The 56,477-nt window shown below is 66.5% G+C and carries 51 protein-coding genes and 1 pseudogene (2 of these 52 cut by a window edge); 10 read left to right on the top strand and 42 right to left on the bottom strand.

The annotated features are described in order from the left end of the window. The 3 genes from IM543_08435 to IM543_08425 form a co-directional block, all read right to left on the bottom strand. Window positions 1-50 carry the 5' portion of an ISL3 family transposase gene (locus IM543_08435; GenBank protein ID QOY95844.1) on the bottom strand. It extends 1,162 nt beyond the left edge of the window, so the window shows 50 of its 1,212 coding nt (coding positions 1-50); the start codon lies at window positions 48-50; the stop codon falls past the left edge of the window. Window positions 51-213: 163 nt separating this feature from the next. Beyond that, window positions 214-1,875, bottom strand: coding sequence for a cation acetate symporter (locus tag IM543_08430; GenBank protein QOY95843.1), 1,662 nt, complete (start codon window positions 1,873-1,875; stop codon window positions 214-216). Beyond that, on the bottom strand, window positions 1,872-2,198 hold the full coding sequence (locus IM543_08425) for a DUF485 domain-containing protein (GenBank protein ID QOY95842.1): 327 nt from the start codon (window positions 2,196-2,198) through the stop codon (window positions 1,872-1,874). The genes IM543_08430 and IM543_08425 overlap by 4 nt, the downstream gene beginning before the upstream one ends. A gap of 170 nt (window positions 2,199-2,368) precedes the next feature. Between IM543_08425 and prpR the strand changes: the two genes are divergently transcribed. From prpR to IM543_08410, 3 genes are all read left to right on the top strand, one after another. Continuing rightward, window positions 2,369-4,000: a propionate catabolism operon regulatory protein PrpR gene (gene prpR, locus IM543_08420; GenBank protein QOY95841.1), complete on the top strand. Its 1,632-nt coding sequence runs from the start codon at window positions 2,369-2,371 to the stop codon at window positions 3,998-4,000. 192 nt (window positions 4,001-4,192) lie between these two features. Further along, on the top strand, window positions 4,193-5,581 hold the full coding sequence (locus IM543_08415) for a pyridoxal-phosphate dependent enzyme (GenBank protein QOY95840.1): 1,389 nt from the start codon (window positions 4,193-4,195) through the stop codon (window positions 5,579-5,581). After that, a complete protein-coding gene (locus IM543_08410; protein QOY95839.1) occupies window positions 5,578-6,750 on the top strand; it encodes a PLP-dependent transferase in 1,173 nt (390 codons plus the stop codon). Before IM543_08415 ends, IM543_08410 begins: the two co-directional genes overlap by 4 nt. Window positions 6,751-6,794: 44 nt before the next feature. Here the strand turns inward: IM543_08410 and IM543_08405 are convergent, their stop codons facing one another. Further along, on the bottom strand, window positions 6,795-8,102 hold the full coding sequence (locus IM543_08405) for a glycoside hydrolase family 1 protein (protein ID QOY95838.1): 1,308 nt from the start codon (window positions 8,100-8,102) through the stop codon (window positions 6,795-6,797). 190 nt (window positions 8,103-8,292) lie between these two features. Here IM543_08405 and IM543_08400 point away from each other — a divergent pair, with 190 nt between their 5' ends. Then, complete coding sequence (locus IM543_08400; protein QOY96584.1) at window positions 8,293-8,706, top strand: FKBP-type peptidyl-prolyl cis-trans isomerase; 414 nt, start codon at window positions 8,293-8,295, stop codon at window positions 8,704-8,706. 36 nt (window positions 8,707-8,742) lie between these two features. Here IM543_08400 and IM543_08395 read toward each other — a convergent pair whose 3' ends face one another. From IM543_08395 to clpS, 6 genes are all read right to left on the bottom strand, one after another. Beyond that, window positions 8,743-9,276, bottom strand: coding sequence for a nuclear transport factor 2 family protein (locus tag IM543_08395; GenBank protein ID QOY95837.1), 534 nt, complete (start codon window positions 9,274-9,276; stop codon window positions 8,743-8,745). A 125-nt stretch (window positions 9,277-9,401) separates the two neighbouring features. Next, window positions 9,402-10,037 carry an SAM-dependent methyltransferase gene (locus IM543_08390; GenBank protein QOY95836.1) on the bottom strand — a complete coding sequence of 212 codons (636 nt, stop codon included), beginning with the start codon at window positions 10,035-10,037 and terminating at the stop codon, window positions 9,402-9,404. Between the two features lie 87 nt (window positions 10,038-10,124). After that, window positions 10,125-11,705 carry a HAMP domain-containing protein gene (locus IM543_08385; protein QOY95835.1) on the bottom strand — a complete coding sequence of 527 codons (1,581 nt, stop codon included), beginning with the start codon at window positions 11,703-11,705 and terminating at the stop codon, window positions 10,125-10,127. Window positions 11,706-11,800: 95 nt separating this feature from the next. After that, window positions 11,801-15,187 carry a PD40 domain-containing protein gene (locus IM543_08380; GenBank protein QOY95834.1) on the bottom strand — a complete coding sequence of 1,129 codons (3,387 nt, stop codon included), beginning with the start codon at window positions 15,185-15,187 and terminating at the stop codon, window positions 11,801-11,803. A gap of 119 nt (window positions 15,188-15,306) precedes the next feature. Continuing rightward, on the bottom strand, window positions 15,307-17,607 hold the full coding sequence (clpA, locus tag IM543_08375; protein ID QOY95833.1) for an ATP-dependent Clp protease ATP-binding subunit ClpA: 2,301 nt from the start codon (window positions 17,605-17,607) through the stop codon (window positions 15,307-15,309). Continuing rightward, complete coding sequence (gene clpS, locus IM543_08370; protein QOY95832.1) at window positions 17,604-17,906, bottom strand: ATP-dependent Clp protease adapter ClpS; 303 nt, start codon at window positions 17,904-17,906, stop codon at window positions 17,604-17,606. The genes clpA and clpS overlap by 4 nt, the downstream gene beginning before the upstream one ends. 318 nt (window positions 17,907-18,224) lie before the next feature. Here clpS and IM543_08365 point away from each other — a divergent pair, with 318 nt between their 5' ends. Then, on the top strand, window positions 18,225-18,428 hold the full coding sequence (locus IM543_08365; protein QOY95831.1) for a cold-shock protein: 204 nt from the start codon (window positions 18,225-18,227) through the stop codon (window positions 18,426-18,428). Between the two features lie 82 nt (window positions 18,429-18,510). Here IM543_08365 and IM543_08360 read toward each other — a convergent pair whose 3' ends face one another. Together IM543_08360 and icd are read right to left on the bottom strand one after the other, a co-directional pair. Next, window positions 18,511-18,807: a hypothetical protein gene (locus IM543_08360; GenBank protein QOY95830.1), complete on the bottom strand. Its 297-nt coding sequence runs from the start codon at window positions 18,805-18,807 to the stop codon at window positions 18,511-18,513. 77 nt (window positions 18,808-18,884) lie between these two features. Further along, window positions 18,885-20,138, bottom strand: coding sequence for an NADP-dependent isocitrate dehydrogenase (gene icd, locus IM543_08355; GenBank protein QOY95829.1), 1,254 nt, complete (start codon window positions 20,136-20,138; stop codon window positions 18,885-18,887). A gap of 180 nt (window positions 20,139-20,318) precedes the next feature. Between icd and IM543_08350 the strand changes: the two genes are divergently transcribed. After that, a complete protein-coding gene (locus IM543_08350; GenBank protein ID QOY95828.1) occupies window positions 20,319-20,867 on the top strand; it encodes a pseudouridine synthase in 549 nt (182 codons plus the stop codon). A 149-nt stretch (window positions 20,868-21,016) separates the two neighbouring features. Here the strand turns inward: IM543_08350 and IM543_08345 are convergent, their stop codons facing one another. Both IM543_08345 and rpsT read right to left on the bottom strand, forming a co-directional pair. Further along, on the bottom strand, window positions 21,017-23,251 hold the full coding sequence (locus IM543_08345; protein QOY95827.1) for an NADP-dependent isocitrate dehydrogenase: 2,235 nt from the start codon (window positions 23,249-23,251) through the stop codon (window positions 21,017-21,019). Between the two features lie 301 nt (window positions 23,252-23,552). Next, the gene (rpsT, locus tag IM543_08340) at window positions 23,553-23,819 is read right to left on the bottom strand and encodes a 30S ribosomal protein S20 (GenBank protein QOY95826.1); all 267 of its coding nucleotides are present in this window, start codon (window positions 23,817-23,819) and stop codon (window positions 23,553-23,555) included. Between the two features lie 269 nt (window positions 23,820-24,088). Here rpsT and murJ point away from each other — a divergent pair, with 269 nt between their 5' ends. Further along, window positions 24,089-25,645 (top strand): murein biosynthesis integral membrane protein MurJ, encoded by a 1,557-nt coding sequence (murJ, locus tag IM543_08335; GenBank protein ID QOY95825.1) that lies wholly within the window; start codon window positions 24,089-24,091, stop codon window positions 25,643-25,645. 20 nt (window positions 25,646-25,665) lie between these two features. On the opposite strand, the gene IM543_08330 is transcribed toward murJ, so the two are convergent. From IM543_08330 to IM543_08275, 12 genes and pseudogenes are all read right to left on the bottom strand, one after another. After that, window positions 25,666-26,397 (bottom strand): type II secretion system protein, encoded by a 732-nt coding sequence (locus IM543_08330; protein ID QOY95824.1) that lies wholly within the window; start codon window positions 26,395-26,397, stop codon window positions 25,666-25,668. Beyond that, the gene (locus IM543_08325) at window positions 26,398-26,817 is read right to left on the bottom strand and encodes a type II secretion system protein (GenBank protein ID QOY95823.1); all 420 of its coding nucleotides are present in this window, start codon (window positions 26,815-26,817) and stop codon (window positions 26,398-26,400) included. Then, window positions 26,811-27,281: a type II secretion system protein gene (locus tag IM543_08320; GenBank protein QOY95822.1), complete on the bottom strand. Its 471-nt coding sequence runs from the start codon at window positions 27,279-27,281 to the stop codon at window positions 26,811-26,813. Before IM543_08320 ends, IM543_08325 begins: the two co-directional genes overlap by 7 nt. After that, entirely contained in the window at window positions 27,281-29,260 is a 1,980-nt protein-coding gene (locus tag IM543_08315; GenBank protein QOY95821.1) for a general secretion pathway protein GspD, read from the bottom strand. Before IM543_08315 ends, IM543_08320 begins: the two co-directional genes overlap by 1 nt. Beyond that, complete coding sequence (locus tag IM543_08310) at window positions 29,260-29,811, bottom strand: hypothetical protein (protein QOY95820.1); 552 nt, start codon at window positions 29,809-29,811, stop codon at window positions 29,260-29,262. Before IM543_08310 ends, IM543_08315 begins: the two co-directional genes overlap by 1 nt. Then, complete coding sequence (locus tag IM543_08305; GenBank protein QOY95819.1) at window positions 29,808-30,383, bottom strand: hypothetical protein; 576 nt, start codon at window positions 30,381-30,383, stop codon at window positions 29,808-29,810. Before IM543_08305 ends, IM543_08310 begins: the two co-directional genes overlap by 4 nt. Window positions 30,384-30,460: 77 nt before the next feature. Further along, a pseudogene (locus IM543_08300) lies at window positions 30,461-30,997 on the bottom strand (hypothetical protein). After that, entirely contained in the window at window positions 30,994-31,800 is an 807-nt protein-coding gene (locus IM543_08295; GenBank protein ID QOY95818.1) for a hypothetical protein, read from the bottom strand. Before IM543_08295 ends, IM543_08300 begins: the two are co-directional and overlap by 4 nt. Then, entirely contained in the window at window positions 31,793-33,490 is a 1,698-nt protein-coding gene (locus IM543_08290; GenBank protein QOY95817.1) for a type II/IV secretion system protein, read from the bottom strand. The genes IM543_08295 and IM543_08290 overlap by 8 nt, the downstream gene beginning before the upstream one ends. A 20-nt stretch (window positions 33,491-33,510) precedes the next feature. Further along, window positions 33,511-34,716: a type II secretion system F family protein gene (locus IM543_08285; GenBank protein QOY95816.1), complete on the bottom strand. Its 1,206-nt coding sequence runs from the start codon at window positions 34,714-34,716 to the stop codon at window positions 33,511-33,513. 58 nt (window positions 34,717-34,774) lie between these two features. After that, on the bottom strand, window positions 34,775-35,191 hold the full coding sequence (gene gspG, locus IM543_08280; protein QOY96583.1) for a type II secretion system major pseudopilin GspG: 417 nt from the start codon (window positions 35,189-35,191) through the stop codon (window positions 34,775-34,777). A 269-nt stretch (window positions 35,192-35,460) separates the two neighbouring features. Then, entirely contained in the window at window positions 35,461-35,886 is a 426-nt protein-coding gene (locus IM543_08275; GenBank protein ID QOY95815.1) for a hypothetical protein, read from the bottom strand. Between IM543_08275 and IM543_08270 the strand changes: the two genes are divergently transcribed. The 3 genes from IM543_08270 (at window position 35,885) to IM543_08260 (ending at window position 37,657) form a co-directional block, all read left to right on the top strand. Beyond that, window positions 35,885-36,079, top strand: a complete 195-nt coding sequence (locus IM543_08270) for a hypothetical protein (GenBank protein ID QOY95814.1) — start codon at window positions 35,885-35,887, stop codon at window positions 36,077-36,079. The genes IM543_08275 and IM543_08270 overlap by 2 nt on opposite strands. Window positions 36,080-36,213: 134 nt before the next feature. After that, window positions 36,214-36,552, top strand: coding sequence for a hypothetical protein (locus IM543_08265; GenBank protein ID QOY95813.1), 339 nt, complete (start codon window positions 36,214-36,216; stop codon window positions 36,550-36,552). Window positions 36,553-36,688: 136 nt separating this feature from the next. Further along, window positions 36,689-37,657 (top strand): IS1595 family transposase, encoded by a 969-nt coding sequence (locus IM543_08260; protein ID QOY95812.1) that lies wholly within the window; start codon window positions 36,689-36,691, stop codon window positions 37,655-37,657. Window positions 37,658-37,709: 52 nt separating this feature from the next. Here the strand turns inward: IM543_08260 and IM543_08255 are convergent, their stop codons facing one another. The 16 genes from IM543_08255 to IM543_08180 form a co-directional block, all read right to left on the bottom strand. Continuing rightward, window positions 37,710-38,318: an NF038129 family PEP-CTERM protein gene (locus IM543_08255; protein QOY95811.1), complete on the bottom strand. Its 609-nt coding sequence runs from the start codon at window positions 38,316-38,318 to the stop codon at window positions 37,710-37,712. A gap of 18 nt (window positions 38,319-38,336) precedes the next feature. Next, on the bottom strand, window positions 38,337-41,348 hold the full coding sequence (locus IM543_08250; GenBank protein QOY95810.1) for an ExeM/NucH family extracellular endonuclease: 3,012 nt from the start codon (window positions 41,346-41,348) through the stop codon (window positions 38,337-38,339). Window positions 41,349-41,546: 198 nt separating this feature from the next. Next, the gene (locus IM543_08245; protein QOY95809.1) at window positions 41,547-42,614 is read right to left on the bottom strand and encodes a TIGR03790 family protein; all 1,068 of its coding nucleotides are present in this window, start codon (window positions 42,612-42,614) and stop codon (window positions 41,547-41,549) included. A gap of 115 nt (window positions 42,615-42,729) precedes the next feature. Next, window positions 42,730-43,461 (bottom strand): PEP_CTERM-anchored TLD domain-containing protein, encoded by a 732-nt coding sequence (locus IM543_08240; GenBank protein ID QOY95808.1) that lies wholly within the window; start codon window positions 43,459-43,461, stop codon window positions 42,730-42,732. A gap of 148 nt (window positions 43,462-43,609) precedes the next feature. Continuing rightward, window positions 43,610-45,028 (bottom strand): mannose-1-phosphate guanylyltransferase/mannose-6-phosphate isomerase, encoded by a 1,419-nt coding sequence (locus IM543_08235; GenBank protein ID QOY95807.1) that lies wholly within the window; start codon window positions 45,026-45,028, stop codon window positions 43,610-43,612. After that, on the bottom strand, window positions 45,025-46,215 hold the full coding sequence (locus IM543_08230; protein QOY95806.1) for an NDP-sugar synthase: 1,191 nt from the start codon (window positions 46,213-46,215) through the stop codon (window positions 45,025-45,027). The genes IM543_08235 and IM543_08230 overlap by 4 nt, the downstream gene beginning before the upstream one ends. Before the next feature lie 30 nt (window positions 46,216-46,245). Then, a complete protein-coding gene (gene galE, locus IM543_08225) occupies window positions 46,246-47,244 on the bottom strand; it encodes a UDP-glucose 4-epimerase GalE (protein QOY95805.1) in 999 nt (332 codons plus the stop codon). 207 nt (window positions 47,245-47,451) lie between these two features. Beyond that, on the bottom strand, window positions 47,452-48,216 hold the full coding sequence (locus IM543_08220; GenBank protein ID QOY95804.1) for a WecB/TagA/CpsF family glycosyltransferase: 765 nt from the start codon (window positions 48,214-48,216) through the stop codon (window positions 47,452-47,454). 26 nt (window positions 48,217-48,242) lie between these two features. Beyond that, the gene (gene wecB / locus IM543_08215; GenBank protein QOY95803.1) at window positions 48,243-49,376 is read right to left on the bottom strand and encodes a UDP-N-acetylglucosamine 2-epimerase (non-hydrolyzing); all 1,134 of its coding nucleotides are present in this window, start codon (window positions 49,374-49,376) and stop codon (window positions 48,243-48,245) included. A gap of 57 nt (window positions 49,377-49,433) precedes the next feature. Then, entirely contained in the window at window positions 49,434-51,398 is a 1,965-nt protein-coding gene (locus tag IM543_08210) for an alginate lyase family protein (protein QOY95802.1), read from the bottom strand. A gap of 36 nt (window positions 51,399-51,434) precedes the next feature. Beyond that, window positions 51,435-52,499 (bottom strand): glycosyltransferase, encoded by a 1,065-nt coding sequence (locus tag IM543_08205; GenBank protein ID QOY96582.1) that lies wholly within the window; start codon window positions 52,497-52,499, stop codon window positions 51,435-51,437. 198 nt (window positions 52,500-52,697) lie between these two features. Continuing rightward, window positions 52,698-53,915, bottom strand: a complete 1,218-nt coding sequence (locus IM543_08200) for a glycosyltransferase (GenBank protein ID QOY95801.1) — start codon at window positions 53,913-53,915, stop codon at window positions 52,698-52,700. 870 nt (window positions 53,916-54,785) lie between these two features. Continuing rightward, entirely contained in the window at window positions 54,786-55,121 is a 336-nt protein-coding gene (locus IM543_08195) for a hypothetical protein (protein ID QOY95800.1), read from the bottom strand. Between the two features lie 27 nt (window positions 55,122-55,148). Further along, entirely contained in the window at window positions 55,149-55,424 is a 276-nt protein-coding gene (locus tag IM543_08190) for a ParB N-terminal domain-containing protein (protein QOY95799.1), read from the bottom strand. Next, window positions 55,346-56,203, bottom strand: coding sequence for a hypothetical protein (locus IM543_08185; GenBank protein ID QOY95798.1), 858 nt, complete (start codon window positions 56,201-56,203; stop codon window positions 55,346-55,348). Before IM543_08185 ends, IM543_08190 begins: the two co-directional genes overlap by 79 nt. A gap of 127 nt (window positions 56,204-56,330) precedes the next feature. Beyond that, window positions 56,331-56,477, bottom strand: partial view of a DUF4962 domain-containing protein gene (locus IM543_08180; protein QOY95797.1) — the 3' end only. The gene runs 2,088 nt beyond the window's last position; 147 of the gene's 2,235 nt are visible here — the last part of the coding sequence; the start codon falls outside the window, past its right edge; the stop codon is at window positions 56,331-56,333.

The following is a 56,477-nucleotide window of genomic DNA, read 5'->3' as shown; positions in this document are numbered from 1 at the left end:
TCGACAATATGGCCTTCCCAAAATGAGACAGACGACATAGCATTGAGCATGGCGGTGGTTTGACAGACTGATTTGTTTGGCGACTATCAATCTACCAACATCAGACCTCCGCCACCACCTCCCGCTCAGCCAGTCAATACCGTCTTCCCCCATTTCCCGCGAAGAACCATAAAAAACCCCGCCGCAGCGGGGTGTCGGATGAGGCATTGACGCTCAGTGTGCGCTTGCCGTCGACGCACCGATGCCGGTTTCCGAACGCACTTCCTGCGCCTCGAAACCGGCCCGGTCGATCGCGGCGCGCGGGCTCTTGTCGGTCACCGAGAACAGCCAGATGCCGAAGAAGCCCACCGCCATCGAGAACAGCGCCGGCGAGGTGTAGGGGAAGATCGGTGCGGCATTGCCGAACACGTCGACCCACACCGATTTCGACACCACGGTCAGCACGACCGCGGTGGCCAGGCCCAGGAAGCCGCCGACGGTGGCGCCGCGGGTGGTGCAGTCCTTCCAGAGCACCGACATGAACAGCACCGGGAAGTTGGCCGATGCGGCGATTGCGAAGGCCAGCGACACCATGAAGGCGACGTTCTGCTTTTCAAACGCGATGCCGAGGATCACGGCCACGATGCCCAGCACGATGGTGGTGATCTTCGAGACCTTCAGTTCGTCGGCGCTGTTGGCCTTGCCCTTCTTGAACACGGTGGCGTACAGGTCGTGCGACACCGCCGAGGCGCCCGACAGGGTCAGGCCGGCCACCACCGCCAGGATGGTCGCGAAGGCCACCGCCGAGATGAAGCCCAGGAAGATGTCGCCGCCCACGGCATTGGCCAGGTGCACCGCCGCCATGTTGTTACCGCCCAGCAGCTTGCCGGCCGCATCCTTGAAGGTCGGGTTGGTGCCCACCAGCACGATCGCGCCGAAGCCGATGATGAAGGTGAGGATGTAGAAGTAGCCGATCCAGGTGGTGGCCCACAGCACCGACTTGCGCGCCTCTTTCGCACTCGGGACGGTGAAGAAGCGCATCAGGATGTGCGGCAGGCCGGCGGTGCCGAACATCAGCGCCATGCCGAAGGAAATCGCCGAGATCGGGTCGGTCAGGAAGGTGCCCGGGCCCATGATCGACTCGCCCTTGTCGTGCACTTCGGTGGCGGCCGCGAACAGTTGCTCCGGGCTGAAATTGTATTGCGCCAGCACCGAGAAGGCCATGAAGGACGCACCCGACAGCAGCAGCACGGCCTTGATGATCTGCACCCAGGTGGTGGCGGTCATGCCGCCGAACAGCACGTAGACCATCATCAGGCCGCCGACGATCACCACCGCGATCCAGTATTCCAGGCCGAACAGCAGCTTGATCAGCTGGCCGGCGCCGACCATTTGCGCGATCAGGTAGAAGGCCACCACGACCAGGGTGCCGGAAGCGGCGAACACGCGGATGGGTTTCTGGTGGAAGCGGTAGGCGGCGACGTCGGCGAAGGTGAAGCGCCCCAGGTTGCGCAGGCGCTCGGCCATCAGGAAGGTGATCACCGGCCAGCCGACCAGGAAGCCGATCGCGTAGATCAGGCCGTCGAAACCGTTCGCGAAGACGGCCGCGGAAATGCCCAGGAAGGACGCGGCCGACATGAAGTCGCCGGCGATCGCCAGGCCGTTCTGGAAGCCGGAAATGCCGCCGCCGGCGGTGTAGAAGTCGGAGGCCGAGCGGGTCTTGGCGGCCGCCCACTTGGTGATGAACAGGGTCAGCACGACGAAGATCGCGAACATGCTGATCGCGGTCCAGTTGGTGGGCTGCCGGGTGGCCTGGCCGAGGTCGGGCGCGGCCAGGGCGAGGCCGCTGGCGGCCAGCAGGGCCAGCGCGATGGCGCTACGGGTCAGGGCCTTCATGCTGCCGCCTTCTTGCCTGCGGCCACGCGGGCCTTGATGGCATCGGTCAGCTGGTCGTACTCGCTGTTGGCGCGGCGCACGTAGATGGCGGTGATGGCCACCGTGAACAGGATGACGAACAGACCCAGCGGAATGCCCCAGGTCATGACGCCGTCGCCGATACGGCTGCCCATGAACTCCTTGTCGAAGGCGCAGAGCAGGGTGAAGCCGTAGTAGACGATCATCATGCTCCAGGTAAGGGTCCAGCCGAACTTCGAACGGCGTGCGACGAGCTTGCGGTAATCGGGGTCGCTCTTGACCCGCTGTACAACGTCTTGTTCCACTTTTGTCTCCTGATAATTATCGTGATGCCCTGTGGCGCTGATATGGGTGGATCGTGGGTACATACCTGCCAGGCTGACTTCATCCTACGACTCTGCCCTTACCAGATGCTTACGCCGGCGCCGGTATTTCAGCCTGAAACATTGCACAGGGAATCGGCTACACTTGAAACATGAGCTATGCCGTACGCAACCCCGCCCGCCATTCCCCCCCCGAGGACAGCAAGGACAAGCCTGTCATCTGGACCGTGTCGGTGTCGCGCCTGTCCGACCTGTTCCGCGACATCACCCTCGAGTACGACCACCTGGCCTCGATCGAACCGCTGCACCTGGGCTTCGACGAGGCCGCGCGCACCCTGCGCGAGCGCCTGGCGACCGAGCACTGCGATGTGGTGATCGCGGCCGGCTCGAACGCGGCCTACCTGAAGGGCCGGATCTCGGTGCCGGTGGTGGTGGCCAAGGCCAGCGGCTTCGACGTGATGCAGGCGCTGGCGCGCGCGCGCCGCGTGTCGAAGCGCATCGGCGTGATCAGCCACCAGGCGCCGCTGCGCGAACTGGCCGAGTTCGCGGACACCTTCGGCATCGCCATCGCGCAGCGCACCTACGTCACCGAGGAAGACGCGCGCGCCGGCATCAACGAGCTCAAGGCGGCCGGGGTCGAGGTGATCGTCGGCGCCGGCCTGATCACCGACCTGGCCGAGGAAGCGGGCCTGACCGGCGTGTTCCTGTACTCGGCCGCATCGATCCGCCAGGCCTTCGACGACGCGCTCGAGACGGCGCGCCTGACCCGGCTGGAAGACGGCCGCGGCCGCGGCCGCCGCAGCGGCAGCCGCGCGGACGCCGACACCCTGCGCGCCCGGCGCGGCCTGCACGACCTGCGCGGCGAGTCGAGCGCCATGGAGCGGCTGCGCCAGGGCGTGGTGCTGTACGCGCGCTCGCCGGCCACGGTGCTGATCCAGGGCGAGACCGGCAGCGGCAAGGAACTGGTGGCCCAGGCCATCCATCGCGAAGGCCCGGGGCGCACCGCCAACCGCCCGTTCGTGGCGGTGAACTGCGGCGCGATCGCCGAATCGCTGCTGGAATCCGAACTGTTCGGCCACGAGGAAGGCGCGTTCACGGGCGCGCGCCGCGGCGGCCATGCCGGCCTGTTCGAGGCGGCCGACGGCGGCACCCTGTTCCTCGACGAAATCGGCGAGATGCCCCTGGCCCTGCAGACCCGCCTGCTGCGCGTGCTGGAAGAGCGCGAAGTGATGCGCGTGGGCGGCACGCGGCCGGTGCCGATCGCGGTGCGCGTGATCAGCGCCACCCACTGCGACCTGGAGTCGCGCGTGCGCGAGGGGCGCTTCCGCGCCGACCTGTTCTACCGGCTGGCCGTGCTGCGCCTGGGCCTGCCGCCGCTGCGCGAGCGGACGGTCGACATCCTGCCCCTGGCCGAATGGTCGCTCAAGAACGCCCTGGCGGCGCTGGGCGCCGCGCCGCATCCGAACCTGCACGCCGACATGGCGGCCTGCAGCGCGCTGCTGGAAGCGTATGGCTGGCCCGGCAACGTGCGCGAACTGCGCAACCTGATGGAGCGGCTGGCGCTGTTCCTGGCGGCCGAGCCGCTGCAGGCGCTGACGCCGAGTTTCTTGCTGTCGATTGCACCTGAGCTAGGCAAGACGGTCACCCTGGCGACGGCCAAGCCAGGGCCGGAAAGCGTCGCCGCGGTGCTGGCGCGCTTCGGCGGGCAGCGCGACGCGGCCGCCCGGCACCTGGGCATCAGCCGCACGACCCTGTGGCGGCGCTTGCGCAGTGAAGCGTCGTAGGGTGGTCCATCCTGCGGGAACACCACCCTGTTGCATCAACACGCCATCCGATTATCGCCGTATCATGTTTTTTTTACATGGACTGGCGCCCATTTATACCAGCAAGCGCCAGCTCTTCGACTAGCGTCCGCTCCGGTCCCTTACCCTGTCGCGGCGCACCGTCCGGGCCCCGCCCGGCCTTTCGGAGGCACTATGCAACATGCGTCGCAAGCTGCACTGTTTTCCCTGATCGGTGACACTCCGCTGATCGAAGTTACCCGGATCGACACCGGTCCCTGCCAGCTGTTCCTGAAACTCGAATCCCAGAATCCCGGCGGCTCCATCAAGGACCGGATCGGCCGCGCCATGATCGAGCAGGCCGAGCACGACGGCTTGCTGGCGCCCGGCGGCACCGTGGTCGAGGCCACCGCCGGCAACACCGGCCTGGGACTGGCCCTGGTGGCCCGCATCAAGGGCTACCGCGTGGTGCTGGTGGTGCCCGACAAGATGGCGGCCGAGAAGATCCTGCACCTGAAGGCGCTCGGCGCCGAGATCCACCTGACGCGCTCCGACGTCGGCAAGGGCCATCCCGAGTACTACCAGGACTACGCGGCGCGCCTGGCAAGGGAGATTCCCGGCGCCTGGTTCGCCGACCAGTTCAACAACCCGGCCAACCCGCGTGCCCACGAAACCACCACCGGCCCGGAAATCTGGGACCAGGTCAACCACAGGCTCGATGCGATCATGGTCGGCGTCGGCTCCTCCGGCACCCTCACCGGCCTGTCGCGCTACTTCCGCAAGACCCAGCCGAATCTCGAATTCATCCTGGCCGACCCCAAGGGCTCGATCCTGGCCGACTACGTCAACACGGGCGTGCTGCGCCTGGACGCCGGCTCGTGGGCGGTGGAAGGCATCGGCGAGGATTTCATCCCCGGCATCGCCGACCTGTCGCGCGTGAAGCAGGCCTATACCATTCCCGACGAGGAAAGCTTCAACACCGCGCGCCTGCTGCTGCAGCAGGAAGGCATCCTGGGCGGCTCCTCCACCGGCACCCTGCTGGCCGCCGCCCTGCGCTACTGCCGCGAGCAGACCCGCCCCAAGCGCGTGGTCAGCTTCGTGTGCGACACCGGCACCCGCTACCTGAGCAAGGTGTACAGCGACGGCTGGATGGTCGACCAGGGCCTGATCACGCGCCCTAGAACGGGCGACCTGCGCGACCTGATCGGCCGCCGCTACGACCAGGGCGAAGTGGTCACCGTGGCCCCCACCGACACCCTGCTGACCGCCTTCAACCGCATGCGCAACGCCGACCTGCAGCAGCTGCCGGTGATCGATGGCGAGCGCGCTGGCGGCCGGCTGGTCGGGCTGATCGACGAATCCGACCTGCTGCTGCACGTGAGCGGCAAGGGGGGCGACTTCAGCGCCCCGGTATCGAGCACCATGAGCGCGACGCTGCAGACCCTGGCCCCGGGCGCCAGCATGGGGCACCTGCGCGAGATCCTCGACCATGGACTCACCGCCGTGATCCTTGATGAGGACCATTTCTACGGCCTGATCACCCGCTACGACCTGCTCAACCATCTGCGAAGGACCCTGTCATGACCGAGACCAGGAAACACCTCGCCACCCGCGTGATCCACGGCGGCCAGGCGCCCGAGCCGGGCACCGGCGCCGTGATGCCGCCGATCTTCGCCACCTCGACCTTCCGCCAGGACAGCCCCGGGGTGCACAAGGGCCTGGACTACGGGCGCTCGCACAATCCGACGCGCTGGGCGCTGGAGCGCTGCGTGGCCGACATCGAAAGCGGCGGCGCCGCCTTCGCCTTCGCCTCGGGCCTGGCCGCGATCGCGGCGGTGTTGGAACTGCTGCCGGCAAACTCGCACATCGTGGCGGGCGACGACATGTACGGCGGCAGCTTCCGCCTGTTCGAGCGGGTGCGCCGCAACAGCGCCGGCCACCGCTTCAGCTATGCCGACCTGACCGACCCCGACGCCCTGGCCAGGGCGCTCACGCCGGAGACCAGGCTGGTGTGGGTGGAGACGCCGACCAACCCGATGCTCAAGCTGGCCGACCTGGCCGCCATCGCCGGTCTGTGCCGGGCGCGCGGCATCATCAGCGCGTGCGACAACACCTTCGCCAGCCCGATCGTCCAGCGCCCGCTGGAGCTGGGCTTCGACATCGTGGTGCACTCGACCACCAAGTACATGAACGGCCATTCCGACGTGATCGGCGGGGTGGCGGTGCTTGGGCGGGAAGAACGCCATGCGGCGCTGGCCGAACAGCTGGGCTTCATCCAGAACGCGGTGGGCGCGATCCAGGGCCCCTTCGACAGCTTCCTGGTGCTGCGCGGAATCAAGACCCTGGCCCTGCGCGTGGAGCGCAGCAGCGCCAACGCGCTCGCGCTGGCGCAATGGCTCGAGCGCGAGCCGAAGGTACGCAAGGTGTTCTATCCGGGCCTGGAGTCGCACCCGCAGCACGCGCTGGCGCGGCGCCAGATGAACGGCTTCGGGGGCATCGTCTCGATCGACCTGGACACCGACCTGGCGGGTGCGCGGCGCTTCCTGGAAAGCTGCGAGCTGTTCACGCTGGCCGAAAGCCTGGGCGGCGTGGAAAGCCTGATCGAGCACCCTGCCCTGATGACCCATGCCAGCATCCCGCCCGAGCAGCGCGCCCGGCTTGGCATCGGCGACGGCCTGATCCGCCTGTCGGTGGGCATCGAGCACCTGGAGGACCAGCGCGAGGACCTGCGCCGGGCGCTGGCGGCGATCTGAAGCCTGAGCGGGAGCCCTGCCTGCCAGTCACCTGCGGCCGCTCCCTACTCCGTATTTCCGGGCGCGGCGGTTTCCGTCGCGTCGGGCGGGTCCGGCGGCTCGCAAGCGCAGAACAGCTCCGGATAATCCTGGTCGAGCGAGAGCGGCACCTGCAGGCACACGCTTTGGGTCGGCAGCACCTCGGTCCAGTCCCGGATCAGGTCGCGGTAGGCCAGTCCGACCGGGCGCAGCTTGCGATCGAGGTCGGCCAGGCCGAGGGCATTGACGTGGCCATTGTTTTCGCGCAGGCCGCTGTCCCAATCGACCTGGTCGGTGAGCGAGTACCAGGTGAAGCCGACCAGGGGCACGCCGTTGTTGCGGACCCGGAGCACGTTGGCCCACTCCTTGCGCAGCCACTTGACGGCCTCGTCGCCGCAGGGGCCCTGGCAGCAATTGGTCTCGGTGTGCATCACGGGCAGCCGGTAGCGGTTGTAGTACTGGTGCGTGATCACCGCGTAGCCGAAGATTTCGCCGGCAGACGTGCTCAAGCCGTTCGCCGCCACCAAGTGCTCGTTGGTCTGGTAGTAGTCGTTGCCCATGATGCAGTGATGCTTCAGGTTGTTGTTCAGGAAGAAGTGGTACTCCTCGCGCGTCATCCCGTTGTCGAGCAGGTACTCGTACATGGTGGAGTCGACACGGCGGCCATAGTTCAGGTCCAGCGACAGGAAGCGGCGGGCGTTCATGGTCTGCACCAGTTCGATCGCCGCCGGCGATGTGGCGTGGAAATACTCGCTGGATTCGCTCTGGACGAACAAGGCGTCCGGGCGCACCTCGAGGATGGCGCGCATGGCCAGCAGGTTCGCCTTCACGATGTGCTTGAGGGCGGTCACGTAGGCCCGGTCGCTGCGCATCTGCTCGTTCCACCAGCCGTACAGGGCGGAGAACAAGGCGCTGACCGACATCTCGTTCACCGGCGTGTACAGCTGGACCCAGGGGAAACGCTGGGCGAACGCGCGCGCGTAGTTGCCGAACAGGTCGGGAAAATCCGGGTTCTGGAAGTCGCCGAGAAAATCGGGCAGGCCGAAGTGGCACAGGTCGACGATCGGGACCAGGCCGCGGCGGCGCAGGTCGGGGAACACCTCGTCGGCAAACGACCAGTCGTAGCACCCCGCGCCGACCAGCGTGGTGTGCAGCGGCGGGCCATAGCGCAGGAAACGGATGCCGATATCCTGCACCAGGTCGAAGTCGCGCCGCCAGTGGCGGTAGTGGCCGCATTTTTCCATCTCGTCCATGCGCACCCTGCCGCCGTCGATGGTCGGGATGCTGCTCTCGATGCCGGTGGCAAAGAGAAATCCGGGCTGGTTCGCTACCATGGGCTGTCGTGCCTGGCTTGCCTGCAGCCGTGGCGATGGGCGGGCTGCACGAGGTCTCTTCATACTGTAGACCATGGGAGCGACAATTCCCAGCCCTGCGCGCACTGCAATGTATACTGTGGCAAGCCCGAATTTCAACCCATTACGAAAGACGACCTTGAAACAGCTGATCTCCACCTGCATCCTCGGCATGACCCTGGCACTGGCCGCTACCGGCTGCAAACGCACCGAAGCACCGCAAGCGGCCGCAAGCTCGACCGACACGATCAAGATGCAGACGATCGACACCGTCGCCGGCACCGGCAAGGAAGCTACCAATGGCGCCACCGTCGTCGTCCACTACACCGGATGGCTGTATGCGCCCGATACCGAATCGAAGCGCGGCGCCCAGTTCGACTCCTCCAGCGGACGCGAGCCCTTCAGCTTCACGCTGGGCGGCGGCCAGGTCATTCCCGGCTGGGATGCGGGCGTCGCGGGCATGAAAGTGGGCGGCAAGCGCACCCTCATCATTCCGGCCAGCCTGGGCTACGGCAGCAGCGGCGCCGGCCCGATCCCGCCGAATGCCAACCTGATCTTCGACGTCGAGCTGCTGGACGTGCGCTGACCGAAGGGGCGCTCAGTGTCGGGCTCAGTGTCGGGCTCAGTGTCCGGCGCTGGCGGGCGGCGGCTCGGGGTTGAATTCCTGGGACCACACGACCGCCGCGATCTTCCAGCCGGACTCGGTGCGCACCATCTGCCAGCTTTCCTTGCCCCAGTTCGTCTTATGGCCGCCTTCCAGGAAGCTGTAGTCGAACCAGACCTGGGCCACGTCGCCGTCACTGTCGATGCGCACCTGCGAGATGGTTTCTTCGTTGCGCGCCTTGTCCCGGACGATCATGTCGATGAACGCACGCGGGTTGCTGCTGAATAGTTTGTCCGGGCGCCGCAAGGCCGGATCCGGCCGCGTCGCGTAGAGCCGTTCGATGCTGGCATCCTGGGTCACCCCGGCCCAGGTGATGTCGTCCTTCAGGAACAGCTTCAGGAAGCCTTCCCTGTCCTTGTTGATGATGGCGCTGCGAAAGCGCTCGATCACCTGTTCGATCTGCTGCTTGCCGTTGGCGTCCTGCGCGAATGCGCTGTGCGGTGCCAGCACGAACATGCCCAGCGCGCAGACTACGGCGAAAAATCGTTTCATTGCTTCCCTCGGTTCGGTGGAGCGTCAGGAGGATTCCTGGCGCCTGGCCGATAATGAGAGAATTTTTGCAGATTATCAATGCAATCCCGCATGATTATGCCGGGCGCATGCATCCGCCTTAGCCGTCAGCGCGGATAGATAAAGCCGGTACGGATATCCATCGGCGCCAGCCGCCCGCTTTCGCGCACCGTCAGGCGCTGGGGCGGTTCTTCCCCGGCCAGCACGCGCCGCGTCAGGGGCAGGCCTTCGGCCTTGCGCACCAGTTCGTCGGCGCGCTCGTACACATTCGGGCAGCCGGTCGCCTTGATCAGCGCCTGCACGACCGGCACCTTCCACAGGTCGACGCCGGCGGCGTTGAACTGGCAGACCAGGTAGCCGCCCGCACCGCCGTAGCTGTGCACCAGCAGGCCCGGCAAGCCGTCCCGCTCCCCATCGACCAGCTGGACCAGTGCTTGCGGATCGGCGTCCCGGAGCGCGGCGGCGCGCCCCTGCACGGCAGCCTGCACGCGCCGCTTGATCAGCGCATGGTCGACCGGCTCGTCCTCGCGCAGGGTCCAGACCCGCGCGGCGATCTGCGATTTGGCGTTGTAGGCGGCGCGCGCCAGGAAGCGGCGCGACGAGGACTGCACGATCGCGGTGGCGCCCTGCTTGTTGCGCTCGATGGGCTTGCCTTCGACCTTGTCGATGGCGGAGAGGTAGATCCAGGGGTCGCCGGCCAGCAGGCCGGCTTCCTTGCCCTGTTTGATGGTAATGGTGAGCATGTGCGGCTTTCGTTTTCAGGTGCGGGATGATACAGCAAGCCGCCCGCATCCAGTTTACCGCCTGCCGTTCGCCACCTGCCCGCCGGCTCAGGTGGCGGCCAGGGCGCGGCGCTGCTCGGGCGCCGCGCGCAGCTTGAAGGTGGCGACCAGTTCCGACAGCGCGGCCGCCTGCTGGCGCATCGATTGCGCCGCGCTTGCCGCCTGCTCGACCATCGCGGCGTTCTGCCGGGTGGACTCGTCCATCTCGGCGATCGCCTGGCTGACCTGGGCCACGCCGCCGGCCTGCTCGGCGCTGGCGCCGTCGATGGTGTCGAGCAGGTCGGCCACGTCGTGCACGTGTTCCAGCACCGCGCGCATGGTCTCGCCCGCGGCGCCGGCGATGTCGGTGCCGGCGGCGATTTCCTCGTGCGATGCGCCGATCAGCTTCTTGATTTCGCGCGCCGCCGTGGCCGAGTGCTGGGCCAGGCTGCGCACCTCGGCCGCCACCACCGCGAAGCCGCGCCCTTCGGTGCCGGCGCGCGCCGCTTCCACCGCCGCGTTCAGCGCCAGGATATTGGTCTGGAAGGCGATGCTGTCGATCATGCCGGTGATGTCGACCACCCGGTCGGCCGAGGCCTTGATGACCGCCATGCGCGCCACCAGCTGCTCGACCGCCTGTGCGCTGCGGGTGGCGACGTTGGACGCCGACCGGGCCTGGGCATGCGCGGCCCTGGCGCTGGCGTTGTTGCGGGCGATCGCCTCGCTGAGCTCCTCCATCGCGCCCACGGTCTGGCGCAGGCGCGCCGCCTGGCGCTCGGTGCGGTGCGACAGGTCGTGGTTGCCGTCGGCGATTTCCCCGGACACGGCATCGATCGCGCGGGCGCCGTCCAGCACCTGGGAGACGGTGGCGGACACGCCGCCGGTCATGCCGTTCAGGGCGTCGAACAGGCGGCCGATTTCGTCGCCGCGCCGGTGGCGGATCGTGGGGCGCAGGTCGCCCTTGGCCACCTGCTCGGCAAGCGCGACCGCCTGCTGCAAGGGGCCGACGATGTTGCGGGTCAGCACCCACGCCAGCAGCGCGCCGACCCCGAGTGCACCGAGACCGAGCGCCAGCACCAGCGCTTTTCCGAAACGCGATGCCGCGCCCGATTGCGCGGCCAGCCGATGCGCCTCGTCGGTCTCGTGGGCCAGCAGCGCCTCCAGCGCGCCGGTGTAGGCCTCGTGGCGACGCGCCCAGTCGCCGCCGACGAGCTGCTCGACCACCTGGGTCTGGCCGTACTCCTTGGCCTGGAACAGCGCATCCTGCACCTGCGCCAGCGCCGCCTTGTCCCGGCGCGCCTGTGCGATCAGGGCGGCTTCGCGGGGCGAGCGCGGCAGCTTGTCCAGCTTCGCTTCGAGTTGGCGCACGCTGTTCTCGCCGCTCGCCAGCTGGCCACCGAAGTAGTCGGCCAGTTCGAGGCTGTCGCTGCGCCCGATGGCCAGCGTGCGCGAGCCGTTCAGGCGTTCGAGGCCGAGCAGGTCCGAGGTGAGCTGCTGCTTGGCCAGCTTGTCGTCGACCAGGTCGGTCGTCAGGGCGTCGTTGGCCTGCATGCGCCACAGCGCCACGGCCGAGATGAGGATCAGCAGGAGGGAGACGATGCCGAAGGAAGCGAGAATCTTGGTGCCGGTCTGGGGCGAAGGGAGGCGCATTGCAGGTATCGGAGTGGATCGGATACTTGCAGTTTAGAAATTAAATATGACGGCGCGATGAATTTGCATGACATCGCGCCGCGCCAGGGTCAGGCTCAGGGCGCCGAACGCGCGAGCGCCGGGATCGCCGCCGGCTTCCAGGGCTTGACCGGCTGCTCCTTCATCTTCTTCTCGAGCAGTTCAATGGCCACTTCCAGCTGGCGGTCGCGGCCCTCGAAGGTCTCGTGCGGCAGGTTGTCGACCTCGACGTCCGGCGTCACGCCCACGCCTTCGATCAGCCAGTCGCCGTCCGCCGCGAACTGGCCGAATTCGGCGACGCGCGCCATGCCGTTGTCGAGCAGGCCGTTGCCGTCGCTGAGCCAGACCCCGGCGCCGGCGGTGCGCTTGCCGACCAGCGGGCCGAGCTTGAGGGCCTTGACGCCGGCGGCGAAGGTTTCGCCATCCGAATAGGTCAGCTCGTCCATCAGCACCACCAGGTGTCCGCGGAAGGTGTTCTGCATGTTCGACTGCGGCAGATTGCCGTTCGCGCTCCAGAAGGCCCACGAGCGGCGCAGCAGCTTCTCGATGATCCAGCTGTCGATATTGCCGCCGTTGTTGCGGCGCACGTCGATGATCAGGCCTTCCTTGTTGATGTTGGCGTAGAAGTCGCGCGCGAAGGCATTGATGTCGCGCGCCGTCATCGCGCGCAGGTGCAGGTAGCCGATCCTGCCCTGCGAGGCCTGGTCGGCCTGCTGCGCCCTGGTCTGCTCCCAGTCGGCGTAGCGCAGGCTGGCGTGGCGCGCCATCGATACCGGGGTGACGATCACCGGACGCGCCTTGCTGTCGGCCCTGGCGCCCGGGCTCTTCACGTGCAGCAGCACCTGCTTGTCGGCCTGGTCGAGCAGCAGGTCGGCGATGTCGCGCGCTTCCACGAGCGACTTGCCGTTGACGGCCGTGATGATGTCGCCCTCCCTGACGCCGACGTCCGGTGCCGCCAGCGGACCACGCTCCGACGGCAGCTCCGGCTCGCTGCGGTAGACCCGGTCGACGCGGAAGCCATCGCTCACCCGCGACAGCACCGCGCCCAGGCTCGAGGGCACGCCTTCGCCCTGGGCACGGCGCACGTCGCCCGGCCGGATCTGCGAGTGCAGCGCGCCCACTTCGCCCACCATCATGCCCAGCACGTCGTCCAGCTCGGCGCGGTCGGTCACGCGCTCGACCAGCGGCGCATAGCGCTTGCGCACGGCCACCCAGTCCACGCCGCGCATATTGGCGTCGTACAGGAAGTCGCGGTGCATGCGCCAGGCGTCGTTGAACATCTGGGTCCACTCCAGGCGCGGATTGGTGCTGATCGCCCAGTCGTCGATCTTGATGCGCGCCTTGCTCAGGTCGGCCGGGGCCTTGGCGCCGGCGGCGACGATCAGCATCTCGCCCGGGCCGCTGGCATGGAAAGTGCGATAGAAGACGTGCTTGCGGTCGGTGCTGAGGCCAAACTCGCGCACATTGTTCACGAACACTTCCGGCTGCGGGCTGCTGCGCGCGATCTCCAGGGTCTTGAGCACGCCGCTGCGGCCGTTGTCGGACTCGAGGATGTACAGGCGCTTGTCGTCGATCGCCAGCGCGCGGTAGTTGCCCGGCGCGACCGGCACTTCGTACAGGCGCTCACGCAGGCCGGCGTAGTCGATGGCGGGGGTCGGCGTCCTGGATTTCGGTTCCGCGGCCGTGACCGCGGCGGCCGCGGCCGCGGCCGCGGCCACTGCGGCGGTCTTGTCGGCTTCGTCCTTGCCCGGGGTCTGCACGGCGGTGCGCGCCGCGGCTTCCGGCGACTTTTCTTCGGGCTTGGTCAGCTCGTCCTCGGGCTTGAACGGGAAGCGCACGCCGGCCTGCAGCGCCAGCGCATAGATGCCGACCCGGCGGTCGAACACCGGGCCCATGTTGCGATCGCCCCATGGGCCGGCATTGCCGACGTTGAAATGACGCGACGACAGGAAGTACAGCCACTTCCCGTCCGGCGAGAATACCGGCGAGTCGGCCGTGTAGCGGTCGGTGGTGACAAAGGCCATGGTCTTGCCGGCCAGGTTGTACATGCCGATCTGGTTGCGCTGTTCGCTGCTGCCGACGCGGACAAAGGCCAGGTTGCGGCTGTCGGGCGACCACACCACCTGGTCCGGACGGTCGGCGCCGACCTGCTCCGCATCGTCGATGATGACATTGGTCCTGGCCTGCAGGTCGAGCAGCCAGGTGCGGCCCTTCTTGTCGGTGTGGGCCAGCCACCTGCCGTCCGGCGACGGGTACAGCCCGGAACGGTGGCTGGCGCCGTCGATGGTCAGGCGCTCGCCCTGGCCCGAGCCGTCCGCCGCGTAGCGCCAGATCTCGTTTTCGCCGCTGGTGTCGACGAAAGCATAAACCCACTTGTCGTCGTGGCTGAACACGGCGGACCGGGCGCGCGCGCCGTCCGGCACGGCGATCTCGACGCGCCGGTAGCTGCCGGTGCCGGCGATGGTGACCTTGCCGCGCGCGGTCAGCACGATGCGCTCGGCCTTGTTGGCCACCTCGATATTGGTCAGCGCGGCCAGCGGCGAGCGCACCCGGCGGGTACGCTGCTGGTCGAAGTCGGAGAGCAGGCTGGCCTTGACGGGCGTGTCGCTGCCGGCGGCGATGTCGAACACGCGCAGGTCGGCGCCCAGCTGGTAGGCGATGCGGCCGTCGCCGAGCGAGGCGGTGCGCACGTCCCATGCCTTGTGATGCGTGTGCTGCTTGCGGTCGCTGCCGTCCGGGCGCGCGGACCAGATGTTGTCGGCGCCTCCCAGGTCGCTGATGAAGTAGATGCGCCCCTGCCACCACATGGCGCGGCGGTGGTTGGCCCCGTCGTCCTGGAACAGGCGCACGGCTTCCCCCTTCGAGCCGAGCGCGTAGCGCCACAACTGGGCCTGGGCGCCGCCGCGGTAGGCCTTGACGTTATCGTTGGTCATCGACAGGCCCATGCGCGTGAAGACCACGCTGCGGCCGTCGTCGCTGAGCACGGCGTCGTTGGCGTCGGCCAGCGGCAGCACGCGGCGCACCATGCCGACCGGGTCGAGCGCGGCAACGATACGGTGTTTCGACGGCCCCACCGAATTTTCGGTACTGACCAGCACCTCGCCCTGCGCGGTCCAGCCCAGCACCGTCACGCCGCCGTTCTCGAAGGTGACGCGCTTGGGCAGGCCGCCCTCGATCGGCATCACATAGGCTTCCTGCGCGCCCTCGTAGGAGGCGGCGAAGGCGACGTACTTGCCGTCATGCGAGATCGCGGCCTGGGTCTCGCTGGCGGGATGGGTGGTCAGGCGGGTGGCCTTGCCGCCCGCGAGCGTGGTGCGCCACAGGTCGCCTTCGGCCGTGAACACGATGTTGTCGCCGCGGATGGCGGGGAAGCGGAAATATGGGTCGGCGGCGGCGGCCTGGCTGCCGATCAGCGCCAGCGAAGGCAGCAGCAGATGCGCGAGGATGGTGCGGGACACGGTCATGGTTGCGGTGGCAAGGTTTACTCAAGCGGCAGAGTTTGCCACACGGGAGGATGCGTGCGATGTGCATACGTGCAAAAAAAAACCGCGCTTGACGCGCGGTTCTGTTGGGCGACCGAGGCTTATTCGATCTCGACCGTTTCGGGCGGCGCCGGCGGCGGCAGGATGTCGCCTTCCGGGAACTCCAGGATGACGTCGTCCTTCTCGTTCAGGTCCACCGTCACGCGGCCGCCGTTGACCAGGCGGCCGAACAGCAGCTCGTCGGCCAGCGCCTTGCGGATCATGTCCTGGATCAGGCGCGACATCGGGCGCGCGCCCATCAGCGGGTCGAAGCCCTTCTTCGAGAGGAACTTGCGCAGCTTCTCGCTGAAGATCGCTTCCACCTTCTTCTCGTGCAGCTGCTCTTCCAGCTGCATCAGGAACTTGTCCACGACGCGCAGGATGATGTCCTCGTCCAGCGCACGGAAGCTGATGATCGCGTCCAGGCGGTTGCGGAACTCCGGCGTGAACATGCGCTTGATGTCGGCCATCTCGTCGCCGGCCGCCTTCGAATCGACGAAGCCCACCGAGCGCTTGGTCAGGCTTTCGGCGCCCGCATTGGTGGTCATGATGATGATCACGTTGCGGAAGTCGGCCTTGCGTCCGTTGTTGTCGGTCAGCGTGCCATGGTCCATCACCTGCAGCAGGATGTTGAAGATGTCCGGATGGGCCTTTTCGATCTCGTCCAGCAGCAGCACCGCGTGCGGCTTCTTGGTGATGGCCTCGGTCAGCAGGCCGCCCTGGTCGAAGCCGACGTAGCCCGGCGGCGCACCGATCAGGCGCGACACCGCGTGGCGCTCCATGTACTCGGACATGTCGAAGCGCACCAGCTCGATGCCCAGGATGAAGGCCAGCTGCTTGGCGACCTCGGTCTTGCCGACCCCGGTCGGACCCGAGAACAGGAAGGAGCCGATCGGCTTGTCGGTCTTGCCCAGGCCGGCGCGCGCCATCTTGATGGCCGAGGCCAGCGCGTCGATGGCGGGATCCTGGCCGAACACCACGTTGCGCAGGTCGCGGTCGATGGTCTGCAGCTTGCTGCGGTCGTCCTGGTTGACGGTCTGCGGCGGAATCCGCGCGATCTTGGCGATGATGTCCTCGATCTCGGTCTTGCCGATGGTCTTCTTCTGCTTCGATTTCGGCAGGATGCGCTGCGCCGCGCCCGCCTCGTCGATCACGTCGATGGCCTTGTCCGGCAGGTGGCGGTCGTTGATGAAGCGCGCCGCCAGCTCGGCCGCGGTCGACAGGGCCGAGGCCGAATATTTCACGCCGTGGTGCTCTTCGAAGCGCGACTTCAGGCCGCGCAGGATCGCCACGGTCTGCTCGACCGAGGGTTCGTTGACGTCGACCTTCTGGAAGCGGCGGGACAGCGCATGGTCTTTCTCGAACACGCCGCGGAATTCCGTGAACGTGGTCGCGCCGATGCACTTCAGTTGGCCGTTGGCCAGGGCCGGCTTGAGCAGGTTCGAGGCATCCAGCGTGCCGCCCGATGCCGAACCGGCGCCGATGATCGTGTGGATCTCGTCGATGAACAGGATGCCGTTCGGGGTGTCCTTGAGCTGCTTGAGCACGGCCTTCAGGCGCTGCTCGAAGTCGCCGCGGTACTTGGTGCCGGCCAGCAGCGCGCCCATGTCGAGCGAGTACACGACGGCGTTCTGCAGGATCTCGGGCACGTCTTCCTGGACGATGCGCCATGCCAGGCCTTCGGCGATGGCGGTCTTGCCGACACCGGCCTCGCCCACCAGCAGCGGATTGTTCTTGCGGCGGCGGCACAGGATCTGGATCACGCGGTCGACTTCGTCCTCGCGGCCGATCAGCGGATCGATCTTGCCGTCGGCGGCCGACTTGTTCAGGTTCTGGGTGAACTGGTCGAGCGGGCTTTCCTTGGCCTGGCCTTCGACCTGCGCTTCTTCCACGCCCTCGGACGCCTTGCTGGTGTCGAGCTGCTGGTCCTTGCGCACGCCGTGCGAGATGAAGTTGACCACGTCGAGACGGGTCACGCCCTGCTGGTGCAGGTAATAGACGGCGTGCGAGTCCTTCTCGCCGAAGATCGCCACCAGCACGTTGGCGCCGGTCACTTCCTTCTTGCCGTTCGAGGCCGACTGCACGTGCATGATCGCACGCTGGATCACGCGCTGGAAACCGAGCGTCGGCTGGGTGTCCACCTCGCCCGTGCCGGGCACGGTCGGGGTGTTATCACCGATAAAATTAGTCAAGGTCTTGCGCAGGTCTTCGATATTGACCGCGCACGCACGCAGGACTTCGGCGGCTGATGGATTGTCGAGCAGGGCCAGCAGCAGGTGCTCCACGGTGATGAACTCGTGGCGGGCCTGGCGGGCTTCGACAAAGGCCATGTGTAGGGATACTTCAAGTTCCTGCGCAATCATACTTCCTCCATCACGCATTGCAGGGGATGCCCTGCCTTACGCGCATGCGTTAAGACAAACTCCACTTTGGTACACGCTATATCTTTGGAAAACACCCCGCAGACGCCCTTGCCATGCTGATGCACGGAAAGCATGATCTGGGTCGCCGTCTCGCGATCCTTGTTGAAGTACTCCTGGATGATCGCGACCACGAATTCCATCGGCGTGTAGTCGTCGTTCAGCAACGCCACCTGGTATAACGGTGGCGGTTTTACGGTCTGCCGCTCCAGCAGCTGTTCGGTGTCATGCTTCGTAGCCATGGGCGTATTCTAATGCTTTCAAAGTCTGTGCCAAGCGTAAACATCAGCTCGTTCTCATGTGCTTTCATGTTACGCGTTTTCCGGTTTATGCGCAGATGGCGATCCAATTGACGAAATCAAGAGCCGCGTTAGCTCTGCTGTGGAAAATTTGGCAACCGGGTCCCAAAACCGCTTGACTTCAGTGATTGTTCCGCCAACAATGCAGTTATTGACATGTACTTATGTACTTGTTGATAAGAAGTGAGCAGGCTGAGGAGGGGGCAAGAAGCTTCTTGCTTTTATGGCTCGTGTGATTAGTTAAAATTTGAAAGTTCTTTTATGGCAACTGGTACTGTTAAGTGGTTCAATGATTCCAAAGGCTTTGGCTTCATCACTCCTGATGACGGCGGCGAGGATCTGTTCGCACACTTCTCCGCAATCAATATGAACGGTTTTAAGACCCTCAAAGAAGGTCAAAAAGTCCAATTCGAAGTCACGCAAGGCCCGAAAGGCAAGCAAGCTTCCAACATCCAGGGCATGTAATCGTTCCCCTCCCGGAAGCAAGGAACCCCGCCATGGCGGGGTTTTTTTTCGTCCTGCCGGCCCTGCCCTCGCCGTCCGGCTTTCAGTACGCGCCGCCCTGGGTACGAGCATAAGCCAGTTCGGCCTCGAAGTCGCGGGTGTCCTGCAACAGTGCGGCGATGCGCGCGTCGCCGACCGAATCGCCACGCTCGAGCCGGGCGTCTTCCTGCCAGTCGGCCAGCACCGCATCGAAACGCCGGGCCAGCGCCGCGCCGCGTTCGCACAAGCTCGCCGGCACCGCGCCTTCTCCGGCCAGGGCGCGCAGTTTCTCGGGATTGGCAATGCGGTGAAAGCCGTAGATGAAACCGGCGATCCGCTCGAAGTCCGCCTGGTATGCCATCGCTGCTCCTCGTAAAACAGCCCCGGCGCTGTCCAGCGCGGGGGCTGTTACTCTCATCCAGACGGGAAACAGGGCGTTTACATCTGCTCGATCATCACTTCGCCGAAGCTCGAACACGACACCTGGGTCGCCCCTTCCATCAGGCGCGCGAAGTCGTAAGTGACCTTTTTCGAGGTAATCGCGCGTTCCATCGCGCTGATGATCAGATCGGCCGCTTCGACCCACCCCATATGGCGGAGCATCATCTCTGCCGAAAGAATGAGCGAACCCGGATTCACGTAATCCTTGCCGGCGTATTTCGGCGCGGTGCCGTGGGTCGCTTCGAACATCGCCACCGAATCCGACATATTGGCGCCCGGTGCGATGCCGATGCCGCCCACCTGGGCCGCCAGCGCATCCGAGATATAGTCGCCGTTCAGGTTCAGGGTGGCGATCACGCTGTATTCGGCCGGGCGCAGCAGGATCTGCTGCAGGAAGGCGTCGGCGATCGAATCCTTGACGGTGATCTCGCGGCCGGTCCTGGGATTCCTGAACTTGCACCACGGGCCGCCGTCGATCGGCGCGGCGCCGAATTCCTTCTGCGCCAGCGCATAGCCCCAGTCGCGGAAACCGCCCTCGGTGTACTTCATGATGTTGCCTTTGTGAACCAGGGTCACCGAAGGCTTGTCGTTGTCGATCGCGTACTGGATCGCCTTGCGCACCAGGCGCTCGGTGCCTTCGCGCGAGACCGGCTTGATGCCCAGGCCCGAGGTCTCCGGGAAGCGGATCTTCTTGACGCCCATTTCTTCGGTCAGGAAGCTGATGACCTTCTTGACCTCGGCCGAGCCTTCGGCCCATTCGATGCCGGCATAGATGTCTTCGGAGTTCTCGCGGAAGATCACCATGTCGGTCTTCTCCGGCTGCTTCAGCGGCGACGGCACGCCGGCGAAGTAGCGCACCGGGCGCAGGCAGACGTACAGGTCGAGTTCCTGGCGCAGCGCCACGTTGAGCGAGCGGATGCCGCCGCCCACCGGGGTCGTCAGCGGGCCCTTGATCGACACCACATAGTCGCGCACCACGTCCAGGGTTTCCGCCGGCAGCCACACGTCGGGGCCGTAGACACTGGTCGACTTTTCGCCGGCATAGATTTCCATCCAGCTGATCTTGCGGCTGCCGCCGTAGGCCTTGGCCACGGCCGCATCCACGACCTTGAGCATGACCGGGGTGATGTCGATGCCGGTGCCGTCACCCTCGATGTACGGAATGACCGGATGGTCCGGCACATTCAGCGAGAAGTCGGCGTTGACGGTGATTTTCTGGCCGTCGGCCGGCACCTTGATATGTTGGTACATCGTGATCTCCCATGTGGTCGCTTGGCAGGCCGCTGCTCCCGGCCGGCATGGCCTGCATTTCATCTACAATGCGGAATATGGCGGCAAGTCTTGTACAAGACAGCTTCCCAGCATCTTGCATTATGCACCAGTATTTTCCGAGGCGCTACGCAACGCCTTTTATGTACCCATTCGCCTTCCATGCCTCTGATCCTCTTCAATAAACCCTTCCAGGTGCTCTGCCAATTCTCGGCGCAGGACGGCCGCGCGACCCTGGCCGACTACCTGGACATCCCCAATATCTACCCTGCCGGGCGGCTCGATGCCGACAGCGAAGGCCTGATGCTGCTGACCGACGACGGCAAGCTGCAGCACAAGATCGCGCACCCTGACCACAAGGAAGCCAAGACCTACCTGGTGCAGGTGGACGGCGAGGCGGATGGCGCGCAGCTTGCGCGCCTGCAGGCGCCGCTCGACCTGGGCGACTTCGTGACCAGGCCGTGCAAGGCGGTGCGCATTGCCGAGCCCGGGTGGCTGTGGCCGCGCAACCCGCCGATCCGCACGCGCCAGGACAAGCCGACCAGCTGGATCGCGATCACGCTGGAAGAAGGCAAGAACCGCCAGGTGCGGCGGATGACGGCGGCGGTCGGCTTGCCGACCCTGCGCCTGGTGCGCTCGAGCATCGGGCCGTTTTCGCTGGCGACGCATCCCCTGATGCCGGGCGAATTCGCCGAAGTCCAGTATACGTAGGGTGGGCGGGTCTCCCGCCCGCGCGTTCAACTCATGGATGCGTTGTGGCGACGCGTATTACGGCTGGACGCGCGGTCGGCACAGCCGACCACCCTAAAAAAAAAACGCCGACCCTCGGGTCGGCGTTTTCATTCACAGCGAAAGCTAAATCAAGCCGCGAACGACTCCAGCGCCGCGTTGAAGGTCGCGCTCGGACGCATCACCGCCTTCACCTTGGCTTCGTCGGCCTTGTAGTAGCCGCCGATGTCGGCCGGCTTGCCCTGCACTTCCAGCATTTCTTGAACGATCTTCTGTTCGTTCTGTGCCAGCTGCTCCGCCAGCGGCGCGAACCTGGCCGCCAGTTCGGCGTCCTCGGTCTGCGCGGCCAGTTCCTGGGCCCAGTACATCGACAGGTAGAACTGGCTGCCGCGGTTGTCGAGTTCACCGGTCTTCGGCGACGGACCCTTGCGGTTGTCCAGCAGGCGGCCGGTGGCGGTGTCGAGGGTCTTGGCCAGCACCTTGGCTTTGCCGTTGCCGGTCTTCAGGCCCAGGTCTTCCAGCGACACGGCCAGGGCCAGGAACTCGCCCAGCGAATCCCAGCGCAGGTGGTTTTCTTCGGTGAGCTGCTGCACGTGCTTCGGCGCCGAACCGCCGGCGCCGGTTTCGTACATGCCGCCGCCGGCCATCAGCGGAACAATCGACAGCATCTTGGCGCTGGTGCCCAGTTCCAGGATCGGGAACAGGTCGGTCAGGTAGTCGCGCAGGATGTTGCCGGTCACCGAGATGGTGTCCAGGCCACGCTTGACGCGCTCCAGGGTGTAGCGCATCGCGCGCACCTGCGACATGATCTGGATGTCCAGGCCGGTGGTGTCGTGATCCTTCAGGTAGGTCTTGACCTTCTTGATCAGTTCATTCTCGTGCGGACGGTACGGGTCGAGCCAGAACACGGCCGGCATGCCCGAGTTGCGCGCGCGGGTGACCGCCAGCTTGACCCAGTCGCGGATCGGGGCGTCCTTCACCTGGCACATGCGCCAGATATCGCCCTGCTCGACGTTCTGGCTCATCAGCACTTCGCCGGTGGCGAGGTCGGTGATGTTGGCCACGCCGTCTTCCTGGATCTCGAAGGTCTTGTCGTGCGAGCCGTATTCTTCGGCCTGCTGGGCCATCAGGCCGACGTTCGGGACGGTGCCCATGGTCTTCGGATCGAAGGCGCCGTGCCATTTGCAGAAGTTGATGACTTCCTGGTAGATACGGGCGAAGGTCGATTCCGGAATGACCGCCTTGACTTCCTTCAGGCGGCCGTCGGCGCCGTACATCTTGCCGCCGGCGCGGATCATCGCCGGCATCGATGCGTCGACGATCACGTCGTTCGGCGAGTGGAAGTTGGTGATGCCCTTGGCCGAGTCGACCATGGCCAGCGCCGGACGGTGCTCCTGGCAGGCGTGCAGGTCGCGCTCGACCTCTTCGCGCTGCGAGGCCGGCAGGTCGGCGATCTTGTTGTACAGGTCGGCCATGCCGTTGTTGACGTTGATGCCGAGGCTGTCGAACAGGGCGCCGTGCTTTTCGAACGCGTCCTTGTAGAACATGCGCACGCAGTGGCCGAACACGATCGGGTGCGACACCTTCATCATGGTCGCCTTGACGTGCAGCGAGAACAGCACGCCGGTGTCCTTGGCGTCCTCGATCTGCTTCTCGTAGAAGTCCAGCAGGGCCTTGCGGCTCATGAACATCGAATCGATGACTTCGCCGGCCTGCAGCGCGACCTTCGGCTTCAGGACGATGGTCTGGCCCGACTTGGTGACCAGCTCCATCTTGACTTCGCGGGCGGCATCCAGGGTCATCGACTTTTCGCCGTGGTAGAAGTCGCCGTGGGTCATGTGCGACACGTGGGTGCGCGATGCCTGCGACCACTCGCCCATCGAGTGCGGGTTCTTGCGGGCGTATTCCTTGACCGCCTTCGGCGCGCGGCGGTCGGAGTTACCCTCGCGCAGGACCGGGTTCACGGACGAGCCGATGCACTTGCCGTAGCGGGCCTTGATGGCCTTTTCCTCGTCGGTCTTCGGGTCGGCCGGGTAGTCCGGCAGATTGTAGCCCTTGCCCTGCAGTTCCTTGATCGCGGCGACCAGCTGGCCCACCGAGGCCGAGATGTTCGGCAGCTTGATGATGTTCGCGTCCGGCTCCAGGGTCTTCTTGCCCAGCTCGCTCAGGGCGTCCGGCACACGCTGCTCAGGCGTCAGGTTTTCCGGGAACTGGGCCAGGATACGGGCGGCGACCGAGATGTCGCTCTGCTCGACCTTGATGCCGGCCGGCTTGGTGAAGGTGCTGACGACTGGCAGGAAGGCGTGGGTCGCCAGCAGCGGTGCCTCGTCGGTCAGGGTGTAGATGATGGTCGGATCACTGCTCATACGCTTTTTCCTCGATGCTCGCGCGATCGGCGCGATGTCAAAAAACAGGTGGTAACGCTCGGGTCTGCAACTGCAAGACTTGCTGAAGTCTTCTATAAGACATAAGACGGCGTTTCACATTATGCACCAGTATTTTACTGTGCGCCACGGTTTTAGAATATGGCGCCTCCGCCGGCAGGGCCGGCGCGAAGCAGGCTGGAGCGTGCGCAAGGAGCGAAAAAACCCGCCGGGACCGAAGTCGGGCGGGTCTTTCTCTGCACAGAACTGCCTGCGCGGCCCAGGGGCCGCACGCACCTCGCTATTAAGCGGACAGTGCCTTCAGGGCAGCGGCCAGACGGCTCTTGTGGCGGGCTGCTTTGTTCTTGTGGATGATCTTCTTGTCAGCGATGCTGTCGATGGTCGACACGGACTGCTGGAAGATGGTGGTCGCAGCGGCCTTGTCGCCAGCCTGGATGGCCTTGCGAACTGCCTTGATTGCGGTACGCAGGGTCGAACGCTGTGCCGAGTTGTGCGCGTTTTGCTTAACTGCTTGACGAGCGCGTTTGCGCGCTTGTGCGGTATTTGCCATGAAATTTCCTAAATCGGGGTCAAGTTGCGTTTGCAAACATTAGCGAGTGAAACCGGCGCTCCTCATTGGTGTACGACGGGTGCCTGCCCAACGATTAGTGTCTGCTAACAGAATTCAGTACAGCCCACGATTATAGCGAAGGAAACCGATCAGGGCAATTCATAAATGCATAATTGTCGTCCCAATCTCATAGGCTGGACGAATAATTCTCGCGTTTGCCCAGCGTGTGCCGGTCCTGTGCGGGTGTTGCCCAAGTATAATCGCCCGCCATGAACCTGCTCCGTACCCTCGCCGCAATTTCCAGCATGACCATGGTGTCCCGCGTGACCGGTCTGCTGCGCGACAGCCTGTTTGCCGCCACCTTCGGCGCCTCGAATTTCACCGATGCCTTCAACATCGCCTTCCGCCTGCCCAACCTGCTGCGGCGGCTGTTCGCGGAGGGTGCGTTCTCGCAAGCCTTCGTCCCGATCCTGACCGAATACAAGACCAAGCATGGCCAGGCCGCCACCAAGACCCTGGTCGACCACGTGGCCACCGTCCTGATCTGGGCCACCGTGCTCACCAGCATCGTCGGCATCCTCGCCGCGCCGCTGCTGATCTACCTGATCGGCGGTGGCCTGCAGCGCGAGCTGGCGGCCTTCGACGCGGCGGTGGTCATGACGCGCATGATGTTCCCCTACATCGCCTGCATGGCCTTCGTGGCCCTGGCCAGCGGCGTGCTCAATACCTGGCGCCAGTTCAAGATTCCGGCCTTCACCCCGGTGCTGCTGAACATCTCCTTCATCGTGTCGGCACTGGTGCTGGCCGACTGGTTCGAGCAGCCGATCTACGCGATGGCGGTGGGCGTCTGCGTCGGCGGCCTGGCCCAGGTGGCGGTCCAGATTCCTTCGCTGGTCAAGCTCGGCATGCTGCCGCGCATCGCGCTCAATCCGATGACCGGGCTGCGCGACAGCGGCGTGCGCCGCATGCTGGGCAAGATGGGGCCGGCCGTGTTCGCGGTGTCGGCGGCGCAGATCAGCCTCCTGATCAACACCACCATCGCCGCCAGCCTGGCAGCCGGCGCGGTGACGGCCCTGCAGTACGCCGACCGCCTGATGGAATTCCCCACCGCCCTGCTCGGCGTGGCGCTGGGCACCATCCTGCTGCCCAGCCTCGCCAAGGCCAATACCGAAGGCGATACCCAGGAATACTCCTCGCTGCTGGACTGGGGCCTGCGCCTGACCTTCCTGCTGGCGCTGCCCTCCTCGGTCGGCATGGCGACGCTGGCGGTGCCGATGATCGCCACCCTGTTCCACTATGGCGTGTTCGATGCCGCCGACGTGCGGGCCTCCTCGCTGCCGCTGATGGCCTACAGCGCCGGCCTGCTCGGCTTCATCCTGGTCAAGACCCTGGCGCCGGCCTTCTACGCGCGCCAGGAAGTGCGCACGCCGGTGAAGATCGCGCTCGGCGTGCTGGTCGTGACCCAGCTGCTCAACCTGGTGTTCGTATGGCGGCTGGGCTTCGGCGTGGCCGGCCTGGCGCTGTCGATCGGCCTGGGCGCCTGCATCAACGCCGCTTTTCTCTACAGCGGGCTGCGCCGCCGCGGAATCTACGTGCCGCAACCGGGATGGGGCAAGTTCTTCTTCAAGCTGCTGGTGGCGGTGAGCGTGATGGGCGCGGTGTCGTGGTTCGGCCAGCTGCAATTCGACTGGATCGCGCTGCGCGCCACCCCGCTGCTGCGCGCGGGCGCGCTGGCGGCGATCATCGGCGTCGCCGCCCTCGCCTATTTCGCGGTGCTGATGCTGCTGGGCTTCCGTCCGCGCGACTTCAAGCGCCGCGCCAAGTAGGCGACCCGCCCCGGACCACCCTAGCTCCCCGAATCCTGTGACTGGATCGCAGGCTCGTCAGCTTGCTCCTCTTCCGGCTCGGGCGGCGGCTCGTCCGCCGGCACTGCGTCCTTCGGCGGATCGGGTTCCGGCTCCGGCTGCAACTCCGGCTGCAACTCCGGCTGCGGCGGCTCGCGCACGGGCGCTTGCGGCGGTGGCGGTGGCGTGAGCGTTCCCGGCAGGGGCGGCGGGATGCCAGGCGGACGGGCGCCGGGCGCGAGGGGCGCCGCCACACCCTGCTGGTCCGCCATGAACGTCCAGTCCGAGATATGCTCGCGCCTGTCGAAGCCGGGGAAGCGCCTGTCGAAATTCCCCTGCTTGAGCGGCGCCGCCTGCGACAGGCTGTGCACACCCAGGATGCGCCCGCCCGCGCCGGCCCGCACCAGCCCCCATTCGGCCTTGCCGCCGACCGGATCGACGAAGATCTTGCGCAGGTGCCGGCGCGGGCTCGGGAAGCGCGTGTCGCGCAACAGCTCCTCCAGGCTCATCGGCTGCGGCGGCCGGCCGCGCGGGGTCGCATCCGCATAGCTCTTCAGCGCTGCGCTGAACTGCGCGCCGATCTCCAGCAGCTCCTGTTCCGCGTGGGCGCGCTGCAGCAGCGCGCCGATCTTCAGCGTGGCGGCGCCCACCAGGCCGACGATGAACACGAAGATGATCAGCCCAAGATAGGTGAACCCGGCCTGCTGCCGGCGTGGACAGGCGCCGGCGCGCATCTACCACTCCCCGTAGGGCTTGCCCTTGCGGCCATTGCCCGGGGCGCCGCTCTTCACGTTGCCGAGCTCGCCCTGCTCTCCTTCCGGCGGCGGCTCCACGATCCAGGTCTCGCGGCTTTCGGTGATCGGGTCCATCGGCAGCTCGCGCAGGTACTTCTTTTCGACCAGCTGCTCGAGCGAATCCGGATAGCGCCCGGTGTCGGCGCGGAACTGGTCGATCACGGCCCGCGTATTGCGCAGGTTCTCCGCGAGGATGGTCTCGCGGGTCGAGTCGATGCTCGGGAAGAAGCGCGGCACCGCGAGCGTGAGCAGCAGGGCCACGATGCCCAGCACCACCAGCAGTTCGATCAGGGTGAAGGCGCGCGGGTGCAAGGGGAAATGCGGGCGGGAATGCGGGCGGCTGGGCATCGTGCTCACCATTTGTTGTAGGGGATGCCGTTCAGGCCGGGCCTCTCGGACATCGAGTAGACGTCGTAGACGTCCTCCCCTTCTTTCGGCTCGTCCGGCTCGCTGGCGTAGCTGCGCTTGCCCCAGGTGTCGGCGTCCGCGCTCTCCGGGTCGGCATGGAAAGGGTCGCGCGGCAGGCGCCGCATGAAGTAGATCCGGGCCTGCTTCGGGCTGCGCAGGTCGCGTACCCCCTCGACCAGGACCGCCAGGCGCGGCGGATAGCCCGAGCTGCCGGCGGCCTTGGCCACGCGGCCTTCGTCGCTGGCCTTCTTGTAGGCGTCGATGCCGGCACGGATCTCGCGCAAGGCGCGCCGCAGTTCCACCTCGTCGCGGCGCTGCGCCGTGACCTGGGCCGCCGGCAGCGCCAGCGTACCCAGCAGGGCCAGGATCGCCAGCGTCACCAGCAGCTCGATGAGCGTGAAGCCGCGTTTGGCCATCAGCGCTGTGTTGCCTGGGCGGGCGGCGGCGGCACCGGCACGACCTGGATGTTCGGCGCGGGCGCCGACGGCGGCGGACCGGATTGCGGCGAACCGCCCTGCGGCGTCACCGGCAGTTGGGACGGCGGCACCGACACCGGCGCCGCCGGGGCGCCTGCGGGTCGCGCCGCGGCGGCCGCATTGGCATTCACCGGCAACTGCACCGGCGCGCGCGCGGTGTTGTCCGGACGGCGGCGGAAGCTGGCCTCGGTGCCGGCGCCGAACTCGGAGGCGGCCGCCGGCGGGCGCTGCACGGTACGCACCAGGTGCGGCGTGATCGACAGCACGATCTCGGTGCGGTCGTTCGAGTCGCGCGTGCTGCCGAACAGGCGGCCGATGATCGGCAGCTCGCCGATGCCCGGCACCTTGCTGGCCCCGGACCGGTCTTCGTTGCTGATCAGGCCCGCCAGCACCTGGTTCTCGCCGTCCTTGAGCTGCAGGAAGGTGGTGGCCGAACGGGTGCCGATGCGGTAGGCGACGGTGCCGGATCGGGTGGTCACCGACTCGCCCAGCGAACTCACCTCGAGCGAGATGCGGATGCCGACCTCGTTGTTCAGGTAGATGGTCGGCTCGACGTTCAGGGTCAGGCCCACGTCCACGTAGTTGACCGATTCGGACGCGAAGCCGCCCACCCCCGACGAGATCGTGGTCGAGATGTTCGGGATCTTGTCGCCGATCACGACCTTGGCCTTCTCCTTGTTGCGCACCCGGATGCGCGGATTGGCCAGGGTGTTCGAATCGCCGTCGGTCTTGTTGGCATTGACCGTGGCCGTCAGCTCGCTCAGGGTGCCGACGTTGCGGCTGTTCAGGCCGCGCAGCTCGTCGATGGTGACCGGCACGCCGTCCAGCGTGGCCAGCGGCGAGAACGACACCGCGCCCGGCCAGCGGATGCCGAGGTCGGTGACGCGGCTGCGCTTGATCTCGAGCACCTCGACCTCGAGCATGACTTCCGGTTCGGGCACGTCCTGCAGCGCCACCAGCCGGGTGGCCACGCGCACCGCCTCCGGGCTGTCGCGCAGGATCACCAGGTTGAGCTTTTCGTCCACCACCACGTCGCGCGCCTTGAGGATGGTCTTGAAGGTGTTGGCGATGTTCTTGGCCTCGGCATTGGCCAGGAAGAAGGTCTTGACCGTCATCTCCTGGTATTCCTTCAGCTTGGCCGCCACGTTCGGATAGATCAGGACGGTGTTGCCGTCCATGACCTGGCGTTCGAGCCCGTTGGTCATCAACAGGTAGTAGACCGCTGCCTCGACCGTGCTGTTCTTCAGGAAGATCGAGCTGCGCTGGTCAGTCTTGACGTCCTTGTCGAACACGAAGTTCAGGCCCGAATGGCGCGAGATGATCTCGAACACCTGCCTGAGCGGCGCGTCGCGGAACTCCAGGCTGATCGGCTTGCGGAAAGCCGCGGCCAGGGCCGCTTCGCCGCCAGGGCTGGCGGCCGCCTTCTCGTCGACCTCGAGCATCAGGAGGCGCGCCGGCTCGTGGCCCGGGCGCTCGGTCAGGATCGCGCCCAGCTTCTCGCGTGCGGTATCGAAGTCGCCCTTTTCGACGGCGGCGCGGGCCGCGTCCAGCATGCCGGCATGGCGGCGGTCGGCCTCGACCTGGCGCAGGCCGCTGCGGGCGCGCTCGTTGGCCGGGTCGAAGGCCAGCACCCGGCGGTAGTCCTGCAGCGCCCGTTCCGCCTGGCCGTCGGCGAACGCGGCCTCGGCCTGCCTGAGCAGGCGGTCGGCCGCGCTGTCGCGCGCGCGCAGGTAGGCCGCGCGGTATGCGGGATTGCGCGGGTCGGCGCTCACCGCTTCCTGGTATTTCACCAGGCCGGCCGCGACCTGGTCCCGCGCCACCAGCGCATTGCCTTCCTGGTAGGCGCGCTGCCCGGCGCAGCCGGCGAGCAGCAGCACCCCGAGACCGGCAGCCAGCATGCATGTGCGGATACGAACCATCAGTCGAATACTCCAATATTGAGCTGCTGAACCTGGTTCAGCGGCAGGTAGGTCAGGGTCAGCACCGGCGGCTTGATCGCATCGACACGGTAGGCGCCGTCGATGACGGTGTTCTCGCGCACCAGGTGGGTGCGGTCGCCGCGCGCCAGGTAGATTTCCCAGACGCCGTCCTGCAGCGACTTGCCGATGAAGGTGAACGGCAGCGGCGGTGCGCTGGGCGGCGGCGGCGGCGGGGCCGGCGGCGGCGCTGGCGGCGGCGGGGTCCAGTCCTGGCGCGCGAACACGCCGTCTTCGCCGCCATGCCCGCCCGCGTTGAAGCGCTCGCCCCTGTCGCCGATCAGGACCTCGCGATCGAGCTGGCGCAGGATGACCGGGGCCTTGTCTTGTTCGTTTCCGGCGGCCGCGGCGGCGCGCGCAGGCGCCTGCGCCGCCAACGCCTGCGCGCGCTCGACCGGTTCGGCCACGGCATCCTCCGGCGTCCTGTCGCCGAAGATCGCCAGGCCCGCGGCTGCCGCCAGGGCGACGCCCATGGCAAGATGGCGCGGCTTCATCGCGGCACTCCCGGCATGGGCGCCAGGTACAAGGTCAGGCGCAGGCGCGCCTCGACCGTCTCGCTGCCGATCGCATCGCGCCGGAACGCGACGTCGTCGAGCGCGGCATGCGGCAGCGCGCGCAGCGCGTCGAAGGCGAACTGCCAGATCGCCCCATAGCGGCCGGTCACCGGCAGCGTGATCTGGTAGGTGAGAAAACGCCCGGCGCGGTCCTGGGCGCTGCGGTATTCGCCCTGGCGGAGCAGCAGGCCGTTCTTCGCGGCCAGCGCGAACAGGGTCTTGAGCTGGCGGTCGACCTTGCCGCGTTCGCCCAGCGAGGCATAGAAATGCGCCAGGTTCTGGTCGGCGCTCGGCGGCGGCGCCGGCAGCGCGGACGGCAAGGGCGTCGGCGCCGCCGCCTGGCGCCGCGCCGCCGCGTATTCCTCGTCGAGGTCGACCAGCGCCTGCACCATCAGGAGCACCGCCACCACCAGGGCCAGCGCCAGCGCCAGCGCGCCGGCCAGCACCGGATTCATGCGGCGCAGCGCCAACTGCACCCGCAGCCACGGCGTCGACAGGGGCATGTCCTTCATCGGCCGTCCTCCGCTGCCGACTCGGCCGATGCGCCCGATGCGCCCGACTCGCCCGATTTGCCCGATTCGGCCATCTCCCACTGTGCGCTGAGCTGGAAACGCAGGGGCCGGTTCGGCTCCTGCTCGGCGATCTCGTGGCGCACCAGGGCGCTTGACGCGAACCAGCCCCCCTCCTGCAGCGCCGCCACGTAGGCCAGCATGTCGTCGCTGCTCTTCGCCTCGGCCGTGATGCGCAGGCTGCGGCGCTTCGCGTCCGGCTCCAGCGCCAGCAGGGCCACGCTGGCCGGGGTCGCCGCGCCCACCGCCTCGACCAGGTCGCGCCAGGGCAGGTTGAGCTGCATGACGGCCTCGTTGACGGCCTGGGCCTGCGCCTCGGGCACCATGAACGCCGCCGGCGCCGCGAGCAGCACCGGGCGCATGGCGCCCGAGCGGGCCGCGATGGCGGCCTGCAGCGCGTCCAGCTGCTCGCGCTGTTCCTGGTAGGCGAGCAGCTGCGACACCAGCGCGAAGCACATCACGGCCAGCGGCAACAGGAAACCCGCAAAGCGCGGCGGCACCCGGAACAGGGTGCGGCGCAGGCTGCGCGGGGCAAAGTCGATCCGGGTACGCTTCATGATCCGATTCCGGTGCGCGCCAGGCGCACGTGCAAGGGCCAGTCGGCGCTGTCGTCTTCCAGCAGCGTACAGGCGAATTTCAGGCGGCCGGCCGCACTGGCCCAGCCGGCGGGGGCGGCGCCGCACAGTTGCAGGCGCTCGGGCCGCCCCACCCCGACGCGCAGCGCTTCGCGCGCGACATGGGCTTCAAGCCAGTCGCGGTCGGCATCGGGCGGGATCACGGCGGTGCGCACCGCCGCCAGCGCGCCGCCCTCGAAGGCCGCGAGCGAGAGCACGCCGCCATGCACCAGTCCGAACCAGGCGCCGGGCCGGTGCGCGCGGCGCCAGGCGTTCATCGCGGCCACGAACTGCGGCGTCACCTCGACCAGGTGGAAACGGTGCTGGCGCGCCAGCGTCTCCAGCAGCGCCAGCAGGGCCTCGGGCGCGGCGGCGGCCAGGAAAGGCCGCGCGGCGCTCCAGTCGGCGCTGATGCGCCACGCGAGCGGCGGCGCGCCGAACAGGCTTTGATGGCGCAAGGCGCAAGCGGCCTGCAGGTCGCTGAAGCGGGCGGCGCCCGGCGGCGGCGTCACCTGCCACAGGCGCACCAGCTCGTCGGCCAGCACCACCGTCAGCGGCCAGCCGCGCGGGTTCGCGTCGCCCAGCAGGGCGCGCAGGCCCGCGGCCAGCGCATCGGGCGCACCGGCCTCCAGGGGCACCGTGGCCAGCACCTCGGCGCCGGCGCGCGGCCAGCCGCTCACCCGCAGCAGGGCAAGGCCGTCGGCGGCGACGCCGAGGCGCAGCGACTGTCCGAACCGTCTACGCATGGAGCGTCACCCGCTTGATCTCGTCGATGGTGGTGGCGCCGCGCCTGACCAGGTCGAGCGCGGCCAGGCGCAGGCTGCGGGTGCCGTTGGCATGGGCCGCGGCCTTGATGCGGCGGATCGGCTGCTTGTCGACGATCAGCTCGCGGATCTCGTCGTTCAGGGTCAGTATCTCGGCGATCGAGCGGCGCCCGCGGTAGCCGGTGCCGCGGCAGTCGCCGCAACCCTTGCCGCGCATGAAGACGTAGTCCTGCGCCTCCTCGCGCGCCAGGTGCACCGAGGCCAGCTCGGGCAGGTCCGGCTGGTAGCGCTCGGCGCAGTGCGGGCAGTTCATGCGGATCAGACGTTGGGCCCAGATGCCGTTCAGGGCCGACACGAAGGCATACGGGTCGATGCCCATGTGGGTGAAGCGCCCGAACACGTCGAACACGTTGTTGGCGTGGACGGTGGTCAGCACCAGGTGGCCGGTCAGGGCCGACTGCACCGCGATCTCGGCGGTCTCGCGGTCGCGGATCTCGCCGACCATGATCTTGTCGGGGTCGTGGCGCAGGATCGAGCGCAGTCCCTTGGCAAAGGTCAGGCCCTTCTTTTCGTTGACCGGAATCTGCAGGATGCCCGGCAGCTGGTACTCGACCGGGTCCTCGATGGTGATGATTTTCTCGCGCCCGTTATGGATCTCGGTAAGCGCCGCGTACAGGGTGGTGGTCTTGCCGGAACCGGTCGGCCCGGTCACCAGCAGCATGCCGTAGGCTTCCTGCGCCAGCGTGCGCAGGGTCGCCAGCGACGGCGCGTCGAAGCCCAGCGCCTCCAGCGTGAGCGCGCCGTAGGCTTCGATCATGGCGCGCTTGTCGAGGATACGGATCACCGCGTCCTCGCCGTGGATGCTGGGCATGATCGAGACCCGCAGGTCGATGTCGCGCCCGCCGGATTCGACCCGGAAGCTGCCGTCCTGGGGGATGCGGCGCTCGGCGATGTCGAGTTCGGCCAGCACCTTCAGGCGCGAGATGATGTGCTCGGCCAGCTCGATGCCCCCCACCGTGGCCGCATGGTCGAGCACCCCGTCGACCCGGTACTTCACCGCCAGGCCGCCGGCGGTGCTCTCGAGGTGGATGTCGGACGCCCCGGCCTTGAGCGCATCGTACAGGGTGGAGTTGACCAGCTTGACGGCCGGGCTGGCGCCTTCCGACACCGAGGCGAAGGACAGCACCTGGGCGGTCTTGCCGTCGCGCCGCGCTTCGCCGTCGCCCCCGACCAGGCTGTCGACGGCGCGCGCCGATTCTTCCTGCTTGGAGAGATAAGCCTGGATGTCGGACTGCAGCGCCAGGCACAGTTCGAGCGGGGCCCTGGCGGTGGCGCGGGCCTGCGCCCCGAGCCAGGTCTGCAGGTCGAGGTCGAACGGATCGGACAGCACGCCGCGCAAGCGCCCGCCCGCGTCGCGCAGCAGCACGCAGTGGCGCGCCATCGCCCCCGCCAGCGGCAGCAGGTCGAAGGCGGGAGACTGCTCCAGCATGGCGGCGGTCTCCATCACCGGCAGCGCGAACGGGGCCGCCAGCTCGCGCACGATGCGACGCGGCTCCAGACCGGTCAGGCCCTCGAGTTCGGCCACCAGGCCGCGCCGCGACTGCGCGGCCTGCGCGCGGGCCCTGGCCAGCAGCGCCGGATCGAGCGGATGCATGGCGCCGGCTTCGCTCATCCCCGCACTCATCCCCGCACTCATCCCATGTCTCCGGCCAGGTCGAAGATCGGCATGTAGAGCAGCACCACGATGGCGCCCACCACCAGGCCGATGGCCGCCATCAGCAGCGGCTCGAAGGTCCGGGTGAAACGGTCGATCCAGCGGCTGATCTCGCCGTCGTAGAAGGCGGCCGACTGGGTCAGCATCGGCCCCATGTCGCCGGTGCGCTCGCCCACCCGCAGCATGCGCAGCGAGATCGGCGTGGTCAGGCCGTTGGCCTCGAACGCGTTCGACAGCGGCTGGCCCGATTCGACGGCGGCGCGCGCATGCAGCAGGCCCTTGCGCACGTTCCCGGACACCATCGGCTGCACCGTCTCGATGGCGCCGACGATGGTGATGCCGCCCTCGGTCAGCATGCCGAGCGTGAGGTAGAGGCGCGACAGTTCGTAGATGCGGGCGCGCTCGCCGATGCCGGGCAAACGCACCAGCAGGCGGTTGATGCCGCCGCTGCGCAGCAGGTGGCGCCCGCCGGCCATCGCGCCGGCCAGCAGCAGCAGCGCCGCGACCAGGATCGCACTGCCGTGGCTGGCGGCGAACTGGCCCCAGTCGAGCAGCAACTGCGACATCCAGGGCAGCGAGCGCCCTGCCCCCTGGTAGACCTCGGCGAACTTCGGCACCACATAGCCGATCAGGAAGGCGCTCACCCCGCCGCCCACCAGCAACAGGATCACCGGGTAGATCGAGGCGCTGACGATCTTGGCGCGCACGATGTCGATGCGCTGCTGGTAGTCGATGTAGCGCGTGAGCGCGCGCGGCAGGTCGCTGGTGCCCTCGGCGGCGCGCACGATGCCGACATACAGCGGCGGGAACAGATCGGGTTGGCTTGCCAGCACGCCGGAGAAGCGCTTGCCCTCGCGCAGGCCGGCCAGTAGCCGCTCGAGCACGCCGCGCGCGCCCGGGCTGGCTTCTTTTTCGAGCAGCGCTTCCAGGCCCTCGACGATGCCGAGCCCGGCGTTGAGCAGGGCCAGCAGTTCCTGGCTGAACAGGACCAGCGACAGCCTGCCGCCGCTCTTGCGGTCGAAGCCACTGAACAGGCCCAGCGGCGAGGACCGGGCCGGCTCGACGGCGCTGACGAACAGCCCGCGCGCCTCGACCTGGCGGCGCGCGTCGAGCGCGTCGGCGGCGTCGACGACCAGGTTCGAAATCGACATGTCGGGCGCAAGGGTGCGAACGGCAAACTGCATGAAGGCGGGCCCTGCTAGGTGTTAGCTCTATGGAACGGTGACGGTGTACTGGTCGCGCTCAGTTCGACGAAATGTCGGCATTCTCGCCGGTACCGCCCGGCTGGCCATCCTTGCCGAGCGAGAGGATGTCGTACTCTCCCTTGCTGCCCGGTGCGCGGTACTGGTAAGGACGGCCCCAGGGATCCTGCGGCACGCCTTTCTTCAGGTAGGGACCGTTCCATTTGGCGCCGGCGCTCGGCGGCGCGGCCATGAGGGCATTCAGGCCTTCCTCGGCGCTCGGATAGCGGCCGACGTCGAGGCGATAGGTGTCGAGCGACTTGTCGAAGGCGTCGATCTGCGCCTTTGCCACCGTCACTTCGGACTTGCCCAGTTGCGAGAAATACTTGGGACCGACATACGCCGCGAGCAGGCCGATGATCACGATCACCACCAGCAGCTCGAGCAGCGTGAAGCCCCGCTGCCCGTTGCGCGCCATGCCGCGCACGGCCACGCATGAGGCGGCACGCGCTTGAGCGTGCTGTTCCATTACTGAATGCATCGACCCACTCCTAATTGCACATACGAAAAGCCTGGCTTGGAAGGCTACCACGCCGCCCGATGTCAAGACAACATTTCTTTCTCTTTTGTCATTGCCGCGACATTGCGCACAGCGACGGCTGTCACTATCGCAGGCGCCTGCGCGGGCCCGCTTGCGCTGCCGCACAGCGGCTGCGCTCGCAAGCGAAGCAGACGAATCGGGATGGGTCAGCGCGCCACCGGCGGTGCCGCCGGGGAGGAGGCGCCGAGCTGGCAACTGCCGCTGCTGCAGACCGCACCCGGGTCGACCAGGTAGCGGCAGGTGGACACCAGGCCACTGGCCTTGATCTCGGCCTGGCGCTCGGCCTTGTATTGCTCGGCGAGCGCGCGCAAGGCTTTCTCGTCGGTGCGCGATTCGGAATACGGCAGGTAGGCCTGCGGGCCGCCACAGGCCAGCGCCCCGACCGGCAGGCTGCGGCACTGGCCGGAATGGGTACAGGAAGCCTCGCCGATCAGGGCGCGGATGCGCGCCAGCGTGTCGCCACCGTGCGCGGCCGCCGCTGTCTCGCCAGGGCTTTGCTTGCGGCCGGGATCCTGGGCCTGGGTGCTGCAGGCGGTACAGCCGAGCAGGAGGATTAAAAGGAGTTTTCGCATGCCGTTCATCTTCCCTGCTTGCCCGGACGTGGTCAAGCGAATCGGGGTGTGCATGGCCGGGCTTGCCAACGCGACCGGCATTCGCAGGCCGTCGCCGGGCAGCAGAGGCAGCAAAGAAAGTGTTGCCGTAGAACATCAATTGCCACACAGAATTTTTTATTCCCTTAAAAACATATTCCGCAACTGCCACTAAAACCCACGAACATCGCGCAATTCTATTTCTAAACTTTAATATTTTCTGTTCACTAATGAAAATAATTGAGCACCGGAAAAATTTACTCTCTACAATTAGATTCGTTACCGACGAGCTTGCTCCACAGACCGATCATGAACACCTCCTTCCGTACTATCGCCGCCATCGCCCTGACTACCCTCCTGACCGCGTGCGGCGCAGGCCAACAGGAAAGCCAAGTGTCGATGACGCTCGGCGCGGCAGTGCAGAGCGACCTGGGCGTCGCGGCGGGCGCTCCCGCCATCGCAGTCGCCGCGCCTGCAGCCTCGACCGGCCCGGCGGTCGCCGCCGCCGCCGGCCCCAACAATCCGGTCCCGGACTGCGCCGCCGAAGGCTGCGCCAGCCTGCGCATCATCGACGGCAATGCCGAAGCCTACCGCGTGGACGCGATGCGCCGTGCCGCAGCCGAAGCCGACGGCATCACCCGGTCGTAATCCTCCTCCCGACGCATCCGTCACGGCGCCTTTCGGCGCCGTTTTTTTTGGCTCTGTCAGCGTTAACTATGGATGAGGGCTGAACTGCTGAGCACCTCCCTGGTCGAACACCTGTCTCCATCGACAGGAAGCGGCCGTGAAAACACCCAGCTTCACGAAATGGTTCGCGCGGCTGCCCGCGCTGAACGGGGCGCAGCGCCAACAAACACTGGCGGCATTGCATCCGGCCGCAGGGCTGGACCGGGTCGTCGCCCTCATCGAGCAGATCCGCGCACCCCAACGCGCCTGCCCGCGCTGCGCCTCCCAGCGCTGCCACCGGCACGGCCATGCCAACGGCCTGCAGCGCTATCGCTGCAGGGAATGCGGCCGCAGCTTCAACGACCTGAGCGGCACGCCTTTGGCACGGCTGCGGCTGCGCGAAAAATGGCTCGACTACCTGGACGCATTGATCGGGGCCACATCAGTGCGCCGCGCCGCCCTTGACGTGGGCGTGCACCGCAACACCGCGTTTCGCTGGCGCCACCGCTTCGTCGACCGGGTCAAGCACGACCAACCAGAGCAATTGAGCGGCATCGTCGAGGCCGATGAAATGTTCATCCTGGAATCGCAAAAGGGCGCGCGCAAGCTGGACCGGGCGCCGAGAAAGCGTGGCGGCGCGGCGCGCAAACGCGGCATCTCAAACGAGCTCGACTGCATCCTGGTGGCACGCGACCGCGCCAGGCAGACCATCGGCGCACTGGTCGGGCGCGGGGCCTTGAAGGCGGTGCACCTGGAACGCCACCTGCTGCCCAAGCTCGACCGGCAAGCACTCCTGGTCAGCGACGCCAATGCCGTTTACCGGACGTTCTCACGCAAACATGGGATCGCCCACCAGGCGGTCAACTTGCGCGCCGGCGTGCGTGTGCGCCGTGACGCTGGCAACGCCCTCCACGTCCAGAACGTCAACGCCTTCCATCAGCGTCTGCGCGACTGGCTGGCCCGCTTCCGCGGCGTGGCATCGCGCTACCTGCCGAATTACCTCGGCTGGCACCGGGTGCTCGACCGCGCGCAGGTAATTTCTGCGGAACAGTTTTTACGCATCGCAATCGGGGTCATCAATAGATAAAGGTAACAGCGCCTTTTTTTTTGCCCCAGGAATCGGCATCCTGCGACAAGGCTCAGCGGCGCTGCAGGCGCCGGGTCGCACCGAGCAGGAACAGTCCGGTGGCGACCAGCACCCAGTCCGACGGTTCCGGCACGTCCCCTTCCGGCAAGACCTCGACCCGCGCCAGCTCGGCGCCGACCATGGTGGTTTCTTCGCCCGGCACCAGGAAGAAGGTCAGCGCCGGGAAGTCGCCGGTCAGCGGGGCGAAGTCGCTGTCGACCAGGGAAACGCCGAAGTCCGCGCCCAGTCCGGCCAGCGCTTCCTCGAAACGCAGGTCGAAGCTGAAGATGCCGCCGAAGGTCACCGCCTGGCTCACCAGCGACAGGTTCTCGCTGGCCACCAGGGTGAAGCCATCGGCGCGGTTGCCGCCGGCCAGCGATTCGAAGTACGCCTCCACGCTCTCGTCGAAAGCGCCGTGCAGATTGGTCACGGTCGCCTTGGCCGGGCCGACCCCGACATAGCCGCCGAAGCTCAGGTCGAGGTAGCCGGACAGGCCGACCCAGTCGCTGGCGCCGGTATCGAGCGTCACGCGGTACAGCGGTCCGGCCAGTGCCGCCGGCGCGGCCGCCAGGATCGACAGCGCCAGCAAGGCGCGCAGGAACAGGTTCTTGAAGTTGGTCATGACAGTTTTCCCTTGATATTAGAACGAGCCCGAGAACAGCTTCGGCGTGTAGCCGATCGCCTTCTTCGACGGGTTGCTGAAGGTGACGGTGACGCTCACGCTGGCGCCGGGGGCCAGCGCGGCGCCCGGCAGCGTCAGGTAAGGCGCGCCGTCGTGGGTGCCGCTGGCGCCGTCCAGGCTCACGCCCTCGGTCAGGCCCTGCAGCACGAAGTGCAGCGGGCCGGACAGGGGCACGGCGGTGGTGTTGGTGAAGGTGAGCTTGCCGCTGTACTTCAGGGTGGCGCGGTTCATCGTCAGGCCGCCCTGCGTGACCTTCACCGAGGCGGTGACGTCGGCATACGGCGCGCTCAGGTCCAGGCTGACCACCACCGGGTCATGGTCCGAAGCGCGGTAGGCGTTCTCGCGATACGGGTCCTGGACCGTGTCGCCGAGGTTGTAGTCGATGTGCTCCGGCTCGTCGGCATTGTTGTGCCATTCGGCGGCGCCGGCCACTTGCGCGCTCAGCGCAGCACTGGCCAGTGCATGGTCGAGGTAGCCTGCCTGGCCGTCGAACACATAAGAATACGGCATGCCTTGCGGACGGACGAAGCGCTCGATCTGGTTGACCAGGCCCTTGCTGGTCAGCAGGTTGATCGGGTTCTCGAAGGCATAAGCGTTCATGTCGCCGATCACCAGCACGTCCGGATCGCCGGCGGCCTGCACCACTTGCGGGATGAAGACATCGGCCAGGCGCGTGGCCTGGTTGACGCGGGTGGTATCCCAGCAGCCCTGGCCGTTGCCCGGATCGAGGTCGCCGCCGGTGGCGCCGCCGCAGCTGGCTTTCGACTTGAGGTGGTTGACGATCACGGAGAACCTGGCGCCGTTGCCGGCCTTGAAGGTCTGGGCCATGGGCGGACGGTTATTGATGCGGTCGCTGTCCGACAGGGCGCCCCCCACCAGCGAGACCACGGCCGGCTTGTAGATCATGGCCACGCGGATGGCGTCGGTCCCGGTTGCGGCAGGCGCCGGCACGGCCGCATAGACCGGCTGGCCGATGGCGGCATTGAGTTGCTCGACCAGGTAGCCGACGGCGACGTCGCCGTTGTTCTGGATTTCCATCAGGCCCACCACGTCCGCGTCCAGGCTCTTGAGCGAAGCCACGATCTGGTTGCGCTGGCGGACGAACTCGGTCATGTTGTCGGCGCCGCGGCATTCGCTGGCCGCGGTGCGCGAACCGATGGTGCAGCCCTGGCCGGTGCGGCCCCAGGCGTCGCCGCCGTTGGTGAAGGTGGTGAAGAAGTTCAGCACGTTGGCGCTGGCGACCTTGACGCCGGCCGGCAGGCTCGGCGCTGCCGGACGCGGATTGCTGCGCGAGAACTGCGGTGCTTCGGTCGGCTGCAGCTTGAACGCCGCCCCGCCGCCGCCGATCGAGCCGTAGTCGAGCACGCCGGTCAGGCCGCTCACGGTATCGCCGGCGCGCACGGTATTGTCTTCGCCGAGGTAGGGAATGACGGCCGGGGCGCTGAAGATGCCATCGTCCAGCACCACTTCGTTGGCCGCATTTTCCTGCGCCAGCGCCGCCGCTTCCGGCGAACCGGCGGGATAGCGGTTGGTCGGGTTCTCGCGACGGCCGTAGGCCAGGGTCAGTTCGCCGCGGTCGCCCAGGTACTTGTTCTGGTTCACGGTCAGGTCCGACACGAAGCGCACCAGCATGCCTTCATAGCGGGCCAGGTCGGCGTTGGGCAGCACGATATTGGTCGGCGTCACGGACTGGCCGCTGGCCAGCCGGGCGACCTGCGCGATCTCGGTCAGCTCGGTATAGGTACGGTTGGCGCCGCTCGGGCGGTATTCGGTGACCTTGCCGCTCACGCGCACGCGGTCGCCCGGATTGATGCCGGTGACCAGCGCCGCATTGCTGTTGAAGACGTAGATGCCGTCGGAGGTGGTGGGGTCGCCGTCGCCCACCGGATCCTGCACGAACAGGCTGTTGCCCAGCTTTGCCGTCACCACGCCTTCGGTCGACTGTACCGTGCCGGCGTAGGGGCTGGCCGGGCCGCTGCCCTGGATTTGCGGAATGCTGAGCTGGCCGGCGACGCTCACGGCCACGGTGCAGCTCTGTTCCTGGCTGTCGTTGTTGGTGAAGCTGACCTTGACCGGGTAGCTGCCGGCCGCGACGGCGGCGCCGACCTGCAGGGTCACGCTGGCGCTGGCGCCGATGGCGCCGGCCGGCGCCAGGCCGCTCAGGCCGATGCCCGGCGCGGCGCCGGAGACGATCACGGCATTGTTGACGATGCTGTCCGCGTCGCTGGCCGACAGCAGCGCCGAGCCGCCGCTGCCCTGCTCGACCTGCAGGCCCGCCGGGCAGCTGGCGACGATCGGCGCGGCGACCGGTTCGCCCCCCGAGCACATGTTGCGCGGGCTGGCGCTGGTGCGCGGGGCGACCGGGCCGATGCTGAAGTCGACGCCGTTCTGGTCGCTGTCCTGGCAGCCGTCCGCTGCGCGCGAGGCCGAGCTGGTGTTGCCGATGCCGGCAGTCGGCGCATCGCCTTCGAAGCCGTTGGTGCCGCTGCCGTAGCCGACCAGGTCGACCACCGTGGCGCCGGTCGGCTTGGTGCCGCCGAGGGCCGTCCCGTTCCTGACCAGCGCCACCTTGCCGGCCGCGCCGGCCATCGGGATGCTGCCGTTCAGGTCGGACGGGGTATCCGGCACGGCGGCGGCGCCGGACGCCTCACGGATCAGGAAGTACTGGCCCGGCTCGATCCGGGTGCCGGCCGGGATCCGCGTCACCTGCCACGAACTTCCGGTGCTCGAAGCGTACTGCACGCTCCAGTCGCCGATATCCACGGCGGCGCCGCTACGGTTGAACAGTTCGATGAAATCGTGCTTGTAAGTGGCGACGTTGGCGCCGCTGCCGTTTCCGCCGGCGCCGTACACCTGGCTGATGACGATGTCGGGCGATGCGGCAAAAGCCGATACCGAAAGGCTGGCAAGCAGGCTGGCCAGGACCGTAAGGCGGCCGGGAGAAAGAGGCGATGCGGCGATCTTGTTCATGGGGTCCCTGATGTTTGATCCGGATCTGTATTTAAGGGGAATAAATTAGCAAAATGAAATTTATCATTGGGAAAAATTAGTGTAAATAAATAAATTTACATCCCCGTGACAAGTTTTTGATGTCATTGCCTCTACAACAGGCACGCGCGGGGAGAAGGAAGCATGTGCTTCCTTCTCTCTCATAGGGAAGAGCCGGTTTTAGCGGGAACGGTAGGGTGCGGCGAGGGGCTCGCCGATGAAGAGGCCTTGTGTTGGCCACGCAACACTCTTCCAGTAGGCTTCGATGGCACTGTTACCGCTCAGGTAGTGGCGCAACAGGACGGAGGGGTTAGGAAACTTCTGCCAATGGTTGCACGGCTCGCTGACGGTGCCGTAGCTGGCGGTGGCGCCGGCTTCCAGCCAGCGCAGGCTGCTCATCTGGGACGTTCCCAGCAGGTCGCCGCCGAGCGAGGTCAGGTGGTCGGCCAGGGCGCCGGGCACGAAGCCGAGGGTCTCCAGCTTGGGCACCTGGGCCATGCCGGTCTGGTAGACCAGCACATCGCGCACCCCTTCCAGCACGTCGGCCTGCATGACCCGGGTGCTCAGGCGGCGTCCGGGGATGCGTCCCGGGCGCGGGAAAAAACCGGCGCGGGTGTTGCGCGCCTTTTCCGACGTGGCGAGGTAATAGGCGGTGGCCGGCACGGTGCGAAAGCCGGCGGCCGCGCCGCGGTCGATCAGGTCTTTCGCCCCCTGCACCGATGCGGTCGGCAGCAGCATCGAGATGCGCATCTGGTGGTCGGTATAGGGGCGCGCCGACTTGCTGTTGAAATATGGACTGGGCTGGCCGGCGGCGCAGGTCCTGGCGCACTGGCTGCCGTCGAAGCCGAGGGTGTAGGCGCTGGTGATGGAATTGCAGTCCACGGCATACGGCGCGGTCCAGACCATCAGCACGGCCTGGATCTCCGGACCCAGCCGGCTGTCGATTTCTTCCTTCAGCAGGCGCAGGCGCGCCGGGCTGATGCTGCGCGGCTTGCCGGGTATGCGCACGTGCACCACGTTGGCGGCCGGGATCGCGCGGCGCTTGCGGTAGTAGGCGCCGACGGCGACGCTGGACGGATCGTCGTCGTTGATGACGATCGCCAGTTGCCGGGGCGTGAGCGCGGAGGCGCCGGTCGCGCCAAGCGCAGCTGGGGCATGGAGGGCGCCGGCGGCGCACAGCAGGGACAGGCAGCAGAGCAGGACGGCGCGCAAGCGCGCACCCAGGTAAGCGTGCAGGGTCGGTCGCATGGATCGGTCGCAGGATGAACGGGGGCGGAACCAAGGCTCCGCCGCCATCATGCCACAGCTTGCCGTTCAGTCATCTCACGCCTGTCAAGGCGCCGGCCGCAGGCTGCACTGCCCTTCAGTGCGTGCGCCGGGGCGCCGGACGCGCGCGGCGCCGCCATGCGGTCCAGCCCAGCACGCCCAGGCCGCCGAGGAACATCGCCGTGTTGGCCGGCTCCGGTACCGGGGAGATCGAATACACCTCGAGCGCGTCGACCTGGAACAGCTGGCCGCCCGTGCTGCCGTCGATGATGCTGGTGCCCTCGGTGAGCCCGTTGCCGTAGCTTACCTGCCAGGACAGTGCGGCATTCAGGCGGTCGTTGACCAGCAGGTCGGGGCCGGCGCCGAAGGTCGGACCGTGATTGGGCTCATTGAAGGTCTGGCGCAATCCGCGGTTCGGGAGAATGTCGCTGGTCTGGACCTGGCGCCACAGTTCGCCGGCGGTGTAATTGAAGATGAAGGCGGTGCGCTGCCAGTCACGCGGGGTTTCGTGCCAGCCGTCGGTGGACGACCAGCTCTGCGGGTTGTAGCCGCCGACGATCCAGCTCTGGCCGAAGTCGTTGGTGACCTGCAGGAGCGTGAACGTGATGCCGGCGCCATCGGCGGCCTCGTGGAAGTCGCGCGAGTTGTGACCGGTCTGGCGTGTGTAGATGTTGCGCAGGTCCAGCGGGCCGATGCCCAGCCAGCGTTCGAGCTGGCCGTACAGGGTCAGGTCCAGCAGTGGCGCACCGCTCTGGGCATGCGCCGCCGGCGCTGCCAGGCCCAGCGTCATGCTGATGGCCAGGCCAGACGCTGCAAGCATTGTTTTCATGGTGCTCCCCCCTTGCTCGGTTCAGTTGCGGGCATTGTATGCCCGCGTTCCGGAAGGGGTTCGCACGGTTCCGCTGCGCAAGCGGGTTCGTCCGTAAGCTGGACGAACCCGCTTGGCCCGCTATGCCTGCCTGGCCTTGCCGCAGACCCTACGCGCGCTGGTAGATATCCTCGAAGCGGACGATGTCGTCCTCGCCGAGGTAGCTGCCGGACTGCACTTCGATGAGGTGCAAGGGCAGCCTGCCCGGGTTTTCCAGCCGGTGGGTGACGCCGATCGGGATGTAGGTCGACTCGTTTTCCGACAGCAGGCAGACCTTGTCGCCGCAGGTCACGCGCGCCGTGCCCGACACCACCACCCAGTGCTCGGCGCGGTGATGGTGCATCTGCAGCGAGAGCTTCTCGCCCGGCTTGACCGTGATGCGCTTGACCTGGAAACGGTCACCCGCGTCGATGCCCTCGTAGTGGCCCCACGGGCGGTACACGCGGGTATGGTGCAGGTGCTCGGTACGCGCCTTGCTCTTGAGGTGGTCGACCACCTGCTTGACGCGCTGGACCTGGTCCTTGTGGGTGACCAGCACCGCGTCCTGGGTCTCGACCACCACCAGGTTGTCCACCCCGACCACCGCCACGATGCGCGATTCCGCGCGCACCAGCGAATTCGTGACGCCGTCCAGGTAGACGTCGCCGCGGCGGGCGTTGCCGTCGGCGTCCTTCGGCTGCACTTCCCACAGCGCCGACCAGGAGCCGACGTCGTTCCAGCCGATGTCGGCCGGCACCACGGCCGCATCGCGGGTCTTTTCCATCACCGCGTAGTCGATCGAGTCGGACGGGCTGTCCGAGAAGGCCTTTTCTTCGAGGCGGCAGAAGTCGAGGTCGCGGTAGCCGGTGCTGACGGCCTGCTCGGCGGCGGCGGCGATCGCCGGCGCGTGCTCCTGCAGTTCCTTGAGGAAGCGCTCGGCGTGGAACATGAACATGCCGCTGTTCCAGTAGTAGCCGCCTTCGTCGAGGAAGGTCTGGGCGGTGGCGGCGTCCGGCTTCTCGACGAAGCGCGCCACCTTGTAGCAGTCGCCGCAGTTGGCGACCTGTTCGCCGCGGCGGATGTAGCCGTAGCCGGTTTCCGGGGTCTTCGGCACGATGCCGAAGGTGGCCAGGGCGCCCTGCCCGACCAGGGTCACGGCGCGCTCGACCGCGTCGCGGAAGGCGGCGCCGTTCTCGATGACGTGGTCGGCCGGCAGCACCAGCATCAGCGCTTCCGGATCGATCGACTTCAGGTAGTGGGCCGCCGCCGCGACCGCCGGGGCGGTGTTGCGGCCGACCGGTTCGAGCAGGATGCCGAGCGGCGTGATGCCGATCTCGCGCAGCTGCTCGGCCACCATGAAGCGGTGGTCGTTGCCGCAGACGACCAGCGGCGCCATCACTCCCGGCCAGTCGGCCACCCGCAGCGCAGTTTCCTGCAGCATGGTCCTGTCCGCCACCAGGGGCAGCAGCTGCTTGGGCAGCACGGCGCGCGAGAGCGGCCACAGGCGGGTACCGGCGCCGCCGGAGAGGATGACTGGATAAATTTTCATGCGCTGACTTTCTCTGGAATTTTTTCTGAGGTCTTGACGACGGCGTGATCGGCGACGCTGTCGATTTCCTTGCGACGGGAGCGTCGGCGGTCGCGCGCGTTCAGCCACTCTTCCGAGGAGTACTCGGATGCATGCTTCATCTCGCCCTTGCGGTCGACACTGTAGTCTTTGAATACGATCATTTCATGCAATGTTACATCATGCAACACCCGTGTGTATTCGAACAACACGCTACGCACGACCTCGGCGCCTTCGCAGATGTGGCTGCCATGGCCGATCCAGGTCGGGCCGACGATGCGGGCGCCGGCTTCGATGCGCACGTTCGAGCCGATGTAGACCGGCCCTTCGATGCTCGTGCCGTTCCAGTCGATGCTCGTGTTCAGTCCGGTCCAGACGCCCGGCTCGATCTGGATGCCGGGCACGTCCATGTGGTTGACCTCGCCGGTCAGCACGGTCTGCAGCACTTCCCAGTAGTCGCTCATGGTGCCGATGTCGAGCCAGTTGAACGGGCGGCCCTGGGCGTAGAACGGCAGGCCGCGTTCGGCCAGCAGCGGGAACAGTTCGCTTCCGATGTCGAATGGCACGCCCGACGGAATCAGGTCGATGACCTCGGGCTCGAAGATGTAGATGCCGGTCGAGATGAAGTTGGACTTGGCATCGGCCTCGGACGGTTTTTCCTGGAACTCGGTGATGCGGCCCTCGGCGTCGGTGACCACCACGCCATAGGACGAAACCTTGTCCCATGGGACTTCCTTGGTGATGACGGTCGCCATCGCACCCTTGCGGCGGTGCTCGAGCAGCGCCGCCTTCAGGTCGAGGTCGATCAGGGCGTCGCCGCACAGCACGATGGTGGTGTCGTCGAAGAAGCCGCCGAACTCCTGGATCTTCTTCATGCCGCCGGCCGAGCCGATCGGCTCGGGCACGATGGCGCCGTCGTCCTTGATATAGCCCTCGAAGGAGTAGCCGATCTGGACCCCGAACTGCTCGCCCTCGCCGAAGTATTCTTCGATTTTCTCGTGGAGCCAGCTGACATTGACCATGATCTCGGTCACGCCGTGCTTCTTGAGATGGTCGACCAGGTAGGCCATCACGGGTTTGCCCAGCAGGGGAATCATGGGTTTGGGCAGGTCATAGGTCAGCGGGCGTACACGCGTGCCTTTGCCTGCAGCGAGAATCATGGCTTTCATCAGACCGTCCTTTAATTTACATGACTTGGATTATTTGGCTGTGGTTTGGTAGCGCCATACGTCGGCGCACATTTGAGCGACATCACGCTCGGCAGTCCAGCCCAGCTCTTGGCGCGCCTTGGCCGGGTCGGCGTAGCACTTGGCCACGTCGCCCGGACGGCGCTCGACGATCTGGTAGGGAATCGGGCGCCCACAGGCTTGTTCGAAAGCGTGCACCATTTCCAGCACGCTGTTGCCACGGCCAGTGCCGAGGTTATAGGTAACGATGCCCGGCTCCTTGGCCAGGCGGTCGAGGGTCTTCACGTGGCCGATCGCCAGGTCGACCACGTGGATGTAGTCGCGCAGGCCGGTGCCGTCCGGGGTCGGGTAGTCGCCGCCGAAAACCGAGAGTTTGTCACGCTGGCCATTGGCGACCTGGGCGATGTAGGGGACGAGGTTGTTCGGGATGCCGTTCGGCTCTTCGCCGATCAGGCCGCTCTCGTGGGCGCCGACCGGGTTGAAGTAGCGCAGCAGCGCGATGCGCCAGTCCGGCTCGGCCTTGGCGAGGTCGCGCAGGATGTCTTCGATCATCAGCTTGCTGCGGCCATAGGGGTTGGTGGCCGACAGCGGGAAGTCTTCGCGGATCGGCACCGAGGCCGGGTCGCCGTACACGGTGGCCGAGGACGAGAACACGATGGTCTTGACGCCGAACTTGGCCATCGTCTCGAACAGGATCACGCTGCCGTTGACGTTGTTGTCGTAGTAGCGCAGCGGCTGCGCCACCGATTCGCCGACCGCCTTCAGGCCGGCGAAGTGAATCACCGCGTCGGCCCGGTGGGCGCCGAAGACGCGTTCCATGGCCGCGCGGTCGCGGATGTCGGCCTGTTCGAAAATGAAGGGCTTGCCCGTGATGCGCTGCACCCGCTCCTGCACCGATGCGACCGCGTTGCACAGGTTGTCCACCACGACCACCTCATGGCCCGCGTTCTGCAGTTCGACGACGGTATGCGAACCGATGTAGCCCATGCCGCCAGTAACCAGGATCTTCATGTCTTTTTGCTCTCTGTGATATGTAGAATGTATTAGTAGTATGACAAGCAATAGCGCAGCATATCACGGCCATCGCGCACAGGCCCGCACGCTTCCGGCGCCCACGCCATGGGCGGCAGGGCCTGGCGGCGCTGCGCGCGCCGCGCCGTGTTGCTGCTCCGGGGCGCTTGCTGTGTATTCTCGTACGGGCGGCTTCTGTGGCCGCCCTTATCCCTGCTTGACCTGCCTGCCCCGGCCCTTCAGGGCTTCTTTCAGCAACAGGCCGATGAAAGCCATGTCTTCGATGAAATAGCGCCGGAACATGCGGCGCGGCTCTTGCAGGAAGCGGTAAAACCATTCGAGCCCCGACTTCTGCATCCAGAGCGGGGCCCGCTTGACCTTGCCGATGGCGACATCGAAGGTGCCGCCGACGCCCATTGCGAAAGGAATCCGCATATGGGCCTGGTATTTGCCGAGGAACTGCTCCTTCTTTGGCGAGCTGATCGCCACGAACAGCAGGTCGGCCCTGCTCGCCCGGATCTGCTCGGCAACCAGGGCTTCTTCTTCCTCACCCTGCCAGTAGCCGTTGCGGTAACCCGCCAGCACCAGCTGCGGGTACTTGCGGGTATAGGTGTCGGCCACTTGGCCGACGACTTCCTCGCGCGCGCCGAGCAGGAACACGCGCCAGCCCTTTTCGCCGGCGCGCCGCATCAGCGCCTCGAACAGGTCGACCCCGGCGACCCGTTCCTTGAGCGGCTTGCCGAGCAGGCGCGAGGCCCACACCACCGGCATGCCGTCGACGTTGACCAGCGCGCAGTCGTTGATGATCTGGCGCAATTCGGGATCGCGACTGGCCTTGACCAGCTTGTCCACGTTGACCACCACATGCTGATGGGGCAAGCCGGATTCGATGAATCCTTCAACCTTGCCCAGAGTCTCTTCCATGCTCAGGTTGTCCACCTGACAGCCCATCAACGTGATCCGGTCATCCATGTGATTCCTTTACTCGGGTAAGGCACCTATGCGGCAAGGCCTTGCGGCGTTGCCGGCGCGATCTCCTTGGCCAGGATCGCGACGATGCGTTCGGCCGCCTTGCCGTCCCACAACTGCGGGCGGCGGCCCTGCTTGCCTTCGCCGCGCAGCACCTTGCGCGCTTCGCGGACGATGGTGTCGGGATCGGTGCCGGCCAGGACATTGGAGCCCTCTTCGACCGTCACCGGACGTTCGGTGTTCTCGCGGATGGTCACGCAGGGCACGCCCAGCGCGGTGGTTTCTTCCTGCAGCCCGCCGCTGTCGGTAAGCACCACGGCCGCGTCCTTCCACAGGTTGAGGAAGGCCATGTAGGCCTGCGGCCCGGCCAGCGTGATGTTGGGGCCGAGATCGATGCCGAACTTCTCGATGTTGGCGCGGGTACGCGGATGCACCGGGAAAATCAGCGGCAATTCCTGGGCGATCTCCTTGAGCGCGCCGGCGATGCGGGCGAAGGTTTCCGGCTCGTCGACATTGCTCGGGCGGTGCAGGGTCACCACGCCATAGCGCCCGCCCTGGGCCCCCTGCTGCGCCTTGAAGCCGCTGGTCTCGAAGGCCGCGGTGTCGGCGCGCGACAGCTTGTCGGCCTGGTACAGCACGTTGTCCACCATCACGTGGCCGACATAGTGCACTGCGGAATCCGGCTTGCCTTCGCGGCGCAGGTGCTCGACGGCGGCCGGCTCGGTGGCGAAGAACCAGTCCGAGATGCTGTCGGTGACCAGGCGGTTGATTTCCTCGGGCATGCTGATGTCGCCGCTGCGCAGGCCGGCCTCGACGTGGGCGACCGGGATCACCAGCTTCTTGGCCACGATCGAGCAGGCCAGGGTCGAGTTGACGTCGCCCACCACCAGCACCGCGCTTGGCCGCTCGGCCATGCACAGCTCTTCAAACGCGACCATGATCTTGGCGGTCTGCTGCCCGTGGCTGCCGCCGCCGGCGGCCATGAACACGTCCGGCTGCGGAATGCCCAGTTCTTCGAAGAACACGTCGTTCATCTCGCGGTCGTAGTGCTGTCCGGTGTGGATGATCTTGAAGGACAGCGTCTCCTGGGCCTGCAGGGCGCGCACGATCGGCGCGATCTTCATGAAGTTCGGACGCGCACCGGCAACGAGGTAAATCAACATATGGACATTTCCCTTTGTAAATTTCTAATTTATTAAAGACACACTGCTTGTTGTCTGTTAATGCAAAAACGTTATTGTAAACCTGCATTCGACCGGAACGGCGGACGATACGGTCGTGATCCTGAGCACCTCGCAGGGACGTTTCGATTCATAGGTGCGCGAGCACCAGCCGAGCGGCGGGTTCTCGGCCCCGCGCACCAGTTCCAGCTGCAGGTCGGCGCCGCTGGCCTGCATCTGCAGCACGAAGCGCTGGCCGCGCACCGACAGGCCCTGGCTGGTCAGGCGCACGTCGAGTTCGGGCGCGAAGTGCCAGAACAGCTCGACCTTGTGCTGCTTGCGCGCCGAGATCTCGTCGCGCACCACCAGGGTGTTGGCGGCGCCGTCGAAACGCACGCTGCGCATGTGCCGTACCGGGTCCGGCAAGCGGGTATAGCCGTCGTGCGAGCCGCGAAAATCGAAGTCGTTCGGGCTGTTGGGCATGCGGTCGATATGCGCCTCGGCCTTGCGCAGCCACATGAAGCGCCCGCCGCTGGTCGACTGGTCGAGGCCGTCGATACGCACCGTATTGTGGCTCGAGGTGCCGCGGAAGTAGTCGCGCCACTTCTGGTCTTGCCAGTAGGAATAGGTGCCCGCGTCGATCAGGCATTCCTCGCCGGCCACCGACAGGCTCAATGCCAGCGCATCGGCATGGCCATGGGCGGCGATGCCGAGGTAGCCCAGCGGGCCGCAGTCGAGCAGGCCCTTGATCTCCTGGTGCTCGCCAAAGTGGTTGCCGAACATAAAGTACCCGCCGTCCGGGAAGGCCCAGCCGGTATCGACCTCGTGCGGGTCGCAGTCCGGCCGCGCGCCGGGCAGCGCGTGCAGCAGCCAGCGTACGCCGGGGTGGGTATCGTTCGACGCCCCGAAGACGGTGTCGCCCAGCGCCAGCAGCTGGGCGGCGCGGTCCATGCCGGCGGCGTCCAGCCGGAACACGCAGCCGTCGTCGGCGTCGCCCACCGCCGGCACGTGGCCGCCAAGGTCGCGCACCGAGCGCAGGAAGCGCAGCGCGCGCTGCAGCGAAGCCCAGTAGGGGCGCGGGAAAGGCTGGCCGCAGGCCTCGCCCATCAGGCCGGCGACGAACAGGAATTCACTGGAAAAAATATGGTAGGCGAAGGCCTGCTCGCGGTTGACGCCGTCGCGCGAGAATTGCAGCACCGCCTCGTGTTCGAGTTCGCGGCGCGCCTGCTCCAGCCAGCCGGCGGACTCCTTCCAGCACGGCCAGGTGCTGGCACCCACGTACAGGCCGGCCAGCTCGCCGATCAGGTGGTTGTTGGCCGAGGAATGGCGCGACAGGTGGCGCGCGATGCTGCGGCAATGGGCGTGGATGCTGCCCTGCCAGTCTTCGCGCAGCTTGTGGCCGGACTCGCCTTCGAACAGCGGGCTGTTCTCGCCGCCCACCAGTTGCCACACCAGGCTCCAGTTGATCAGGCGGATGCCGAGTTCGAGCGAACTGGTCCAGTTGGGGCCGGTCAGCGGCGGGCACTGCTCGAGCCAGCTGCGCAGCTGCTGCGCGAGCGCGTGCAGCCAGCGCTCTTCGCCGCTCAGCACCCAGGCCTGGGCCAGGCGCACCAGGTGCAGGTGGCGGTTCAGCTCCCACACGTGCTTGATGTCGCCGACCTGCTCGCGGTCGGTAATGGCGATGTCGCCGGCGTAGACGGCGGGGCCGAGCACGCCGGTGTCGGGGTCGCGGTTCCAGGCGGTGGGCACGCCGACGTCGAAGCGGCGTTCGGCGAACAGCACCACGTGGCCGGCGCAGATGCGTTCGGCGTCCAGCAGCAAGGCTTCGATCTCGTGCTTGTCGAGGGCGGGCGCGCCCTGCACCGCCAGCGTGCGCGCACGCGGCAGCGGCGCGGGGGCGCTGCGGCCGGCCAAGCGCCGGCCCATCCTGGTCGCAGCCGCCTGGCGGACCCGGTAGCCGACTTCCGCCACCGACATGCAGCGCAGCCGGTTGACCAGCCACCCTATCCTCACTGTTGCGTTCATCGCTTTCCCCCGTTTTGCAACCTGGTCACAATATTGTTAGTGCTCGCCTGCCGCCCGGTTCTTCCCGGTTCTTCGCAGTTCTCGATAGACCGCCGAAATCTGTCCGATCACGACGCCGGACTCGAATTCCGATGCGATGGTGGCGCGGGCGCGGGCGCCCAGACGCCGGCGCTCCCGGTCGTCGCCCATGAGGGCGCCGAGCGCCGCCGCCAGCGCCTCCACCTTGCCCGGCTCGACCATCAGGCCGTTGTCGCCGTCGCGCAGCGCATCCGGGATGCCGCCGACGCCGGTGCTCACGACCGCCTTGCCGGCCGCCATCGCTTCCAGCAGCGCCATCGGCAAACCCTCGGCGTGCGAGGGCAGGCAGAACATGGCGGCGCGCGCCAGCTCGTCCTGCTTGCGCTGGGCGGTGACCCAGCCCAGCTCTTCCACCCGATCGAGCACGCCCAGCGCGCGCGCGCGACGCCGCACCTCCTCGAGCTCGCCCTGGCCGCCGATCGCCAGCCGCGCCTGCGGGAAGCGCTCCTTGAGCAGGGCCAGCGCTTCGACCAGCTCATAGATGCCCTTGCGCGCTTCGACCTGGCCCAGGAACAGGATGCGGCCCGGCTCGGCGCGATCCGCGCCCGCGGGCGGCAGCGGCACCGAATTCGGAATCACCACGATCCGGGCGCGCGGCGCAAAGCCCTGCAGGTAGGCGGACCAGCGGCTGGACAACGCGATCACGACCGAACTGCTCTCCAGCGTATGGCGGATCCAGCGCTGCATCAGCGGGCTGGAGCCTTCGATGAAGGCGTCGAAGCAGGCGCCGTGCAGGTGGAATACGGTGCTGGCGCCGCTGGCGCGCGACAGCGCCAGCAATACCGACTTGCGCACGAAACTGCCCTTCGAGGCCGCATGGGCGTGTACGACATCCGGGCGGCGCGCCAGGCAGGCGAGCGTACGCGCCAGGCCCTTGAGGGCGGCGCCGATCCTGGCCATGCGCGAGCCTTCGGCATGGGTGGCCACGTAGCGCACGCCTTCGCGCTCGAACAGGCCGTTCTGGCGCAGCAGCGATACCACGGTGGCGACGCCGCCGCGTCCCCCAGGCTCGGTTCCCAGCATGAGCACCCGTGGCGACACGTGCGTCGTCGCTGGCGCTGCCGGTGCCGATGCCTGGTTCATGCCATATGCCTTTCCTTCGGGGGACGCTCAGTGCGCGTGGACGTCAGTTTGCAAAATAGAAATAGTTTTGGATGGTACAACAGTGTTTACTCCAGGAAGCGCACAATATCGCGCCTCGTGAACGCGTGTGTTGCTTTTTCAGCGCCCATGCGGGAGGATTTTTGTGTACGTTTCTGCAACTATTCGACCCAGAATAGCATAGGTCCGGTGGCTGCTTACGTACGCTGGACCACGTTTCGCGAACTCGGCGGCAAGCGCCTTGTCGTCCAGCAAACGCCGCACCGCGGCCGCGAACGGCCGCGCCTGCATCGGCGCGCACAATCCCGCCCGGCTCTGGTCGATGACCAGTTGCTGGTCCGGGATATCGTTGGCGACGCTGGGGATGCCCAGCGCCAGGTACTCGACCAGCTTGGTGGGCGAGGACACGTCGAACAGGGTGCCGCGCGGAATCGGCGACAGCCCCACCTCGGCCCGCAGCGCATAGCCGAGCGCGGCGCGCTGGGGCAGCCAGCCGGTCAACAGCACGTGATCCTGGACGCCGCGGCGCGCGATCTCGGCGCGCATCCAGTCCATTTCGTCGCTGGAGGCGGCGTCGCCGGCGATCACCAGGAGCAGGTCGGGGACGTCCTTTTTCAGTTCCTCGGCCACCTCGAGCAGGAAGTCGGAGCGGCGCGACTGGGCGATGCGGCCCAGGTAGAGCACCACGCGGCGACCCGACAGGCGCGGATCCTCGCTGGGCGCGACCGCCTTGCGGTCGAACAGGGTGGCGTCGACGCCCATCGGCACCGCCGTCATGCGCGCGCGCGCGAAGCCCTGCCCGGCCAGCCAGTCGGCCATGGCCTCGCTCTGCACGAAGATGTGGCGGGCGCCCGGCAGCACCAGGCGGTAGATCACGAAGCGCGAGGCCGCCGCACGCACGGCATGCGCAAACCATTTGAGGCCCTTGCCGCGGCTGCCGATCTCGTCGCGCCGCACCTCGAAGCCTTCGACGATCGGGAAGGACATCCAGTAGATGAAGGGCACGCCCAGCAAGGCGGCGGCGAGGCGCCCGAGCAGGCCGGAGGCGATCTTGTCGCGCACCTGGATGCAGTCGGGCCGCTGGGTGCGCCGGGCCTGCAGCAGGCCGCGCAGGTCCCACAGCGGCGACAGCACGCTGGCAAAGCGCGACTTCAGGCTGCCCACCGTGTGCATGCCGCCGGCCGGCCATGGCGCCGTGGCTTCCCCTCCGGACTGGCCCACCAGCTCGGTATTCACCCCGTAGCGCGGCATTTCGTCGCCGAACAGGGTCGCCACATCGGCGCGCAACGGCGGCAAGGGATCTCGGACGATGAAGGCAATGGACAGGGGTTTGCGCATGAGGCCAGTATCGATGGGGCAGACCCGACGATTCTAGCGCGGCAGGGAGCACGCACGTTTCAGGAATGACATGCCAATGTGCACTGGAACACGTTTGCGTGATACATCGAGCGGCGAGTGCCGAAGCGATCGGCACGGCGCGCGGGAGGAATCGCTTGCTTTCACCAGCAGATTCATGAGTGAGAGAGGGTTGGCGCTGGTGTCGGCCCAGCGCTCGGGCAGGCCGGCTCGCTCAGCAGCTTGGTCCATCGTCGGGGAGCGTTTGTCGTTTCGTTGACGTAAAACTTCCCCGAACTGCGGGTAAAGCTGAGCTTGCCAGCGCCACGATTACTTTTTTCGGCGAGAACGAATTAAATAGATCCCCGCCCACAAACAAAGGAGCGCGCCAATGGCATAAATTGCGACAAATGTATAAAAGGCATCCGGCATTTTCTCTATTGAGTAAAAGGTAGTCGCTGCTGAACGTGTAGACACCTCGACCACCCTATCATAAAAAGCTCTGAATACCAGCCCCCCCGAGACCAATTCCAAATAATATGCTGATCCAACCTAAAATAATTGATGGCATGCCTATCTTCCAATTTATTGTTTCCCTGGACGAGATTTTGGCTCGCGCACGCGCGCGCGACAAGTGTTTCTCTGCCTGTTTATTAATGGCCTGACATGGCCGCTGGGGTTGGGTTGGGTAGATTCCGTCTGACTGACGGCGAAGCGCGGCGACAAGCGACGCAGGAGCGCGCCCTGTACACCTGACTGGCTTCACTCCGTTTGGTGGGCTATGCGCAGCGCCTGGAATCGTAAAGCGAGCCATTGCTGCCGCGCTCCGAACCGACGGGTCCCAGGCCACCGGATCCAGTAGGGCTCGAATATCTATACGGGCGGTGTGTCGTTTGCTGCCGGATCAACGAATTGTATTGTATCCCCCAAACGCAACCGAAAATCTTCGATTGCGGCCTTACCTAAATCAGTACGTACAGAAATCTCGCTGGCAAAACCGGCAATGCCGTATATAACATTTATTTGAGTATGTTTATCCTCAAACTTTTTTATTCCTAAAAACTCCTCAACAAATGGAGTGCCGAAGTAATTGACAACTTTCTCCACAATAAGCTCAGGAATTGAGGACGTGGAAGTAAAGAACCACCCATCTTCAGTAAGTTTGGCTTCGGTTCCTGGTGGAACTACGAAAAACCTTAGAAACGCCATTGTTCTTCCAATTGGACTGCAATTGATTCACTGCCCTGCAACTTCTACCGGGATCTTCCCTACCCCTGCCTTAATAGCTGCAGCTGTTCGGTGATGTCCATCCGTGATCTCTGGACGTCCTCGCTCATTCTTTTGTGCTTGTACAGGCTTGATATGAGCTTGCCCTTGTCCTTGCCTTGTCGGTGTCGCGCCGCGACACCGACGATGCCCGGGCCGGATTGCCCTCAGGCGGCCCGGCTTTCCTTCCACTGCACCAAGCGTGGCAGCAGTCCGGCGCTGGCCTGGCTGTCGAGCTTGCGGCAAAAATGGGCGTTCGAGGCGCGGATGCGCTCGAAGTCGCCGGCGTCCAGGACCTTGGGGTTGCGCGCGCCCTGCTCCGGCCACTGGACGTAGCGGTAGTTGTCCGACAGTACCCGGTCGGCGAAGCGCGAGCCCATCACCAGGGTCTGGAACAGCATCTCGTCCGGGCACTGCACGGTGCGCATGAAACGCATCAGGCGCGGGTGGGCATCAAGCAGGCGCAGCACTTCGGCCAGGCAGTCGCGCGACAGCGCCCACCACGAGGCGCCGCCGTGAGGCACGAAGCCGTCCGGCATGCCGCGGCGCCGGCCGCCCAGGCGCAGCAGGCGATTGGCCAGCGCGCAGGCCAGGCGCTCCACACGCCCGCCGCCTTCCCGGTAAAAGAACTGGTAGCGGAAGCCCACGTTCCAGCCGCCGGGCCCGATCGGCGTCGTTTCCATCAGCTCGCGATCCTGCAGGCGCGCCAGCTCGCGCTTGAGCAGGGCATTGGGCAACAGCGGGAAGTCCTGGGCCGACAGGAAGATGACTTTGTCGAAGTCCGGCTGCTCGCGCAGGATCTGGCGTAGCGCCACCAGGGTGGCCTGCACCTGCGAAAAGCCGCCCCAGCGCACCTCGATGCGCGGCGCGACCCGGCGCGCGGCCGGATGCAGCGCTGCGGGGTCGAGCGCGCTCTTGCGGTCGAGGTGGACGTAGACGGTGAAATCGGGGTCGCACAAGGCCTCGACCAGCGCATTGAGCTGGTCCATGTCTTTATGCGCACAGATCAGGAACACCTGTTTCATCGCCCTCCCCGGTCGGCTCCGCAAAAGAAAAATCCCCCCGCAGCGCCTGCCGCGGGGGGACTTGTGCTGCGCGCCGAGTCTAGCACGGCGCGCAGGATGGACAGCGTCCGGTTCAGTGTACTGCGGCTCAGTTGATGGTTACCGACTGGCCGCCCACGGTGACGGTACGCACCGAGCCCGAGGTGGAGATGTTCACGCTCGGCTTCTTGCAGCCGACGTCGAGCAGCACCAGGTACTCGGCGGTCGTGTTGGCGTTCGCCTTCAGGTAGAAGGC

Origin of the sequence: Massilia sp. UMI-21, assembly GCA_015277795.1 — a bacterium.
Classification (GTDB): Bacteria; Pseudomonadota; Gammaproteobacteria; order Burkholderiales; family Burkholderiaceae_D; genus Telluria.
Note: the sequence above shows the minus strand (reverse complement) of the source record. Positions and strands in the feature narration are given on the sequence as shown.

Excerpts from the sequence above, each read along its gene's own strand:
- IM543_08210 (QOY95802.1), bottom strand. The coding sequence starts at position 51,398 with ATGAACGCAACAGTGAGGATAGGGTGGCTGGTCAACCGGCTGCGCTGC.
- rpsT (QOY95826.1), bottom strand. The coding sequence starts at position 23,819 with ATGGCAAATACCGCACAAGCGCGCAAACGCGCTCGTCAAGCAGTTAAG.
- IM543_08295 (QOY95818.1), bottom strand. The coding sequence starts at position 31,800 with ATGCGTAGACGGTTCGGACAGTCGCTGCGCCTCGGCGTCGCCGCCGAC.
- IM543_08195 (QOY95800.1), bottom strand. The coding sequence starts at position 55,121 with ATGGCGTTTCTAAGGTTTTTCGTAGTTCCACCAGGAACCGAAGCCAAA.
- IM543_08405 (QOY95838.1), bottom strand. The coding sequence starts at position 8,102 with ATGGTAGCGAACCAGCCCGGATTTCTCTTTGCCACCGGCATCGAGAGC.
- murJ (QOY95825.1), top strand. The coding sequence starts at position 24,089 with ATGAACCTGCTCCGTACCCTCGCCGCAATTTCCAGCATGACCATGGTG.
- IM543_08315 (QOY95821.1), bottom strand. The coding sequence starts at position 29,260 with ATGGTTCGTATCCGCACATGCATGCTGGCTGCCGGTCTCGGGGTGCTG.
- IM543_08365 (QOY95831.1), top strand. The coding sequence starts at position 18,225 with ATGGCAACTGGTACTGTTAAGTGGTTCAATGATTCCAAAGGCTTTGGC.
- gspG (QOY96583.1), bottom strand. The coding sequence starts at position 35,191 with ATGGCGCGCAACGGGCAGCGGGGCTTCACGCTGCTCGAGCTGCTGGTG.
- IM543_08310 (QOY95820.1), bottom strand. The coding sequence starts at position 29,811 with ATGAAGCCGCGCCATCTTGCCATGGGCGTCGCCCTGGCGGCAGCCGCG.
- IM543_08220 (QOY95804.1), bottom strand. The coding sequence starts at position 48,216 with ATGGATGACCGGATCACGTTGATGGGCTGTCAGGTGGACAACCTGAGC.
- prpR (QOY95841.1), top strand. The coding sequence starts at position 2,369 with ATGAGCTATGCCGTACGCAACCCCGCCCGCCATTCCCCCCCCGAGGAC.
- IM543_08250 (QOY95810.1), bottom strand. The coding sequence starts at position 41,348 with ATGAACAAGATCGCCGCATCGCCTCTTTCTCCCGGCCGCCTTACGGTC.
- IM543_08185 (QOY95798.1), bottom strand. The coding sequence starts at position 56,203 with ATGAAACAGGTGTTCCTGATCTGTGCGCATAAAGACATGGACCAGCTC.
- IM543_08320 (QOY95822.1), bottom strand. The coding sequence starts at position 27,281 with ATGGCCAAACGCGGCTTCACGCTCATCGAGCTGCTGGTGACGCTGGCG.
- IM543_08200 (QOY95801.1), bottom strand. The coding sequence starts at position 53,915 with ATGCGCAAACCCCTGTCCATTGCCTTCATCGTCCGAGATCCCTTGCCG.
- IM543_08410 (QOY95839.1), top strand. The coding sequence starts at position 5,578 with ATGACCGAGACCAGGAAACACCTCGCCACCCGCGTGATCCACGGCGGC.
- IM543_08330 (QOY95824.1), bottom strand. The coding sequence starts at position 26,397 with ATGCGCGCCGGCGCCTGTCCACGCCGGCAGCAGGCCGGGTTCACCTAT.
- IM543_08235 (QOY95807.1), bottom strand. The coding sequence starts at position 45,028 with ATGAAAATTTATCCAGTCATCCTCTCCGGCGGCGCCGGTACCCGCCTG.
- IM543_08240 (QOY95808.1), bottom strand. The coding sequence starts at position 43,461 with ATGAAAACAATGCTTGCAGCGTCTGGCCTGGCCATCAGCATGACGCTG.
- IM543_08390 (QOY95836.1), bottom strand. The coding sequence starts at position 10,037 with ATGCTCACCATTACCATCAAACAGGGCAAGGAAGCCGGCCTGCTGGCC.
- IM543_08325 (QOY95823.1), bottom strand. The coding sequence starts at position 26,817 with ATGGTGAGCACGATGCCCAGCCGCCCGCATTCCCGCCCGCATTTCCCC.
- IM543_08395 (QOY95837.1), bottom strand. The coding sequence starts at position 9,276 with ATGAAACGATTTTTCGCCGTAGTCTGCGCGCTGGGCATGTTCGTGCTG.
- IM543_08205 (QOY96582.1), bottom strand. The coding sequence starts at position 52,499 with ATGCTGGGAACCGAGCCTGGGGGACGCGGCGGCGTCGCCACCGTGGTA.
- IM543_08270 (QOY95814.1), top strand. The coding sequence starts at position 35,885 with ATGCCGTTCATCTTCCCTGCTTGCCCGGACGTGGTCAAGCGAATCGGG.
- galE (QOY95805.1), bottom strand. The coding sequence starts at position 47,244 with ATGAAGATCCTGGTTACTGGCGGCATGGGCTACATCGGTTCGCATACC.
- IM543_08350 (QOY95828.1), top strand. The coding sequence starts at position 20,319 with ATGCCTCTGATCCTCTTCAATAAACCCTTCCAGGTGCTCTGCCAATTC.
- IM543_08360 (QOY95830.1), bottom strand. The coding sequence starts at position 18,807 with ATGGCATACCAGGCGGACTTCGAGCGGATCGCCGGTTTCATCTACGGC.
- IM543_08245 (QOY95809.1), bottom strand. The coding sequence starts at position 42,614 with ATGCGACCGACCCTGCACGCTTACCTGGGTGCGCGCTTGCGCGCCGTC.
- IM543_08290 (QOY95817.1), bottom strand. The coding sequence starts at position 33,490 with ATGAGCGAAGCCGGCGCCATGCATCCGCTCGATCCGGCGCTGCTGGCC.
- IM543_08305 (QOY95819.1), bottom strand. The coding sequence starts at position 30,383 with ATGAAGGACATGCCCCTGTCGACGCCGTGGCTGCGGGTGCAGTTGGCG.
- IM543_08415 (QOY95840.1), top strand. The coding sequence starts at position 4,193 with ATGCAACATGCGTCGCAAGCTGCACTGTTTTCCCTGATCGGTGACACT.
- IM543_08285 (QOY95816.1), bottom strand. The coding sequence starts at position 34,716 with ATGCAGTTTGCCGTTCGCACCCTTGCGCCCGACATGTCGATTTCGAAC.
- IM543_08255 (QOY95811.1), bottom strand. The coding sequence starts at position 38,318 with ATGACCAACTTCAAGAACCTGTTCCTGCGCGCCTTGCTGGCGCTGTCG.
- IM543_08230 (QOY95806.1), bottom strand. The coding sequence starts at position 46,215 with ATGAAAGCCATGATTCTCGCTGCAGGCAAAGGCACGCGTGTACGCCCG.
- clpA (QOY95833.1), bottom strand. The coding sequence starts at position 17,607 with ATGATTGCGCAGGAACTTGAAGTATCCCTACACATGGCCTTTGTCGAA.
- IM543_08380 (QOY95834.1), bottom strand. The coding sequence starts at position 15,187 with ATGACCGTGTCCCGCACCATCCTCGCGCATCTGCTGCTGCCTTCGCTG.
- IM543_08345 (QOY95827.1), bottom strand. The coding sequence starts at position 23,251 with ATGAGCAGTGATCCGACCATCATCTACACCCTGACCGACGAGGCACCG.
- IM543_08385 (QOY95835.1), bottom strand. The coding sequence starts at position 11,705 with ATGCGCCTCCCTTCGCCCCAGACCGGCACCAAGATTCTCGCTTCCTTC.
- IM543_08275 (QOY95815.1), bottom strand. The coding sequence starts at position 35,886 with ATGCGAAAACTCCTTTTAATCCTCCTGCTCGGCTGTACCGCCTGCAGC.
- clpS (QOY95832.1), bottom strand. The coding sequence starts at position 17,906 with ATGGCTACGAAGCATGACACCGAACAGCTGCTGGAGCGGCAGACCGTA.
- IM543_08265 (QOY95813.1), top strand. The coding sequence starts at position 36,214 with ATGAACACCTCCTTCCGTACTATCGCCGCCATCGCCCTGACTACCCTC.
- wecB (QOY95803.1), bottom strand. The coding sequence starts at position 49,376 with ATGTTGATTTACCTCGTTGCCGGTGCGCGTCCGAACTTCATGAAGATC.
- icd (QOY95829.1), bottom strand. The coding sequence starts at position 20,138 with ATGTACCAACATATCAAGGTGCCGGCCGACGGCCAGAAAATCACCGTC.
- IM543_08400 (QOY96584.1), top strand. The coding sequence starts at position 8,293 with ATGACCCTGGCACTGGCCGCTACCGGCTGCAAACGCACCGAAGCACCG.
- IM543_08430 (QOY95843.1), bottom strand. The coding sequence starts at position 1,875 with ATGAAGGCCCTGACCCGTAGCGCCATCGCGCTGGCCCTGCTGGCCGCC.